Raw genomic sequence first — 50,500 nt, 5'->3', positions numbered from 1 at the left:
CTCATGGTCTTAGAATAAGTTTGCCTTTTCTCGTCCTATACTGGCTTATCACCTTTCTGGTGAATCCTTAGGTGCTGTTGTGACTCTTAGCATTGGGTGGTGGGGAATACCTTGGGTGCTACATATCTGCTGGATTGTTTAGGCTTCAATCTCCTCTCACCACTCAATACCAAGTTCTGAACTTAATCTTTATTAACCATGATTTTCTAAGACAAACATACGAGGTTTCAACCTTAGGTCTTGAAATATGCCAGGACTTTCCGGCTTTAGCCAAAGCAAAATTCACCTTCATAAACCAAATAAATACATCGAGAAATATAGTAAGAAACGGGTAAACAGACACTTTTGTAACCAAATAACTGTGTCTGATCCTTTTTTATGAAATCAAGATTATTCTATTGCTTTTTCCTCACTTTCTTCAATCATTTTGTTACAGCACAAAATACTGCTTTCACCTGGTGGAATCCTGCAGACAATTCTTTTCCCGTTTTGGAAGGACAAGCATGGCCTGACGAAGTTAAAAACAAATACGACCGTTTACCCTCCCGTGCGGAAAAAAACGTTCGTGAGCAGGTATGGAATCTATCGACTCAGGCTGCTGGTCTGATGATCCGTTTTCGGGCGAATTCAGGTGAAATAAAAGTCAGATATATTGTTGGCGGGAAACAGGCCCTGCCGCATATGCCGGCAACCGGAGTGAGTGGGGTAGATTTATATGCGATTTCAAATGATGGCGACTGGCGTTGGTGTGCAGGAAAATATGCTTTCGGAGATACGATAACGTACAATTTTAAAAATATTGAGCCGGTAGATCCAACCCACAAATTAGGTCGGGAATACCGTCTTTTTTTACCACTTTACAACAATGTGAAATGGCTTGAAGTGGGAGTGCCGGAAGGGACACGCTTCGAGCCTTTGTCTTTAAGGCCAGACAAACCCATTGTAGTTTATGGAACGTCTATCGCACAAGGAGCTTGTGCATCACGTCCGGGCATGGCCTGGACCGCAATTCTTGGACGCAAACTTGATGATCCGTTGGTAAATCTTGGCTTTTCAGGAAATGGACGAATGGAAAAAGAATTGGTTGATCTGGTTTCTGAAATTGATGCGAAAATTTATATCCTGGACTGTCTTCCAAATCTTGTGGCGAGTGTAAATGTCCCCGTGGAAGAGATTAAGAAAAGATATTTGGACGGTATTCGAACATTAAGGGCTAAACATCCTGAAACTCCAATAGTAATAGCTGAACACGATGGTTATACTGATGAAGAGATCAATGCCGTCAGCCGGAAAAGTTATCAGGATGTCAATGTGATTATAAAAGAAGTATTTGCACAGTTGAAATCAGAGGGTATAACAAGTGTTTTTTTAATTCCAAAGGAAGATTTTCATCAGGATATTGAAACCATGGTGGATGGCACGCACCCAACGGATCTGGGAATGATGCGTTATGCTGAGGCTTATGAAAAGCAAATCAGGGAGATTTTGCATGAGCAGAAAGGAACAGTAGCCACAACTATTCCCTGTACACAAATGCGAGAGCTTGCCAATTATGACTGGGAAAAAAGGCATTTTGATATTCTGAAAGCAAATAAATCTGATCAGCCAAAAGTTGTTGTGATCGGAAATTCTATAACCCATTTCTGGGGTGGGCTGCCAAAAGGGCCTCGCTCAACAGGAGCGGATTCCTGGGATAAAACTTTTGGAGTAAATGCAAGGAATATGGGTTATGGCTGGGATCGGATTGAGAATGTGCTGTGGCGCATATACCACGGAGAACTGGATGGCTTTAAAGCGCAGCAAATTTTCGTAAATATCGGCACCAATAATCTTCAAATGAATTCTGATGAAGAAATCCTGGCTGGCTGGCAAATGTTGATTGATGCAATGAAATATCATCAGCCTGAGGCAAATATTTCCATGGCCGGCATTTATCCAAGAAGACAGCAGGAAGATCGTGTAGCCAAACTGAACAGTAAGTTGAAGGAACTTACAAAATCAGCCAATGTAAATTATGTAGATCCTGGTTTGGTATTGGCAGGTAAGGATGGGAAAATTGACGAATCGCTTTTCTCAGACGGGCTTCATCCAAATGCGAAAGGATATTCAATTTTAGGAAAAGCCTATGAACCATTTATTAGAAAATGATTCATCTGGCCATCTAAATAATAACGCCTATTCCAAAAAGAATAACAAAAAGCAATGTTGAAAGCGCCATTTGTTTAAGGTACGGATCAAGCTCACTTGCCTTTTTCAATCTGGAAATAGCAAGTCCGTTTTTGATAAAAAGTGGAAAGCTAAGAAGGAAAATAAGGCTGGTATAACTTGAAAAGTGCTGAACGGTGTAAACCAGCACACACAGCATTCCCACACTCAAAATTGCCCAATGGTAAATAATTGCTTTTTCGCGTCCCAGACGGACAGGAATTGAGTTTTTGCCGGTAGCTCGGTCCGACTCAATATCTCTGATATTGTTGATATTAAGCACGCCAACTGCAAAAAGTCCGCAGCTAGTTGCCGGTAATAATAAGTCCCAGTTCCAGACAAGCGTATGCAGATAACTGCTTCCTAAAACACCCACCCATCCGAAGAAAATTAAAACGGATAAATCACCAAGTCCTACATAACCATACGGGCGTTTTCCTGCTGTGTATGTGATTGCAGCGATGATACACGCAATTCCAATGCCGAGAAAAACCCAGAAAGTATTCGCAGGTGCATCTCTCAGCGCAATAAATAAAAGAGAAATGCCGGAAATTAATGACAGTACAGAAAATAGAATGATAGCTTTCAACATTGTAGATGCCGGAATGCTGCCTGAATGAACCGCTCTTATCGGCCCTTCACGAAGTTCGGTATCTTTTCCATTAACCGCATCGCCATAATCGTTGGCAAAGTTGGAGAGTATTTGTAGAAGTGTGGTTGTAAGCACACTTAGAAAAGCAACGGGCCAGCTAAAATGACCCGTCGATGCTGCTAAAAAACAGCCCATTAATATACATGATAGCGCCAATGGCAATGTACGGGGCCGGGCTGCTTCGATCCAAAACTTCATTTTACTATAATCTTAAAATCAAGCCCGGGCTTTTTGTTCAGCCCAGGCAATTATTTTCTCTGCGTCTTTTAGGCCGGCAGTAGATACTTCGGAACTTAAATTTCCGTCATAGCTCATTGCCAAATGTAAAGTGTCATAAGCGGCAAGAAATGCAGAAAGGATCTTTTTATCCAGTCTGGCAAGTTCTTCCTTATACCATTCTACACTTTTGCGGCCTTTCTTTTTATCACCTAAAATAGCATCCAATGCTACAAGTACACCGGAATAAGCTGTGTGACCAGCCATTTTTACATATTTCCGATCCTGATAATACCCGTTTTCTTTCCGGGCTTTTTCACTCAGGATGTCTTTTGCATTTTCGATGTGCCTTTTTGCTTCAAGTATTTCTTTCATGTAAGTGTGTGTTTAATCTGAAGCTGGAATTAAATGCCAACAGCAGTCAAAAACTCAGCATCAGTCGGCAATATTTTAGATGCGAAAAAGTTGGTCAGTTCTCCTTTTTCGTTAATCACATATTTACAGAAATTCCATGTTGGAACTTTGTCATTCCATCCATTTAATTCTTTTGTACTTAGCCATTTGTAAATAGGAGCCTGATCCGGGCCAAGAACTGAAACTTTTTCAAACATAGGGAAAGAAACACCATATGTTTTTGAGCAGAAAGTAGCGATTTCTTCACTTGTACCCGGTTCCTGACCACCAAAGTTATTGGCCGGAAATCCTAATACAACCACTTTGTCACCATGTTCTTTGTTGAATTTTTCCCAGTCAGCATACTGTTTTGTGTATCCGCATTTTGAAGCAACATTCAGTATAACTACTTTTTTTCCTTTGTATTTGCTCAAATCAACCGTTTTGTCACCTACAAGGGATTTCACTTTGAAGTCGTACAAAGTTTGTTTTGCAACCATTGCTTCTGCCGGTTTTACAGCTGTTTCACTTTTATCGGCGAATAGTCCGGTAAATAAACTGGTAATCATAATAAGTACTGATTTTATTAAGGCCATAATGTATTAATTTGGTTAAGTTGGAATGAAAAATGTTTAGAAAAATACGCCATCGTCAATAGAGATTTTCACTATAAAATTAATGTAAAAAAATGCTATTACATTCTTTCAGGTACATTTATTCCTAACAACCCTAAACCTTTATGAATCGTTTCTGAAACTACTTTTGACAAAGCGATACGGAACTTAACGGCCACCGGGTCACTATCGGCAAAAATAGATACTTCTGCATAAAACTGGTTGTAAACTTTGGCCAGTTCATACATATAAAACGATACAACGGATGGCGCAAATTCATTACCGGCAGCCTCAACACGCAAGGGGAATTGTGATAAAGTATAGATCAGTTCACGCTCAACCTGATGCAATTCGTAATTTGCCGGTGGTAATTGAATTTCAATTCCGGATTGTTCCGCCTTTCTCATGATAGAACGCATCCGAGTATAGGTATATTGAATGAATGGTCCTGTATGTCCCTGGAAATCAATGGATTCTTCGGGATTGAAAAGCATTCTTTTCTTAGGATCCACTTTTAAAAGATAATATTTCAAGGCTCCGAGTGCCAGTGTATGGTACAAAGCAGTCGCCTCTTCGCTTTCAAAATCATCAATTTTTCCCAGTTCCTGCGTACGGCTGGCAGCGGTTTCGATCATCTGGTTTACAAGATCATCTGCATCCACAACCGTACCTTCACGCGATTTCATTTTCCCGGATGGAAGATCCACCATTCCATAACTGATATGATAGCAACCCTCAGCATAAGGACGGCCCAATCTTTTCAAAATCGCAAACAGAACATTGAAATGATAATCCTGCTCATTACCAACTACCCATAAATAACGGTCATTGTGGAAATCTGCGAATTTTAATTCCGTAGTACCAATGTCCTGTGTAATGTAAACAGAAGTTCCATCGCCACGCAAAACCAGTTTTTCATCCAAACCTTCTGCTGATAAATCGATCCAGACAGAATTATCAGGTTTTTTGAAGAATACTCCTTTTTGCAGACCGTCTTCAATAATATCTTTTCCTAAAACGTAAGTATTTGACTCATAATAAGTTTTATCGAAACTTACACCAATCTGATTATAGGTCTGATTAAAACCATCATAAACCCAGTTGTTCATCTTTTTCCAAAGCGCAACCGTTTCTTCATCACCTTGTTCCCATAACAAAAGCAATTTTTGCGCTTCCAGAATCCATGGTGCTTTTTTGGCTGCTTCTTCCGCAGTCATGCCGTTTTCTACAAGCTCACCAATTTGCTTTTTATACTCTTTATCAAAAAGAACATAGTATTTTCCTGCAAGGTGATCTCCTTTCAAACCTGATGACTCTGGTGTTTCTCCATTTGCCAGTTCTCGGTAAGCGAGCATGGATTTGCAGATATGGATTCCACGGTCGTTAACCAGACAGGTTTTTACAACATCATATCCGCAGGCTTTCAAAATTCTGGAAAGTGAATCGCCCAGAAAGTCGTTGCGTAAATGGCCTAAATGGAGCGGTTTGTTGGTGTTCGGAGACGAAAATTCGATCATCACAGACTTTCCGTTTGCCGGAGCATCTCCATAATCGGCGTCAGAGACAATTCCACTGAATAATTCCAGCCAGGTTTTATCGTTAAGACTGATATTCAAAAATCCCTGAACGACATTACAGCTATCAACTATTGAAGAATTTGCTTCCAGATCAGCCGCAATAATCTGTCCGATTTCAACCGGCGAGCGGCGTGTAGCCTTGGTTAACGCAAATGTTACAAAGGTGTAAAATCCTTCAAATTCTTTTTTTGTAGGCTGCAAAAGGATATCCTCGACGTGGATATCAAAATTCTTCTGGATCGCTTTTTGAATGTCCGCTTTCAGTATGGCTTCAATCGTCATGAATATTGTTTTTATAGTATTTCAGATTGTTAATCAAAATCAACATAACAATCATCTAAGTTTTTATTTGAATAAAAATATTTATATATTAATGATATGTTATCCTTATGATGCAAAATTAGGGTAAATATTGAACAGACTTACACCCCGGACTAAGAACTTATGAAGAACCATTTACTATTTGTGATTCAAAGTTGTCTGATCATACAATTTTGTCTGGCCTTACCCTCCAGGGTTTGGGCACAATTAGAACAATCTGATCGTCTTGAAATTCCTACAAGTTCTTCCCGTTCGGAGGTTTTTGAGGTTTTTACTCTGGGGAACGGAGGGCTGATTTCTCTTGTACGCGGGGATGATTTTATAGGAAACCGTAACGAAACCTGGGAATTTACGAAATATGATATCTCCTTAAATCCACTTTGGAGAGTTAGTTACAAGCTTGACAACCGCTATACGCCGGTTATGGCGCATCAGGGAAGAGATCATGGTTACTGGCTTTTTGCCCAGCCGGATACAGATCATTTCCTGTTTATTCAAATGAACTTTAACGATGGGGCTATTGAAACTTTCAAAGGCGATCTTCTTTCCGGAATTGATGTGCATCAGTTCAAAGTCATTGGCAGTAAGGCCATTATAGCCGGATATCATCGCTCACGGCCAGTTGTCGTGGTACATTCCTTTTTTGATCACACCAGCAAAGTTTTGCCTGGATTGTATGAAAAAAATACGGAGCTGAATAATGTTGATATCAACGAACAGGATGGGATCATCAACGTGATTACATATGCATATCGTAAGAAGAACTGTGTTTTTGAAATAAAAACATATTCATACGAAGGCAGACTTGTAAAGAAAACGACTTTAAGCGACCCGAAAAACAGTTTTATTTCCGGACAGATTGTCCCATTAAATCAGGATGACTCCTATCTGATCGGGAATTATTCTGTTGGTTGTACACCTTATTCGCAAGGTTTATACATTACACATGTGAAAGATAACGAGCCGGATAGTCCCGAATTTATTGAATTTTCTGAACTTCAGAATTTTTTCAATTTTATGAAACCCAAGCGCCGTCAGCGTGTGATGGAACGTATTGGAAAACGTAAAAGTCTTGGCAAAGAAAATCGTTTCCGTTATCGGCTCCTCGTGCATGAATTGATCCAGACGGATGATGAAATTGTATTGGTTGCAGAAGTTTATTATCCCAACCAGCGGGCAGGAACGCCAATTGTGACCAACGGAATAAACAGACCTTATTCTGGCCGGAGTATAGAAGGCTATCGTTACACACACGCCATTGTGTGCGGATTTGACCGCAATGGGAAATTTAAATGGGATAATTGTATTCCCATAAAAGATCTCAACAGTTTTGAGTTACAGGAAATGGTGCAGCTCACGCCTGTCAACGACTATTTTATACTGGCGTATCCCCAGGATGGAAATATTCATACCGAAGTTATCAATAGAAGCAAGGTTGTCGTAGAAAATGAAAAATTTGAAATAACGGCAAAGTCGCAGTCTGAAAAAGTTCTGACAAACGAAAATGCCTATCTGGCGCCATGGTATGGTCAGTATTTTCTGGCCTACGGCATGCAGCGCGTCGGACCTTCAACAGTAGGATTGGGCCGGGAAGTTTTCTATATCAACAAACTAACCTACAAAACAGAAGGAATTGAAAAGGCCGAGAACCGCGAAAGCAACAATGTACCGAGGGATTAATGGTTAATTGTTAAGGATTAATGGTTAAGGGTTAATGTGTTTGCAAGCACGTACTTTAACAATTATTGCTTCATTTTCAAAAGGATAAAAATTTTTAAGTGAGATCTTAAATGAATATAAAGATCCAGCAGCAAGTATTTGGCTACGTGCTAACCATTAACCCTTAACAATTAACCATTAAAAATTAATCAACCATCCAAATATGATCAGCTTCGAAACCTTGTTCTTTCCATTCAACCTGGACGCGCTGGGTTTCGACAGTACTGACTTTCATGCCGACGTAATCCGGCTCAATAGGTAATTCCCGGTTATAGCGACGATCTATTAAAACCATAAGTTCAACCATTTTCGGGCGGCCAAATGCTGTCATTGCATCCAGTGCGGCGCGTACCATTCGTCCGCTGGCAAGAACATCGTCGATAAGGATGACACGTTTGCCCTCGATTAAAAACGGAACATTTGTTTTATTTGGAAGGAGCGGGGAGTCGCGGCGGCGAAAATCATCTCTGTAAAACGTGGCATCAAGATGACCCAGGAGAATATTTTTTCCTGTCCTTTCTCTTAATTCAGCAACAACACGTTCTGCAAAGAAAATTCCTCTGGGCTGGAGGCCCATGATAACTGAATTGTCAAAATCCTGGTGATTTTCAATAAGTTCCTGGCATAACCGGCTGGTCATGATCTCTAACAGAGGGCTGCTTAAAATTAGTCGTTTAATGGACATCTTGTAATTTTACTGAATTTAAGCCTAAATTAAGCTCACAATTGTGAAATGTAAAACTTTTCGAAGCAATATGTATCATGTGGGCTAAGAATCGGAAGATAATCTTTGTCTTTCAACCTTTAAAAGCTGTCATCGGATAAGTTATTTCGTTCCTATTTCTTATTCAATTAATTTTGAAAAATAATTCTGCTTTTCTGACTTTTAGAATATCAGGAAACTGTCAATAAAAATAACGATCTGTCGCATAGTTTTTCATTTTTCCTCAGATCATAATAATTTAATAAAACAATAATGAAATACCTGATAGCAGGACTTGGAAATATTGGTCCTGAATATGCTTTCACACGGCACAACATTGGCTTCATGGTGCTTGACAGGCTTGCTGCTCAAAATGATTTTAAGTTTTCCTTTGAAAAACTGGCGTTCGTGGCGGAATGGAAACATAAGGGGCGGCAGTTCTATTTCATCAAGCCGACTACTTTCATGAATTTGAGCGGTAAAGCGATCCGGTATTACATGGATCAATATAAAATACCAAAGGAAAATCTTCTGGTAATTGTTGACGAATTGCAATTGCCATTTGGAATATTACGTATCAAACCAAAAGGAAGCCACGGGGGACATAATGGTTTAAGAAATATCGAGGAAGTCCTGGCTAGTTCTGAATATCCCAGGCTGCGATTTGGGATTGGAAATAATTTTCCGCGCGGAAGGCAAGTAGATTATGTATTAAAAGCATTTTCCAAGGAAGAAATGGATGAATTGCCGATTTTTCTGGATACTGCCGGAGATATGGTTATTTCCTTTTGTACTTTGGGGATACAGTTTGCGATGAATAATTATAATCAATGATTGTACTTTTTAAAGATATATAAATATTTTAAGAATCTACTTTATTTGGTTTTTTAGTTTGGCATAAAATAATATTCTATTTATTGTTTCATAAAGTGCTAAAAATGACGCAGTAGAATATTTTTTTAATTGATTATTCCAAACAATATTTTGTTTTGTTGATTTAATATTATTTGTAATATCAAAATTTATTGTGATATTTGTATATCGGTTTACAGCGGTAAGAATTGAATAAATCCATGAAGTTTCGGGCTGTTAATTATTTATTCGAACTTCATTAAGGATTTAATATTGCCGGTTTTTAAAGTTTTAAAGCCTCTTGATAATAATTTGAGGCATATTTACATAACTTTGAACTGAAATTCGATTTGCTTCGTATATTGTCAATGTATACCTGGTTTAATTTAAAAAAATTGGAGTATTATTGATGTGTATGTGACTTTGTCTAATAATGCCGTCAAATAAAGGATTCTTTTAAACTTGGTGATCGGATTATTGATTGGAATAAAAGAATTAAAGTGGTGTCACTTGAAGGTTTGTGAGTTGAAAAGACGCCTTTATAATGTAGATTGAAAAAATAATTTAATTTGGGTAACGGTTTTGATTAATATTCTGTTATTCAGATAAATATAAAGATAAGAAAAGGTTAAGGGTTTAGGAATAGTCAGTATAAAGCCGTCTTTATGAGATGGCTTTATCTTTTTAGAGGCTCTGCCCAAACTTCCACCCGCCGGTTCAATTTCCTTAGTTCCTCTGTTTGATTTTTCTGAGTTGGCCTTGTCGAGCCATAACCTATGCCCTGAATTCTTTCATTTGAAATTCCTTTTTCAAGGAAATAATTTTTTACTACCAGTACCCTCTGCGTTGAAAGCAAAAGATTTTTATCAAAATCGCCGATGTTATCTGTGTGTCCCTTCAGCATAATTTTCAGGTCTGTTCTTTTTTGAAAATAGGAAACGAGTGAGTCAAGCTGTGTTTTTGCAGGGCTTTCCAATGTTTCTGTACTTTGGGTAAACAATAATGTCGCCAGCGGCCTATCAAATGTCTCAGGGCTCAGGCTTATTAAGGACTTAACTTCTGTGGCCCGGTTCGTAGTTCTTACCGGAATAACCTTGGTTTGATAACCTTGTGCTTTTACAGAAATTTTGTAGGATTCATGTGGTTTTAACTGAAAAGCATAGGAGCCATTATGAACTTTGCTTTGTGCAACCAGCGAATCATTATTGGTTTTACGAACAGAAACATCTGCATTCTCAACAGCAGCAAGATTTTTTCCTTCAAACACTTTTCCGGTAACCTGCACAAGACTGGTATTGATCACGGGAGTTGCCTTCTCAACCGGCTTCGATTCTTCTTTTACTGCTTCAACTTCAGCTACTACCTCTTTCGGTGCCCGGCTAATTGTCTGATAACTTCTCCTGACAAATACGGGTGTCATGACTCTGTCATATACCCGGATCAGTGCCACCGAACCGGCACTTGCCTCATGATTTGCAACCAGATCATCCTGGAAGAAATTCAGGACCTGATCATTATCCAGGACGCCTTCTGTGCCGGGATCTTTGAATTCAACTTTTGAAATACCGTTCACATACATTTTAATGGCTTTGGTCTCAAAGTCGCGGGAATATACGTAATGAATGTATTGATTGGCTTTGACCGGTGCTTTTTCGCCTATGGCAAAATCGTAGAAATTCAGTTTGCCATCATAAATGTAGCTGCCATAATCACTTTTACGGTTTTTGAAATCCAGAACTCTCTTCCAGCTGTCAAGTTCATTCAGTTTGAAATAAATTTCAACAGTAAAGGATTTGTTCAAAAATCCATTTGCCTCTTTGTTGTCGAATTGTAAACCCGTATTTTTTTCAAATTGATATACTGTCCGGATAATTTCTGGAACACCTTTTTCTCCGCTTCCGGGTACTTTTTCCTTGATCAATTGCCCGGATTGCCCCAATTTATGCAAAACCGGACCACCTTTTTCCATTGGAGAAAGGCCATTATTGAAATCGTATGTCCATTGGGTTTGTGAAAAAGCAGAATTGTAATATTGGGTGATAAGAAGAATTACAAAAAGCCATTTCGTGTTTTTTTTACTAATCATCTTCAAAAATATAAAAAAGAGAGATTGAAGCCGAAATGCATCTTGTATTTTTGAAACATAATTGTGTTGTGAAGTGAAAAATATTCTAATTGGTCTTGTCTTTTCCATTCTGTGGGCCTCTGCTTCGGTCGCAACCAAGTTTGGTGTTCAGTCTGCTTCTCCTTTGATATTAGCAAACGTTCGTTTTTTTATTGCAGGTATATTGCTGCTCGGTTTTTCTTACGGTTTTAAAAAAGATCCGACATTTCGCCTTCCAGATCGAAACGAATTTAAACAGCTTGCCTTATTCGGATTTATGAATACAACGCTGTATCTGGGCTTGTACGTGTGTGCGATGAAATATACCGCCGCCGGAATTGGAAGTCTTGCAGTTTCTACAAATCCACTGATCATTGTTTTGTTATCTGCCTGGTGGCTCGGCCGAAAACCGGCAAAAGCAGAATGGATGGGAATTGTACTGGGTATGGCGGGTGTGGCCGTTGCAACTTATCCTTTATTACAAAACAGCTTTACAACCTTAACAGGTATTTCGCTGCTTTTGATCAGTATGGTGGCTGTTTCTGCCGCCAGTGTTTACTACGCGAGTGTAAAATGGGAATTACCGAATCTGCTGATTAATGGCTGGCAGGTAATGCTTGGAGGTATTTTTTTATTTCCTTTTACGGTTTCATTTAGTGATTTTGGTGCAACAACTTGGGATCTGACATTCTGGGCTTCTGTAATATGGTTAAGTCTTGCAGTGTCTGTGGCTGGTTTAATATGCTGGTTTTATCTGCTTCGGCTTGATACGGTCCGCGCTTCTTTATGGTTATTTCTATGTCCGTTATTTGGCTTTTTCTTTGCCTGGTGGTTAATGGATGAACCCGTCACGATTTATACCGTAATCGGAACAGTATTGGTTATTGCTGGTTTATATGCCGGACAAAAATCCAAATTACAGAATATAACAAAATAGTCATTTATGGATTGTCAGACCATAAATGACTATCTTAAATATTTTATAAAATCTGATTATTCAGTTTCAATTTCGCCTTTCAAATAAAGACGGGCTTGCCCACCAATATTAACGCGTTCACCGTCCAGATTACATTTCAGGTAACCTCCGCGTTTTGAAAGTTGTTTTGCAGTAAGATCAGTTTTAGAAAGTTTCTCAGCCCAATATGGAATCAGGGTAGTATGTGCTGAACCTGTCACAGGATCTTCATCAACACCCGACTGCGGAGCAAAAAACCTTGAAACGAAATCAACTTCGTCACCAGGTGCCGTTACAATAATACCGCGTGCCGGTATCGTGGAAAGTACAATAATGTCAAAATCCAGATCACGTACTTCCGCCTCTGTATCAAGCACGACCATATAATCCGTTTTTCCTTTATAAACTTCCAGAATCGAAGCATCACTTAAACCTTCCATTAATGCCGGCGGCGGAACAGCAATGTGATATGGGTCAACCGGGAAATTAAGCGTCAGCCAATTGTCTTTACAATGAACTGTTAATTCACCACTCAGTGATTCAAACCTGATAAAATCTCCTTCATAACCCTGAATATTGAAGATCACATAACCCGCCGCCATTGTTGCATGGCCGCATAGATCCACTTCAACAGTAGGTGTAAACCAGCGAATATGGAAACCGTTTTCATTAGGAACGTAAAAAGCAGTTTCAGCCAGATTATTCTCGGCTGCAATACTTTGAAGCGTGTGATCAGGAAGCCAGCTTTCAAGCGGCACTACCGCAGCCGGGTTTCCTGAGAAAAGCTGATCGGTAAAGGCGTCTATTTGGTATATATTAAGTTTCATGTAATTAGTTGCGAGGTGTTAATTTATTCCAAGGTATTAATTTTTTTTTCGATAAATCGTAGTCGTGTATGGAATTTTTCAAGATTAATATTAAAATCAGATAATTTATGCCCTGATCCTGTCTGACGCTTATTTGCCCAAAATTTCTTTGAAACCCTCTTTTCCTATTGGCAGCCTTTTCAGATTTTTAATTAATGTCACAGCGCGTTCAATTCTGAGCTGACTACTTTTAACTGCTGTGATATGCCGAATAATAAAACGGCGCTTACCGGCAACCAACTGATTGAAACGACTGTTTCCCTCATCATCCTGGTCCAGTAATTCTTTCAACTCTTCCGGTACTTCCAGGCCATATTCACTGTCGTCTACTTCCAGAGCCACGTCAAACGTTTCATCAGCTTTTGCTTTCAGCTGTTTGATACGCTGAGCGTTAATACTGATGTAGGCATCTCCTGTACCCAGGGCAACAAGTCCGCATTGCCATTTTATTTTTTCATTGACCGTACACCAAAGCCGGATAGAAAATGAACCTCCGAGCTTTTCTACAATTTCTCCCGGAACAAGTAAATACCTGGTTCCTGCCAGGTGTTCAAGATGATGAATTGCAGACTTGAAAGTAACGGACATAACCTATTTTCTTCTGTTTTTCATACGTAAATACACGCCGTTTGTCCAACCAAAACCTTCCTGAACGTCATATTCACCTCCGCCCGCTTCCAGATTCGTGTCAGAAACATTATACTTTTCCATCATTTTTCCGGTCCGCTTAAATTCTTTTTCATTGAGAGACAGCCATTCGTCACTCAACTCATTGGCTGTTTTGTGAAAATTATAATTGCGCAAACCTTTGTAGGTAATCCATTGCAACGGAGCCCAGCCATTTGGGGCATCCCACTGCTGGCCACTTTTTAACTTTGTTGTCAACAAACCACCAGACCGCATGAAGTTGAGACGGATATAAGCGCGAACATAGTGCGACTGCTGTTTTCCGGCCAATTTAAAAAACAAAGGAAATGAACCCGCCAGTGTTACTGATTTGGAGTGCTCTTTTTTGACAAAGTTATAATCCATATAGTAGTTCCGGGTTCCGTCCCAAAAGTAAGTATCAATTGCCTCACTGCGTTTTTTAGCTTTTAGTTCAAAATTCTGATACAATTCAAATTCTTCATTCAGCATGTAGGCTTCGGCTATTGTCTTTTCCAAATGGTACATCAGACAGTTCAGGTCAACCGGGAGAATGTCTGTTGTGTGTATGGTTGAAAAATCGCTTTCATCATCAAACCATCTCGAACTGAAATCCCAGCCAGATTCTGCCGCAGCGCGTATGTGCCGGTAAACCGACTCTTTTGATGCATTATGTTTTTCAAAAGCCTCTTCTGCCAGTTCCACATCCTCCTTGAATGCTTCCGGCCTTGGCGTGGCTTTATCGTCCCAGTATCTGTTTAGTAAAACCCCGTCAGGAAGACGCACAACACGGCGGTTACAATTGAAATCACCACTTTCACAATTCCCCTCATCCATCCAGTAATCATACTCTTTTCTCATTTGGGGCAAGTATTTTTTCAGGATTTTCTTGCCGCTCATTTCGCTGTATAATCTCACCATCAGTGAAAAGAATGGTGGCTGCGACCTGCTCAGGTAATAGGTTCGGTTTCCGGTTGGTACGTGTCCGAAGGTATTGATCAGATACGCAAAATTATTGATCATATTTTCGATCAGGTCAACTCTTCCGCATTCTTTCAAACCAAGCATTGTAAAATAACTATCCCAGTAATAGATTTCCCTGAAACGTCCGCCGGGGACAACATACGGAAGCGGTAAGGGAATCAGTGAACCGCCACGTTCCTGATCTTCGGGCTGGCGGGTCAGATAGGGCCACAATTTACGGATATGTTCCTCGGTTGTGAGGCTGTTATCCACTACATAATCAGCCTTGATTTCTGCCGGAATCCTGAAATTTTGCATTACAAATTCTTTCAGGTCAAAATCCTGTTCATTTTTTTGCTGGTAATATCTTTCAATAATCAATACCGGATCCTCTTTGGGGATACAGTCTGCAAAAGTTTTAGAGTCATTGAAGATATGACTGTTTTGTACGTCATTAAAAAAAGTGCCAAACAACTCTTCGGGAGATGTCAGCGATTGACCAAATGTAACTGAGGGTGCAACAAATCCGAACAAGTCCTGAAAAATTAAAGGGTTACAGTTTATTAATATCAATAGACAAAACAAATCATTTTGCTTCGGTAAAATCCAGTTTCGGTAGTTTCATGGCTTTCTCAATGAGTTTTATTTCGATGTTGAGAATGCCTGCTTCTGATTTTGTATCTACTTTTCCGGGATCGTCGGAAGGTTTATGGTAGTCGTCATGGCCGCCGGTATGGAAAAACAAAACCGGAATTTGTTTCGCGTAAAATGACCCGTGATCAGATCCTCCACTTCCTGCTGCGTCTGTAAAAAACTTGACGTCACCTTTGATATTTTCAAAAATTGCAGACCACTGCGGACTGCTGCCAACGCCACCAATTCCCACACCCCGATCTGGGTTATAACGCCCGATCATGTCCATATTACACATGAAGTTAATCTTATTTAATGGCAGTGTCGGATTGTTAACAAAATGTTTTGATCCTAAAAGTCCCAGCTCCTCAGCTCCAAAGGCGATGAAGAGAAAGTTACAGGGTTCTTTAACGCTATTTTCTGAAAAATAACGTGCCAGTTCAATAAGTCCTGCTACGCCGGAAGCGTTGTCATCTGCTCCGTTATGAATTTTTCCCTCAGGATGCTCTTCTTTTGAACTTCCTTGATTTCCCATTCCAAGGTGATCAAAATGAGCACCGATAACGATTGTGTATGCAGCCCCATTATCAAGAAATCCAATGATGTTTTCTGTTTTTCTTAAACTGTCAGGAACGACAACACGTTTTACTTTTGCGATAAATGGCTGTTTAAATCCATCCGTTCCCAGTGGTTTTAAATCGTGTTTTTTAAATTGTTTTATTACATATTCCGCAGCGTTAAAATTTTCCTTACTGCCGGTGCCCCTGCCTTTCATTTTGTCGGAGGCCAGGAAATTTATGTGTTTTGAAATGTTCTCAGGTGACGGTGTAGGTGTTTGGGCAAATGAATTGAATAGAAGTGAAGTAAGGAGGAGTGTAAGAAAATATTTCATAAGAAACTGTAATTTGTAATTGGTTAAAATAGAAAAGGAGGCTGCAAGACCTCCTTCTAAAATATTGCAAACTCTTTTTTATTTCTTTCTCAATGCTTCATAAACAACGTCCATAATTGCCGTCCTGATATTCAGCTGCGAAATTTTCGGATTTTCTCTCGTTGGATAAACCCGGTTTGAAAGAAAGACATAATTCAGATTGTTGGACGGATCGGCCCAAACCATGATACCTGTGAAACCGGTATGGCCAAAACTCATTGGATGTGCATATTTTGGCGCATTTCCTGAATATTTGAAAGTAGGTTTGTCAAATCCCAATCCCCGGCGACTGCCCATTTCCGGATATTGATAACGGGTAAATTCAAATAACGCGTCTTTGCTAATCAACTGCTGACCACCATAATAGCCATTTTGCAAATACATCTGCCAAACTTTCATTACGTCATTTGCATCGCCAAAAAGTCCGGCATGACCGCTAAGTCCGCCCATCATTGCAGCCGCTTCATCATGAACCTGACCATGAATTAAAGTCTGGCGGAAAAACGTATCTCTTTCCGAAGGCACAATTTCTTCCAGTTTGTAAAAACGTTTTGGATTGAAGGTTAAAGATGTCGCTCCAAGTTTGCTGTAAAAGTTGTTTTTAAGATAATCTTCAAAGTCAACGCCTGTTAAACTTTTTACGATTTTTGGATAAAGAAGGAAAGACAAATCGCTGTATACATAACCTTCGTCCTTATTAAGCGGGGAATCTTTAATGCCTTTGTAAAGTGTTTTAACGTAATTTTTACGAATAAAAAGACTGTCGCCAACAACCGATGTCGGATATTTTTTCGACTGTTTTGTACTGAAAATTTCTTTTTTCAAAGTTCCGTCCGGATTTTTCGACTCTTTCCAGAACATGATATAGGATTTCAGGCGGGCACTATGCGTCAAAACCCTGCGCCAGGTAAGATCTGCTTTATTTGATTTTTTAAATTCCGGAAGATAATCTTTCATTGTCGCGTCCAGATCAAATTTTTTCTGATCATATAAACTCATCAAAGCAAGTGTTGAAGCTGTGATTTTTGTTACGGAAGCCAAATCATACAAGTCGGTCAGTTTTACATTGGTCGTGCCTTCATAGGTATGTTTTCCATATGCTTTTCTAAAAAAGACTTTTCCGTCTTTTGCAAGTTGCACAACACAGCCCGGCGTAGCTTTTTCATTAACTGCCAGATTGGCAATGGAGTCAATTTTAAATGTGATCAGTTTAGAATCCAGTCCAAGTTCTTCCGGGATTGTGTATTTCAAACGTCCCAAAGCCTCTGTTTCGATACCTGCCAGATAGGGAAATTGTGCATTGACCGTAACCGGTAATTTTCCTTTTGCCGGAATCGCACCAAAAATAAGCTGGGCAGACAAATCCTGAGTATAAGGCGTGAGCTGATAAGCCATCAACAGCGCTTTGGCATTTTCAGGATTCGGGATTTTGTTTAACACATAGGGATTTCCAAACAGCGAAACCACCGCTTTTTTGGTAGCCATCAATTCCTGCAACATAGAGCTCATCTGATCGGTAAGTCCGTAATTAACTTTTGGAGAAATACTTCCCAAATGCACGCCAACCAAAAGCAGATTATAATTTTTCAGATTAGCCCTGACCATATCCATTTGAGCGGGTGTTGCTTTTGCCGGAATATAGTAATGGTCCACTTTTGTATAAAGATCAAGTGTTTTCTGGAAGGTAGTTATCGTATCAGCTCCAAGAGAAATTGAAGCAATTCTCATCGTATCAATTTCACGCAGCGGAAGTACGTTTGCATCATTTTTTAAAATCGTCAATGCTTTTTCAGTCAATAAACGATTTGTCAATTCCGCAGATTTTGGATTCAGGTCTTCGTATAAATTAGTAAGATCCACCGGTTTGTAGTGATTTAAACCAACCCAGGCTTTAGCCTCCAAAACCTTTTTACAGCGAAAATCAATTTCTGCCTGTGTAATCTTTCCTTCTGCAATACTTTTTTTGATCTCTGCAACGGCCTTGGAAACATCTTCTGTAAATTCGAGCACATCCATTCCCGCTTCCATACCCATGGCATCAGCTTTTCCATCGGCAAAATATTTGGTGACACCTTTCATATTCATGGCATCAGAAAAGATCAGACCCTGAAAACCCAGTTTGTTACGTAGTAAATCTGTAACAATCGGTTTGGATAGCGTAGATGGTAAATTTGGCGTATTGTCCAGCGCAGGAATACTCAAATGCGCGATCATCATACCGCTCAAACCATTGTTCATCAAAACCTTGAACGGATATAGTTCCAGCGTATCAAGCCTGGTCAGGTTGTGTGGGATGACGGGAAGGTCAAAATGGGAATCTGTGCCCGTGTCACCATGGCCGGGGAAATGTTTGGCACTGGTCAGCAAACCATTATCCTGCATACCCTTCATATAAGCGAGTGCTTTTTCAGCCACTTTATATTTATTTTCTCCAAAAGAGCGGAAACTGATAACAGGATTATTTGGATTGTTATTGATATCAGCAACGGGTGCAAAGTTGATGTGCATACCCAGGCGTTTGGCCTGTTGCGCAACCTGTTTGCCCATCAGATAAATCAAATCATCATTCCCCTGAATTGCCCCCAAAGTCATCTGATAAGGATAGCGAACCGTGCTGTCAATCCTCATCGCCAGACCAAATTCAGCATCCATGGCCACCAGAAGCGGAACTTTGGATATAGATTGATAAAAGTTTGTCAGTCTTGCCTGTGGGACAGGTCCGCCCTGAAAAAACACAATTCCTCCGATTTTATTTTCCCTGATCAGTTTTTCAATAAATGCAGGATTACTTGTTTTTGGATCGATTACTGCCCGTTTAACATCCGAAACCGCGGCAACCATGATCAATTGGGAAATTCTTTCATCCGGCGTTAAAGTCGCAAAAACAGAGTCAACCCACTGGCGGTTTTTATTTAAAAATTGTGGCGATGTCGTATTCTGAGCTTTTGAGTTGCTGAAAGCAAATAACGAAAGGTGAAAAACGAAGAAAATTATAGCTTTTTTCATGAAATGGAAAAGAATAGGATCAAGTGTCCAAAGTTTGGAAAACAAATGGATTAAAACAAAGCTTATGGTTTATTAGATTAAATACCGAAAGATTGCTTCCGGATAGGAATTATGATATAAACAGTCCAAGAAGAAGTCCCAGAATGATGAGCAGATAGGAGGGGATTTTGGTAAAAAAAAGGATCAGTAATGTGACGGCGACGGTGAGTACCGCCTGCCAGTTGACAGCCATGGGTTCAAAAAGTGAAATTGCTGCGGCGATAGTAAGTCCGCAGCTTGTGGCATGCAGCCCATCCAGTGAAGCACGGATTCCGCGGTATTTTTTCAATTGTCCCCAGATAGGGTAGGCGAAAAAGATAAAAAATGTACCTGGTAAAAATATTCCTGCTGTCGAAACAATGCCACCAACAATCTGTCCGGTTATGCCATATGACTGCATCGACAAACTTCCCACATAGGTAGCGACAGAAAATACAGGTCCGGGAACAATCTGTGTTAAAGCCATTCCGGAAAGAAATTCCTGATCTGTCAGGTAATGTTTAAATTCTACAAACTCGTTATAAAGAATAGGGATCAAAACCTGGCCCCCGCCAAAAACCATGCTTCCGTTACGGTAAAAATTCTCGAACAGTCGAACGGGTAGGGATTTCGTTACGGTACCAATTCCGGCTGCGACAAGTAAAACGGATATCCAGAAGATAAGTGGACGCCAGGTAATTTTAATTGGCCCACGTTCCATTTTTTCGTGTTGCCTGAAATTTAAGGAAGCTGCCACCCCGCCTGAAACGATCAACAGCGGCGTCATATAAGGTGATGGAAATAAATAAGCGAGAATGGTGGAAATGATCAGAAAACTCCATCCCTGCAAACTGTGTATTACTTTTTTGGCAATGGCATAGGCTCCATGCATTAAAAACGCCACCGCCATCGGGCCGACAAAGCGGGTAAATGAAAGTGATATTTTCTTCTGTTCCAAAAGATGAACTCCGATTGCAGCGAGTGTCATCAGCAACATGGCAGGCAGTGACCAAACCAGCAAACTAAGATATGCCAAAGGTTGTCCGCCAATTTTCAAGCCAATGGCTGTAACTGTTTGCGTGGAACTCGGGCCGGGGAGAATCTGGCAAAGTGCCTGTAATTCAAGTAATTCTTCTTCGGTAATGTATCTTCTTTTTTTTACGAGCCTTTCAATCATCATTATAAGATGTACCTGTGGACCTCCAAATGCCGTAAACGATAGCAAAAGGATGTCCAAAAGGTAAATGATATAACGAAACCTGCGGATCGGGTTACTCAAAGGTATTGCTGGTAAAGGGTTCCGGACGGGCAAATTTGTAGTTTATTTACCTTATCCCAATTAAAATGCTGCTCCTGCAAACCGGCTTATTTTTTTAAACCCAGTTCACGCAGACGTTCATCCAGAAATTCACCGGCTGTCATGTTCACATATAATTTAGGGAATTCCACACTCACACAGCTTTCAAGGCAACTCAGATCCATGTCAGCCCTCGGGTGCATAAAAAAAGGTATCGAAAAACGTGAAGTGCCCATTTTCTCACGCGGCGGATTAACAACGCGATGTATGGTCGATTTCAATTTGTGGTTGGTAAGTCGGTCCAGCATATCACCCACGTTGACAACAATCTGGTCAGGCAGGGCAGTGATAGCAATCCATTTCCCGTCACGGCGCAAAACTTCAAGTCCTTCTGCACTTGCTCCCATCAATAAGGTGATAAGGTTAATGTCTCCATGAGCCGCAGCCCGAACGGCACCGTCAGGTACCAGATCAGGGTTTTCAATCGGGAAATAATGAAGAGCACGCAGAATACTATCTCCATTTTTAACTTTATCTTCAAAGAAATCTTCTTCCAGACCAAGGTAAATGGCAATGGCTTTCAGCAAGGTTTTACCGGCGTTTTCAAAAGTTTTGTATACCGCTGTGGTATATTCTTCAAATTCCGGGAATTCGTCCGGGAAAACGTTATGTGCCATGTCTCCCACGGGTTCAGGCTGTCCGACATGATAGAATTCTTTCAGGTCTGCAACCTTGAAACCTTTTGCAGTTTCTTTTCCTTTGCCGATATATCCGCGCTGTCCAAATAGTTCCGGATGTTCGTATTTCTTCTTTTCATCTTCCGGCAAAAAGAAAAAACGCTGAACGGCGTCATACAGCTTAATTCTTAAATCATCACTTAACCCGTGATTCTTAATGGCAACAAATCCTATATTGGTAAAAGCAGAGCCAAGGTCTGCCACAAATTTTGCTTTTTTTGTCGCATCTCCTGAGGTGTAATCCGCCAGGTCAAGCGAGGGTACTTCATTTAATAATGCAGGTTCCATAATGCTTTTTTTATGCAAAGTATAAAACAATCTGTTGTTCCTGCAACTAATTCGCGCGAACATTCAATCTGATGATACGCAGATAGCAGGCAATTTGTTATTTGCGGATTTCTTCATTTTTATTATTCCGGATTAAACAACCTGCTTGCTTTCAGATATTAACGACGCCATTGTTTTGGCAACCTTTTACTAGAAAAAATACGAGCATATTTTAAAGAAATACGAATTTTAAAGAGAACACTCTATATTTGCCCCCGCGTAAAACCCGAATTTGGTGCAGTTTTGTCTTGATCTGGTTTAGATATTAACACTTACAACAAAGCAAATGCTCTTTAATTCTTTACACTTTTTACTATTCTTCATTTTTGTTACCACATTATATTACACCATCCCATGGAAACTTAGATGGGTTCTGTTGCTTGTTGCGAGTGCCTACTTTTATGCGTCATTTATCCCTGTCTATTTAATAATCCTCGGTGTCGTTATCGTTGTCGATTACTTTGCCGGGATATGGATTGAAAACTCCAGTGGGCGAAAAAGGTTACTGCTTCTTATTCTCAGTCTGGTCGCGAATGTTGGATTTCTCGCCTTTTTCAAATATTTCGATTTCCTGAATAATAACATAACGCAGGTGCTGCAACTGATCGGTCAGAAAAACGAAATGCCTCCACTGAGGGAAATGTTTCCGGCGTTGATTCTTCCAATCGGATTATCTTTTCATACATTTCAATCGATGAGTTACACCATTGAAGTGTATCGGGGCAATCAAAAAGCTGAATACAACTTTGGAATATACTCGCTTTACGTTCTTTTTTACCCGCAGCTGGTGGCAGGTCCGATCGAAAGACCACAAAACGTGCTTTGGCAGTTTCGTGAGAAGTTCGATTATGATTGGGAAAATATAAGAACCGGGCTAACACTTATCGCCTGGGGAATGTTCAAAAAAGTGGTGATTGCCGACAGGCTTGCTCTGGTCACGGATGCTGCTTATTCTGATGTTCCGAACCAAAGTGCGTCTGCACTTTTAATTGCTACTTTTTTCTACTGTTTTCAGATATACTGCGACTTTTCCGGTTATTCGGATATTGCCATTGGTACCGCAAGAGTCATGGGTTTTAAACTGATGACGAACTTTAACGCACCCTATTTTGCAGAGTCTATTTCCGAATTCTGGAAACGCTGGCATATTTCTCTTTCCACCTGGTTTCGTGATTATGTTTATATTCCTTTGGGAGGAAACAGACGGGCAAAAAGCAGAGTTTACTTTAATACGTTAGTGGTTTTTTTACTGAGCGGATTATGGCATGGTGCCGACTGGAAGTTCATTATCTGGGGATGTATCCATGGCGTTTATCTGATTCTTGCACAGATTTTTAATACCCATACCATTTTCAGACGCGAGCATGTTGGCAAAGGCGGCCCGTTGCCCGTCAGGATTTTCCATATTTTATGGACCTTTTTGCTGGTGGCTTTTGCATGGATATTTTTCAGGGCGAACAGCGTTTCCGAAGCTTTTGAAATCATCAAAAAGATCTTTGACTTTTCTGATTACGGCGTTCCGGATATCGCGATGAATTCCGGTGAATTTATTTTTTCGCTCGGATTGCTTTTCCTTTTAATAGTTAAGGATAAATATTTCGCAAGATATATTCCCGACACCCGGCTATTCTGGATCTTATTTCCGCTGATCTGTTTTTGCTGTTATTTGTTTGGAGTGTTTACCAGTAATCAATTTATCTATTTCCAATTTTAAGCCATGGGATATATCAATAAGTTGATCCGATATTCATTATTATTCGTTTCCGGAATAATATTCGTAGTAAGTCTTTCGCCCGCTTTGCAGCGCAAAATTGCTGCAAAAGGTCTGATCCCTGACCAGTACCGGTTTGGAGATCTTTACAATACTTCCAATTTGTTAAAATTTAAAGAAGTTGACTTTGCTAAAAGTACTTCCTTAACAGAAACTGATAAACCCAAGGTCAGGTACAGCGATGTAGATCTGTATACCATTGGTGATAGTTTTACGCCGATGGATACGAGTTATTATGCAGGAGATAAAAATTTCCATATATGGATGGGCGTTAACGTTGATACCGTAAAGCTGGATACTACAAAAAAATCTATTCTTGTAGTTGAAATCATTGAACGGACCATTCAGGAACGTCTGTTAAATGATTACGAAGCTTTATATATCAAAAGAGGATTTCAGATTAAAGGAGACACTTATCCAAAAGCAGTGGCAGGCAGGGATGGCGGAAGTTCTTTCTGGTGGGATAAGTTTGGTGACCAGATCAATCAGCGGATAGAATTTCTACTATTCAATTTTAATCCTTTTTTGAAACTAAAAGAATTAAAATCAGACATTATGCTCACCTGGTTTGACCGCACACATACCGGTGCGATCATTTCCAGAAATCATGAATATCTTTTTTATAGTGTTGAGGCAGATAAAAAAAGTCCACTTTCTCCGTTTCATGAAATCACTCCGGCCTCTGTTGATTCTGTTGTGCATCACATTAATTTAATTAGAACACATTACAAAAACCGTGGTTTTGAAGAGGTTTATTTTTGCCTTATCCCCAATAAAGTAACGGTTTGTGAGAACAACAGATTTCAATATAACCAACAAATCTCCCTCATAGAAAATAGTCCTCTGCTTCAAACGCCGATGATTTCAGTACAGGCAACGATCCGGAAACATCCTGAATGGTTCCACAAAAGTGACGGACACTGGAACGTTGCAGGCAAGCGTTACTGGCTCCAAAAAACCAATGAACTGGTTAAGGTATGGAGTGAAGAGTAACGAAGCAGATTAATTTAACAAATTGATAATCTGGTTCTGCCAATTCCTTTGATGGCTAAGTGTGACCTGAAATTTGCTATTGGAGCAAATCAGATCATATTTTTTATTTTTTTATAGACTTACATAAGGTTGTTACTTATGTTCAGTAGAAAATATACTAGTATATTGTAGAATACATTCTATTGTTTTTTAACATATAGTTTTATATTTGCTTTTACAAAATCCCTCCGACAGACAGTTATGCCTGTTTAATACATTGAACTGATACCAACATTTTTATAGATGTTGTTCATTTCCGTATTCCTTGAATTTTTCAGTTTCCTATTTACGATTGTCAGCAAAAGCTGACCAGACCTTATTGTTTCAATTTTTTTAACTTCTCAACTCCCATTAATTTGATTATGAAACTTTTACAAAAATTATTTTATGTTTGTGCATTTTTTGCATTAGTCGCGGCAACGCCCTACGACAGTCTTAAAGCAACCCGGGTCGCCGCTGTGAAGGTTTCTTGCGGTGGCCGGATATGGGAAGATGGAGAGTTGCTCGGGAGAGATAATGGAGATCGTATTTGGGTTTTAATTGTTGAAAATCGAATCTACATCAAAAAAGAAAATACGCCTGGTCGTGCTCATGACAATACAGACGTTTTGTTTAATTTGGATACAAGAGAATTTGCTATCGGGACTCCAAAGGCAGATATTGTCAAAACTTGTGTTAACAAGGCAGACCCAAGTACTTATACGCTCGGGTATCTCGGACAGCAGGTTGGTAATGTTATCCCATGTAATAATAAACCGATCTCTGATAAGCTTTATTTGGGAGTTTACACTGGTGATGATGGAATAAGATCGTTTCAGTATGCCAGGATAATTAACGGTCGTTTAAGAGTAAATCTTCAACGTGAAGATTTTAACCCTGGTAAATTTGATGATTTGAGTTTTAATCTTATTCTTACAACGATTGCCGGGAATGGAGGTGTACAAAATCCAAATATGGGATTTACGCTCAATGTTGAAGAGATAAAAAATTGTTTCTGGCCGGAGGAGCCAAAAAGTGCAACACTTGTTGAAGATAAACCTGCTTGTACTTCTGGCCCGACCTTGCAAAGTATTACAAATGTCACCAAAACTTCACTGCGCTTTGCTTTTGCAGGAACTAGTATTCCAAACGTTACATGGAGAATTAAATCCAATGGTGCAGAAGTAAGGTCAGGAACAACAGGCGCATTATCGAACGCAACAACAGCCGACCTGACGTTTGCCTCGCTTGATATGGGAAATTATACATTAGAAATTGAAGGTGGTGATTGTACATCAAGCGTAACCAGCCAGGCTTTCACAGTGACGGCACCGGCATGTTCAGGTGGACCGACAATTTCTTCGGTAACCAACATCACATCAAATGGATTGAATGTAAATTTTGCAGGAACCGGAATTACTTCTCTTACCTGGGCAATTAAAAATGTTGGTGGAACAACCCTTGCCAGTGGAAAAACTGGAACGCTTACTTCCAATACAGCTGCTCTGGTTTTTAGTAACATTGTTAATGGTACTTACACCCTTCAGATACAAGGTGGTGACTGTGTATCTTCTGTGAGCTCACAAAGTTTTGATATCAATGCAAACTGTAACCGTGGGCCAGTTGTTACCGAAATTGGGGCAATAACAAATTCAAGCCTTAACTTTTTGTTTGACGGAGACGGTGTGTATGTGATCAACTGGAAAATTATGAAGGGAAGTGATTTGATTACTGAAAGCAGTGTCAGTCCGCAAAGTAACCGTCCAACTATAAACTATACAAACCTGCCCGATGGAAATTATCAGCTTCAGATTCAGGGTGGTTCATGTAATTCTGCCACTAGCTCAAAAGCTTTTGCATTAAATGTCCCGCTTCCAATTGAAGTTTCCAACTTTGCTGCCACTCCGGTTTCAAAAGGTGTAAATCTTTCGTGGAAAGTATTGAGCGAGAAAAACGGTGAGGGTTTTGAGATCATTCGTTTCAACGATAGTAAATTAAATGCATCGCAGACAATTGGAAAGCTGGCGTTAACTGAACAAAAAATTGGTGATTATAACTTTCTGGATGAAAATCCTGAACCTGGAATTAATTACTATCAGTTGAAACAAATCGATTACGATGGTACATTTACAAAAAGCAGAATTATATCAGCAAAATTTGATTTGTTGTCCGAAGCATTCGTCTCACCCAATCCGGCTGTCGATTTTGTGAACGTACAATTTACTTCACAAACTGCGGGGAATAGCGGAATTGAATTGTATAACATGGCAGGAATGAAGTTGTCTACTTCAACGATCAATGTGACACCAGGCCAGAACACTTACCGGATTAATGTTGGGAAGCTTGGTCAGGGATATTATTTCGTGAAGGTTTTGCATGGTGATCAAAATGCACCGCTTCGCTTTGTGAAAGTCAATTAATCAGCTTTTGGCAGGTGGCCCGCCATTTGGTCAATAGATTAAAAAACGAATCCAGTATCAAAGTCTCAACTTGATACGGGATTCGTTTTTATTTAAAAAGAAAGTCTGAACTTCTCCAGTCACGCAAGGAAAACCTTATTCTTTCAATCCTTTAATATATGCAATGGTCTGAGGGACCTGTTTCATAAACGAAGGACTTTCGTCTTCAATAAAGTAATGCTGAATACCAGCTTTTTTGGCCGCTTTCAAAACAGCCGGAATATTGATCTGGCCTGTTCCCAGGGCTACGTCATTTTCAACAGGCGTTCCTCCGGTATTATCTCCTTTAACACCTTTTCTTAAATCTTTAAGGTGCATCAGTTTCCAGCGGTTTCCATATTTGTTAAGCAGCGCAACCGGATCCTGGCCGGGAAACACGGTCCATAAAAGATCCATTTCGAAGGATACATATTCCGGATTTGTATTTTTTACGATATAATCAAAAAGTGTCCCGTCTTCATAAGGAAGAAATTCATAGCCGTGGTTATGGTAACAAAGTGTGATACCATTTTCCTTCAGGATTTTTCCGGCCTTATTGAAATCGGCTACCGCCTTTTTCGCAGTTTCGATATTGAAGTTATTTTTTTCGTGAGGTATCCAGGCAACCATCACAAACGTTGCTCCGAGAATTTTCGCATCATCAATCGTTTGCTGAGGATTGCTCACCAGTGATTCATATCCTGCACCAATGGATGGCATTTTTATATTGCGCTTGTCAAGCTGTTTTCTTAATTCTGCGGTTGTCATTCCTTTTTGCGGCCCGCCTTCCAATTCCACAATGCCAAGCGACTGGATCGAATCCAGCGTTGCCTCAATTCCTTTTGGAAAACTGGACCTGAAAGTATAAGCCTGTGCCGCAACTGGTTTTGTATACAATGCTTTCTGTGCCATAACATCCATATGACATAAGGCAGATGCGACAATGAAACCGGTATAAATTGCTATTTTATTCATAATGAAGATTTAAAATTTGTACAGAAACTGTTGCTTCCCAAAACAGAATAATCTTTTGAGAATATGAATCAAAAGCTGAGGCGAAGTAAAAAATACTGATAAATAATTTTGGTGTAAATAGGTTAAAAGAATATACCCATCGGTTACTTAGGTCATTTTCATGTGTAAACGTATAGACCGAGTCGGAATTTGAATAGAATTTCTACCGATGCTGCTGTAATTTTTTCTTCGAAATCAAAAGTTGTTTTATGTCATTAATCTAATAATTACTACATAAGTAAGATCAAGTCATTATTGTCAATTTTTTCAAATTTTCGCAATAGGTTTGATGTAATGTGCAGATTCTCTGCAAGAATTTTATTTTTCACCAGATTATGTAAAAAATTTTTATTTTTTTAATTCTGTTTTAATTGTCTGATACCAATATAAAATATGTCTCCTAAGAGCGATTCACTGGAAAATTATTGTATCTAAGCTATAATAATTATTAAATAATGAATATTATGCCATTTGGCAAATAAAATGTTGCTCATTCAATAGATATGGCAAATTATATTCTTGAAAAAAACCTTTTCGAAGAAGCTTGTATTAGTAATTTCTTTATTTAAATTTGGTTTTCAGTGCAGTATTATTTCTACCTAACTAACTAATTTGAATGAAGAAATTTTTACTACTGAGCATCCTATGGGTATGCTCATGCTCATCGCTTCTATGGGCTCAGGACAGGCAAGTTACGGGTACTGTAACATCTGCTGACGACGGATCGCCACTGCCTGGTGTTAACATTCTTGTGGGAGGTTCCAATATGGGAACAACTACGGACACAGATGGGAACTACAAAATTTCGGCTCCTGCAAAAGGAAAGCTGGTTTTCAGTTTTGTGGGTATGCTTCCTCAGGAAATTGCACTTAGCAATTCTGCCATTGTGGATGTTAAACTTGTTTCTGACTCACGTATGCTTAGTGAGGTTGTTGTAACAGGTAGTGGGGTGGCAACAACAAAAGCAAAACTGGGAATAGCAGTTGAAAGTATTTCTGCTAAAAACCTTCCGCAGACTCCAACTGCTTCTATTGATCAGGCGTTGATCGGTAAAATTCCGGGTGCTCAGATTTCATCTGTATCAGGTAACCCTGGTGACCCTGTAAACATTGTACTCCGCGGTATCAATACAGTGCAGGGTGGTACAAAACCTTTGATTATGGTGGATGGGGTTCAGATCGCTTCAACAGATATTAACTCACTTGATTTAAGCAATGTAGAAAGAATCGAAGTTGTACAAGGTGCCGCTTCTGCTTCTATTTATGGAGCTCAGGGGGCCAATGGGGTAATCCAGATCTTTACCAAAAAAGGTAAAAAAGGTGCCTTGGCCATCAACTTTTCAACCAGCTATTCTGCCAATACTTTTTTGAATACGGGTGATGTTCACAAAGCAAAATTACATCCTTACCTGACTGATGCTAACAACAATATTGTTGATGCAAAAGGAAATATTTTGGATTACACAGACGTTGGATCCATCACAGGGATTTCCTACACACATGGCGGTGCCGCACGACTTGCTTTGCTGGACCCATTAAACGTTGCTGATAAGCCTTACAATGCAAATTTGAAATATTATGACCATTTCAAACAAGTATTCAAAACAGGGACTACTTTCAATAACAGTTTAAGTCTTTCCGGTGGATCTGACAAAAGCGATTTTTCAATCTCGGCTGCGAATAACCACACGGTGAGCCCGGTAATGAAAAATGGTTCTGTTGACAGAAGTAACCTAAGTGTGAACGTAGGAACAGAGCTGTTCAAAGGATTCAAGATCAGATCAACCACACAATTGGTATATACCAAAAATGACCTGGTGCCTGGTTTGGGTGGTGCCGGAGGAGAAGATTACGGTAAAGGAAATTTGTTAGGTAGCAATGGCGGTGTTTATTCTTTCCTTAATACTTCTCCATTTTTCGATCTGACAAGAAAAAATGCAGATGGAACTTATCCTTATTATCAAACAGCTGACTTTTTAAGTATCAACGCTGGTAACCCTTATTACCGTCAGGCTTATGCTAGCAGCATTGATAACAAAATTGACATCATCCAGAATTTTGATGCCAACTATAATGTCAACAAATTCTTGGAACTTGACGCAAAATACGGTATCAATTATCGTACTGAAAATTCAAGATGGACATACAAAAATCAGTCTGAAAATGCGAACGCCCAATACTACGATAGTTATGTAAGTACTTACGCACCGGACTTGTTAGGTGAAATCGATGATTGGTCATATAGCTCAACATTCCAGAACTTCCTGGCAACAGCTTATATCAGAACAGATTTCGAAAAAGATTTCCATATCAAAGTTCCTATTCAGACAAGTACTCAGGTGTCATTTGACTATCGTAACAAAATGTACAAAGAATACGATACTTACGGATTGGGTCTGTCTCTTGCGCCTCCAACTAACTTGTCTGCAACCTCATCTCAAGCTGTTGACAGAGATTACAAAGAGCCTTTTGTTACATACGGTTATTTGATCAACCAAAAAGTAGATTTCGGTGATTATGGTGGAATTACAGCAGGTTTCAGAAGTGACTGGTCGTCTGCTTTCGGTGGTGGTTCAAAACCATTTACATTCCCTCACTTTGACGGACACATTCTGCCTCTTTCATTCATCAAGAATACCAGATTAACTGACATTCTTCCTTATTTCAAATTGAGAGCAGCATATGGTGAAGCAGGTATTCAGCCAGGTGCTTTTGACAGATATCCTGTTTTAAGCCAGCGTAACCTTGGAAGCCAGTTGATCTACACAATTCCAACTACGGCTAACAATTCAAACCTGCAGGTGGAAGTTTCGAAAGAAACTGAATTTGGTACAGATTTTACTTTCAACGCAATTGAAGGCAGTCCTTGGTTGAACAACATTAATGGTTCGTTCACTTACTGGAAACGTAAAAGTGCTAACGTAATTTACACGGTCAGTGTAGCGCCGTCAAATGGTTCCACAGGTCAGTTGACGAACGCAATCGACATGTCATCAAATGGTGTTCAGTTCTCTTTGAACTTGCCGGTTTACAGCTCTAAAACTTTCAAATGGGATTTCACAACCAACTTCGGTCATCAGAGATCACAAATTGATGCAGTTGCAGGTGGTGCGGATATCATTCTTACGTCAAATGCAGGTAGTACTTCGCTTGTGTTGACGGGTGGTCAGCAAATCGGACAGATTTACGGGTACAAAGCTTTGACAAGCCTTGATTTCAAAAGAAAAGACGGATCAAGATATATTGAAGCAGCCAACGAAAACCTGTACGAAATTGTAGACGGACGCGTGGTAAGAAAATCTGATTACCAGATACAGTTTACTAACGAAACGTATGCTTTGGCTAATCCCAACCCAAAATTCAATGCTTCGTTCATTAACTCATTCACGTATAAAAACTTCCTGACATTTGGTTTCCAGTTTGACTGGGTATATAAAAGCCATCTATACAACCAGACAAAAGAATGGATGTATCGTGACGGTATCAGTGGTGATTTTGAAAAACCAGTTACTATTGATGGAAAAACAGGTGCCTTCTCTTCATACTATGGTAGCGCCTATTACGCTCTTTGGGGTAGCAAAAGTGGTGCCGGTAACAATGCAACAAAAGATTACTTCCTTGAAGATGCATCTTTCATGAGATTGAGAAACGTTTCGTTGGGTCTTGACCTTGCCAAACTTTTCAACATACCTAAATTGAACAGATGCCAGCTGGTATTTACAGGTAGAAACCTTCTAACGTTTACAAAATACACAGGATATGATCCTGAGGTAAGTTCAGGATCTGTCAACTCATCTTTCGACAGAGGAGTAGATCACAGTACTTTGCCAAACACAAAATCGTATCAGGTTGGGTTGAATATTGGGTTTTAAGAAGTAGCGGAAAACCGCTCGCGGCGAGAGAAGATGATGTCAGCAGATCGCTGAAACATTACTAAAATTTAAAACACAGGATTCAGTAGTGGCCGCATGAATTGCTCACTACTATTTGTAAACTTTAAAATTTAAAAAAATGAAAATCAGGAATAAAAATAGATTTGTTCAAACGATTTTTGCAGCAACGCTTATCTTCGGAAGTTTTAGCTGCAAAGACAAACTGGACGTTGGGAACCCTAACGCACCAACAATTGATGCCAACGTAAATACTGAAACCGGTTTGATCTCACTTGCTCAGGGTGGCGTTTACATCAACGGTTTCTACAATGGAGATAACTGGCTTGGAAACAGCTACTTTTCCTTACCATGGGGATACAGTGAGCTTTTGGCTGACAACGTTTCGGCTGATGCGTCCAACAACCAGGTTGCAACCATTGGTGTAGCTAATTATTATATTCTGGATGACGGAACAAAAGTAACCAATGGTTCACCAAACATCAGTCTGATCAGAACCTATAATACACGTGCTGCTACCGGAGCTGGTAACAATGCGATTTATTACCAGTGGCTGAATATGTATGCACTTAATAATGCTTGTAATACTGTTTTAAGTCTGGTAGATAAAATTCCTTTTTCCGGTGACGCAGCTTCAAAGATTGCTACGGTAAAGGCATGGTGTTACTGGTGGAAAGGATATGCATATGCTTCCATCGGCTCACAGTATTATTCCGGTCTGATCATCGACGAGGCTGGTACGACAAATAGTAATTATGTGTTACATGACGCCATTCTTGCAAAATCGGATGAGTATTTCAAACTGACTGCAACGACACTGGATGGTATATCAAGCGAAGCGGATTACACTGCTATTCTGGGACAATTGATTCCTGAATTTACACAGGTTGGAAATGGTGGAATTCCTAGCAAGGATGTTTGGAAAAGAAACATCAATACAATGCTTGCTCGTAATATCGTAGTAAATAAACTTGCTCCTTTTGTAAACGGAAATCCTGATGCAAAAATCGCAAAATCGTCTACAACTACGATGACCGCTGCGGATTGGACAAATGTTTTGACATTGGCAACTGCGGGTATCAAAAAGGGTGATATTGTATTTACAGGAAGAAGTACTGCAAGTAATGCAATGTTTACAGCTACCGGTGGAACTGCCGCTGCATTGGCAACGGGTGTAAATACGAGTTCGACTTTCAAAGTTCAGGAACGCTTTATCCAGAATTTTACACCTGGCGATAAAAGACTTACAAACAATTACAGCACTGCAACTACTTACAAAAACAACTTCTCGTATACTACCCGTTACAACCAGATCGATGGTGGGGCAGGACAGGCGGGAGTTTACGTTTATGGAAGTAAAACAGTAGGTGAATATGAGGTGATCATTGCAGGAAGCTACGAGGAAAATGCGCTTATGCTTGCTGAGGCAAATATTCGTTTAGGTAATATCGAAACAGGTCTTGGTTATATTGATGCTGTAAGAACATACTTTGGTGCAGGTGTTGCTCCTGTTGCAGGAACAGGATTGTCATTGGCTGGTGCGCTTACGCAACTTGTTAAAGAAAGAAGAACCTCTCTGATTTACAAAGGACTTTCGTTCTATGACAACAGAAGATGGGGCTGGACGTATGACATCGCAAATGGTGGTGGCAGTTACGGAAATACAATCGTAACCACGGCTGGTGTTGTTAATACAAAAGCGACTATCAATTATAATTTCCTTGATTACTGGGATGTTCCGGCAGACGAATCTGTGTTGAATCCATCAACAGGCGTTGCTACGGTTAACCCTAATTTTTAATTGAAAAAATGTCTGATCTGAAAGGATCAATAAGTTTCACAGGAAGGCAGCGCGCTGCCTTCCTGTCTTATTTTAAAGCTCATATTTTTATCTCTGCCCGAAATGCACTAATTTTTTTTATGATTTAAATCCATACTTATGAAAAAAATCAACCTTAGTTTTCTCGCTTTACTGAGTCTGAGTGCTGTTTGTTCTTATGGCCAGGCGGCCGCTACCAAAGAGCAGAAAGAAGTAATCGCCAATCTGGATAAGAAAAAAGATCACTATGGTGACGTGTCAAAAAAAATATGGGATTTGGCAGAAGTTGGATATAAAGAGGTGAAAAGCTCGGCAATTCTGGAAGAGGAACTGGAAAAAGAAGGTTTTACTTTGGAAAAAGGAGTAGCCGGTATCCCGACCGCTTTTGTGGCAACTTATGGTAAGGGGAAACCGGTAATCAGCATTTTAGCGGAATATGATGCCTTGCCGGGTATGGCGCAGGAAGCTGTTCCGGAAAGAAAAGTAATAGAAGGGCAAAAAGCCGGACATGCCTGTGGCCATCATCTCTTCGGAACCGCTTCCACCGCTGCTGCCATTGCAGTGAAAGACTGGCTTAAACAAAATGGAAAAACAGGTACGATCAAATTGATGGGCTGCCCGGCAGAGGAAGGCGGTTCGGGTAAGGTTTATATGGTAAGAGAAGGAGTTTTTAAAGATTCAGATGTTGTTTTACACTGGCATCCGGGAGATAGAAACTCGGCAAATCCGGCGTCTTCTCTGGCCAATATTTCGGCAAAATTTCGTTTTTATGGCGTAGCTGCGCATGCAGCCGGAGCACCTGAACGCGGACGTTCTGCCCTGGATGGGGTGGAAGCAATGGATTATATGGTAAACATGATGCGCGAGCATATTCCTCAGGAAACCCGTATTCACTATGTAATTACCCGGGGCGGTGAGGCACCAAACGTGGTTCCGGCATTTGCAGAGGTTTATTATTATGCCCGCCATAACAACCGTGAAGTTGTAAAGGATGTCTGGGCAAGAATTGTGGAAGCTTCGAAAGGAGCGGCAATGGGAACCGGAACAAAGGTTGAAATGGAAATTACCGGAGGTGCTTATGATTTGCTTCCCATTGAGTCACTTTCCCGTGTGATGTTTAAAAATCTGGAAACTGTGGGTGGTGTTAAGTATACACCGGAGGAAATTGCATTTTCAGAAAAAATTATTGCCACCTTACCGGCATCAACAGAGGCCAAACCAAAATATACAGAAGCTGAAACGGTACCTGCTTTTTCAACAAAAATTGAAGGAATGGGTGGTTCGACAGATGTTGGTGATGTAAGCTGGGCCGTGCCAACGGTTGGTCTTTCAACAGCAACATGGGTACCTGGCACTCCGGCACATAGCTGGCAGGCCGTTGCAGCAGGAGGTACTGAAATTGGTAAAAAAGGAATGATGGTCGCTTCAAAAACACTGGCCTTAACGGCTATCGATTTATTTAAAGATCCGGCTTTAATCCAGAAAGCACACGCAGATTGGGAAAAAGCAAAAGGCGCTAATTTTAAATATGAAGCCATGGTAGGAAATCGTAAACCGGCATTGGATTATAGAAATTAAAAAAACATAGGCTTTCGGCGGTCAGCTTTCGGCTAAAAATGGCAGTGACAAATTTTAGCCTTAAAAACACCACCGAAAGCAGATGATTATTTATTCATATCAAATTTCTTTTAGGCCACCAGCTGATAGCCGACTGCCGAAAGCCGAAGTCCTTTTCAGTATCCGTCCGTCTTAATCTGCTTCTCAGTCACTTCACCATATTTCTTTATCTGCTCCCGGATATCTGCTGCTTTTCCAACCATAATAAATTGCAGATTATCTTTTGGGAAATATTGCTCAATAATTGTTTTCGTCTGAGCTGTTGTCATCCCGTCCACTTTTGCCTGAAATGTATTGATAAAGTTTTCGTCGAAATTGTATAAAAACATATCCGTAAGTAAACCAGACAAAGCTCCGGCAGATTCATAATCCGGCGGAAAATCTCCTTTAACATACGATTTTGCTGATGCCAGAACCGTTTCGCTGATTCCGGTTTTATGCAGACTATCCAGCACACTCAATGCCATATCAACCGCAGGAACTGTTGTTGAATTTTTGGTAAAGGTGCTGATGTAAAAAGTACCGGCCATTTTGTATCTGCTGAAACGGCTGTTTGCGCCATAAGTAAGACCGGAATTAACACGCAAGGCATCATTAAGCCATGATGTAAAACGTCCGCCCAAAATGGTATTCACAACCAAAACCGGAATGTAATCGGGTGAACTATATGGAATTCCTTTGCCACCAATAAAAAACGTAGTTTCTCGTGCATCATCTTTGTTAACCAGTAATACACGACTTTTTGTAAAAGCCAGTTCTGGTACCGCACGTTTAATCATTCTGGCTTCCGCCGTTTTCCAGTCTCCAAAAAGAGTTGTGATTTTTTTCTTCATATCCGCCGTTTTGAAATCACCTACAACGGCAATGGCACCTTTTCCGGTTGTGTAATTATTCTGATAAAATTTCTTTACTTCATCAATAGTAATTTTTTCAACGGTTGATTTGGTACCACCGGTTGGCGTTGCGTACGGATGTTTTTCAAACATGAAAGCATTAAAATAATTGCCGATCACATTACGCGGCCGTTCTTTGATTTGCGTTAATTCAAGCAATGTCCGCTGTTTGTGTTTGTCAAATTCAACAGGATCAAAAACCGGATGAATCATGATTTGCTGCAAAACATCAAATAACTTATCCTGATCTTTCACTGCAAATGAAGAACGGATACTCGCACCCTCTTTTCCGGCGGTCGTGGCCAAATTTGCCCCGACATAATCCGTTATTTCTTCAATTTGCGCTTTGGTGTATTTCTGTGTACCAAAAACCAGCGCATCTGCCGTCAGGCTGGCCAATCCGTATTGTTCGCCGTCGTTAATTGATCCCGCATCGAAAACCGCAGAAACATTGATCAGCGGAACTTCGTGCTGTTCCATCAAATAAACCGTAAGTCCATTCTTTAATTTGAATTTTTCATACTTCGGGACTTTAAAATTGTTTTGCGCAGCTACCGACAAAGTCGTCAGTGTAAGCAATACAAGGAATATATTTTTCATTGTGAATTTTTTTAGATCAATACAAAAGATTGGAAACAAGTGCTGAGCCGGTTATCATACTTTCTTTTCAGGTAACAAATAGCCAACAGTCCTGTTTCTTTCGGTAAAATATTTAGCTGCAACGCGTTTGATATCTTCCACAGTCACTTTTTCATAGAGTTTTGGCGCATCAAACATTTTTCGGTAATCACCAAAAAATACATCGTAGGTGCCCATACTATTTGCTTTGCCGTTGATGGTTTCCATACTTCTGTAAAATTCCATCAATTTCTGGTTTTTTACCTTTTGCAATTCGCTGTCGGTAACGCCGCTTTTTACGATAAGTTCAATTTGATCCAGAATTGATTTTTCAAGTGTTGGTGCTGAAACGCTGTCGCCTGCAACCGCATAGATGTTGAACAAATTAGGATCAAAACCTTCTCCTATAAAAGTAAAAACCTGGGAGGCGATCGTGGTATCCATCACCAACGATTTTACCAGTCTGGATGAATTTCCGGACGTCAGTAAACTGCTTAACAAATCCAGTGCATAATAATCTTCGTGACCGGTTTGCGGGGTATGGTATGAAAGCAAAACATTTGGCGTTGTGATATCCTTGTACGTTGTAACCCGCCGTTCGCCGTTTTGTTCTGGTTCAACCGTGCGTATTTTAGGAGGAAGTCCTCTCGCAGGAATTGGCGCCATATACTGGTTAGCCAGTTTTTTAACCTGGTCGACCGTAATGTCACCAACCACAACAACCGTTGCGTTATTTGGTGAATAATAAGTTTTGAAATAATTTTCAAGGTCAGATTGTGTCCACGCTTTGATGTCCGATTCGAATCCAATCACCGGAAACATATACGGATGTTCCTGAAAAGCAACCGATTGTACCAATTCACCAAGCATACGGTAATTGCTGTTTTCCAATCCTGTACTTCTTTCTGATAAAACGACGCCGCGTTCACTTTCAACCATTTTTGGATCGATTGTCAAATCCGCGATACGGTCAGATTCCAGTTTGAAAATCGTTTCCAGAGCATCCTTTTGAAACCAGTCGGTATATACGGTTACGTTTTCGGAAGTGTAAGCATTATTGGAACCGCCATTGGCTTCCATGGTACGGTCAAATTGTTTCGGTCCGTATTTTTTGGAACCATTGAACATCATGTGTTCAAAAAAGTGTGACAAGCCGGTTATTCCATGCACTTCGTTCCTTGATCCAACTTTCCAGAACAAATACATATTGGCATTTGGGATGGAATGATCTTCAAGCACGAGGAATTTCATGCCGTTTGCCAGCGTGAAAGTTTTGACATCTTCGGGTTTACTTTGGCCATTGGCAAAACCAATTCCAGTCATTATTGCTGCTCCCAGCAATAGTTTGCGTAGCTTCATAGTTACGATTCAGTTTTTTTGTTTTGTAATAATAAACAAAAAACCGTGATAGAAATCATCATTTTGATGAATGGCATCCGGGAGCCTGCTATTATATTTACAACAAAGCATATTTCAACATGGCAGAGGTGCAGCGCACCGGAATATTTGTAGCAATGTATATTTTTGTATAATCCAAGGTGCAGCGCACCGCAATATTAATCCTGACAAATCATGAAACCTATCCTATCCCTTTGTTGTATTTTAATTGCTATCTCCTCATTTACAACGCCTGTAATTCAGGTTTCTGAAACCAGAAGTGAAGAGCAAAAACGAACTCTGCGCGTTATGACATATAACATTCATCACTGCAATCCACCAGAATCTGCTGGCGGAAGAATTGATGTGGAGGCGATCGCGAAGGTTATCAATAATGCAAAACCGGATTTGGTAGCTTTACAGGAAGTAGATATCAACACCGAGCGTTCAGGGAAAGGACTAAATCAGGCAAAACAGATCGCCGGTTTAACAGGGATGAAGTTCTATTTTTCAAAAGCAATTGACCATCAGGGGGGAGATTATGGCGTTGCGGTTTTATCTAAATTCCCTATTGTAGATTCGGCCCGGTTTGCTCTTCCAATTAAAAAGGACCTGCTTGAAGAAATGAGAACCATTGCGGCCATCACCGTGATGTTGCCTTCAAAACAAAAAGTCATTTTTGCCAGTACACATTTGGGTTTAAATGAACCTAACAGACTTTTACAGTCTGAAACCATTATGGAACATTTTGGCAACGAAAAATTACCGATGATACTCGCCGGAGATTTCAATGCAGAACCGGAAAGTAAAGTCATAAATTATTTCGATAAGTATTTTATTAGGAGTTGTGTTAAAAACTGTGGTCACACAATTCCGACAGATAAGCCTGAGAAGACAATAGATTTTATAATGTCGAAACCTTTTGGTATATTTAAAACATTAAGCCACAGAGTGATAGACGAGAAATATGCCTCGGACCATTTACCTGTTTTTGCAGAATTGTCAATTGTTAACTAGTCCTTATTACAAAATCTGCTTGCGATAGAGTTTTTTCTATTTTCATTCCATCAACGTTCCTTAATCAAGTCTTATTCTTTAACGCCCTGCACGCAGACCGATTCTTTCGCTGCGGGTTTTTGTTTTGGAAAATTAAAATAATGGTAAACTGGTGAGTTACCAAAATGAAGTTTGCACGTCTGTATTGTTAATGCGTTGCCGGATATACGGCAAAAAGTGCCTTTAATTTCACAACTATTCGCTCACTTTTATTCATTGTTTTATGAAAAGACTCTGTTTACTCAAAATTCTTCCACTGGTTTTCTTCTGTCTAATATTTTCCTTGTCCTACGGGCAGGAATCCAGAACACCAAATTGCCCGAATCCTGCCGGAGGTTGTGACACAGTCGGGATTGAACATCGGGTAAGTCCCTGGCGTGTTGGTGGTTTTATCGGGCCTGCCGTTGCATTTTGTGGAAAGTGGTCAAGCACTTTTAATTCAAACAAATATCGCGACAAATCACTTTTCAATGGTATTGGTTATCATGCGAATCTGAACGCTGATTATTTTTTCAATACAAAGAAAAATAAACAGCTGAAATTCGGTGTCGGTGCCATTGCCGGTTTGCAGACTTTCTTTTTAAGAAATGATCTGGACGATTTCCTGGATAAGATTATTGCTGAATCCGGTTCGAGTAATGCGGTGATCAGAAAAGGTGCTTCGGAGGATCATTATATTGTTGCCGGGCCTGTGCTTAGTTACGCCTTTGGAAAGAAAACAAGATCTCCATTTATTGAGGCTTCCATTCGTGGCGGACTTTTCAGGACAACACCAGCGGCTATTTTTGTTTATGATCAGGCCACTTCCAATAATATTTATTCTGTAACGGCTACTGACAAGCGTTATCATGCAGGAGTGCTGACAACATTAGGATTATTCTTTCCAAGTAAAAAAGGACTTTGGTCCTGGGGGGTCGAAGCAACTGGTTTTCGAACAAAAGTGAACTACATTTTCCCGGGTGCTACCATTTATAGTTATCAGAGAAAACACGGTGGTTTTTCTGCCGGACTTGCTTTTCGCCGCAATTTCGTTCGCGATATTCCTTTCAGAAAAGATCCGACGCCACCATTATTATGCGAAGCGCCTGATCTGGAATTGATGATGAACGGAAAGTCAATCAAAGGACTTGTTTTCAGTACGCTTGATTCTACAAAAGCTGATAGTATCCAGATCAGCTGGAAAAGCCGTAGTATATTGGATTCAACCAAAAGTGAAACTTTCACCGCCCGTCTTCATCAGTTAAATGGCGGAATGGATAATGTGATCGCTCAGGTTGTTTGTCAGAAAGAAACAAAGATGGCATGGCCGGCAGGATATTTAAATCCGGCAACGGGCCGTCCGGTAGAAGGACAATATTATGTGACGGTGCAGAGTCAGCAGATTTCTTCCTGTGCATCCTGTACCAGTGAAGCCAGTACAACAGGTTTCTCTGTTCAAAAACCGGAAAGAATCATCGATTCGGTTGACCGTTGTTTCAAACAATGCTTCCTGGAAGTATATGCATACAAAAAGGTTAAAGTTAAAAGAGTTAAGTACGGCAAATCGCCAACATCTTGCGTAGGCTGTATTTGTCCAATCGATACAGTGTCGAAAACTATTTCTCAATATCATCTTTTAGGAACTGTGAAAAGGGATAATTGCGATGCTTCGAAACTTGATCTGAATGCAGAGACATCTGGTATCATTATTCCTAAATGGGCTACAACAGTTTATACTTCGGTTGAAACCATTGTGGCAGGTGACTGTGCAGGTGTTCCTCAGGGAAGAAATAAAATCAACTATTCGGCTCCTGTCAAAAAAGGAAAAGCAGGCGAATTCAAGAGAGCTTATCAGAAGAAGTAAATCTGAACTTGGGTGTTAATGAGAAAAGGGCCTTTCAGTTTTGAGAGGTCCTTTTCGTTTTTTTATGATTCTTCCTTAATCCATTTCACCCTTACAATGCGGCTTTTGATGTCATGGTTCGCAAAAAAATGCAGCCAGTGCAATTGACGGGAAGACAAATGATCGGTGGGAGATTTTATTTCAATAAAGGAATATTCAGTTTCATCCCAAACCAGCAAATCGGGAAAACCTCTTGTATTCTCCCTGAGGTTTTGGGATATTTCCAAAAGTACCGCATGGATCTGCTCCGGTGTTAAGAGCGAGATTAGTTTTAAAACAATTTCCAGCATTCCGGGATACCAGCTCACAAGCACATTGGTTATGCCAAACTTTTCGTGAAAAGTTCTCTCTACAATTGCCGATATGGCCTCCTGCGTATTTGCATCTTTTATTCTGGCCAAAAGCTGTTCTGATCTTTTGTAATAAAAATCCGGCAAAAAGAAATCAGATGGGACGCGTTGTAGAGGATTATGGATTGCTTTAACATTGGTATCATAAATAATATCCCAGAATAAAAGTCCAAATAACGATCGCCAGGGTTCATTTTCACTGAAAACTGCTTCTGCGCCAAGATCCTGGTAATATTGAATGGCACCTCGTTCAACACGAAAACGAATGGAAATCGGAATTTCTATACTGCTGGCATCTTTCAAAGCCTGCGTCGTTCTTTTTACTGCCCGCTTCTTTTTGTTGACAATACGCTCATGAAAGTCATGTGAAAAGTAACGTTCATCTGCGTTTTGCGGATTTTCTGCAATTTCTTCACAAAGTGCCAATGCCTCTTCAATTTCACCAAGGTTATACAAAAGGCGAACTCTTCTTTCCCGCGAAGGAGCATCATTGGTAAGTTGATAAGCGGTCAAAGCCTGTGAAAGCATTTTTTTTCTTTCAAGCCAGGCACCAACGCGTAATACAAAAAGGTGATAGGGCGGGAGTGACTTGGGACTAAGATTCCCTGAAACACCAACCTGCCAGTTCATAAACCAGTCAAAAATTTCTTCAGGAGGCAATTGATTTTTAAGAACGTCAAAAGTTTCCTTCATCAGGGAAATCATCAGCGTATCGTCAACATCTTTTCTCGTTTCAAACTGAACTGACAAATGTTCCTGATCAAAAGACTGAAAACGTACATGGCCCAGGTCTCGAACCACAAATTCAGTCATATCCGCGTAACGATTTCCAAAAAACAAAAACTTCATCATCATGACTTCTGCTTCAAAAGCAACCTTCACAACAGGTTCTGTTTCCTGAATTATCTCACATATCAATTTAAAATCATATTCATAAAGAAGCCAGCGGATCAGATCTTGTTTTTTGATGGATTTGGAAGGCATTATTTCCGGTTGCAGAATTTTAGCGAATTCCAGATGTTCAGGTTTGGTAAACAAATGCATCACTTCTTCGAAACGCTCTTCATGAAGTTCACAAAGCTGCTGTATAAATTGTGCATCATGAAGCTCATTCAGAGCCGCCGGAATATCCGTGATTTCTGAATAGGAAAGTGAATTGACACGAAAAAAGGATTTGCTCCGATTACTAAAACGAATAAAAAGACATTGTGCTTCCTCTGAAAGTGCGGTATAAGAATTTAGAAATTCCAGCTCATTTTCATTCAATAAGGATTCATACATTTTTCGCACAAAATCCAGTACATAGCCAAAGTAATCGTGGTAATATTTTGGGGGAAGATCCTTCGGGAACTCGTTAATTTGCACAGTGAATATTGTGGATGTTACAATCAGTTTGCCACCAAACTTTATTCAAATATAACGAGACAAAAGAAAAATTATTCAACAAATTCCATATTTATCGGGCAGCAATTATAGTAAGAACGAGGATTATAGGCCCTTTTATGAAAAATGGTATGATTATATATTAAAATGAAATTAATTGAAATTATAATGAGTAAAAATTGTATTATACCTATTCAAATTATTCCCATTTTATAATAACGTAGTATTTTATAAAGAATTGACTTACATTTGTTTCCAATGGAAAACAACATTTAGAGCCCATGACAACATTAGATTCTTACAATTTTTCCGGCAAAAAAGCCTTGGTACGCGTTGATTTTAACGTACCGCTTAATGACAAATTTGAGATTACGGATGATACCCGGATCCGTGCCACTATACCCACCATCAGCAAGATTCTTAGTGAAGGAGGATCGGTGATTTTGATGTCCCATCTTGGGCGTCCCAAAGATGGACCTACTGAAAAATATTCTCTGAAACATCTGGTTAACCCTCTTTCTTTAATTTTAGGCAAAACTGTAAAATTTGCTGACGATTGTATCGGAGCAAGTGCAACGGAAATGGCAGCGGCTTTGCAGCCAGGTGAAGTCTTGTTGTTAGAAAACCTTCGTTTCTATAAAGAAGAGGAAAAGGGTGATGAAGCTTTCGCTGAAAAATTGTCGAAACTTGGCGATGTCTGGGTTATGGATGCATTCGGAACGGCTCACCGTGCCCATGCTTCCACTGCTGTAATCGGTAAGTTTTTCAAAGACAAAGTTTGTGGCTATGTAATGCAGGCTGAGCTTGATAATGCAGAAAGGCTTCTTGAACACTCAGAACGTCCTTTTACTGCCATTATGGGGGGTGCCAAAATTTCTGATAAGATTTTGATCATCGAACGTTTGCTTGATAAGGTGGATAACCTGATCATAGGAGGTGGAATGTCATATACTTTTACAAAAGCACTGGGCGGAAATATCGGAAAATCTTTACTTGAAGCAGATAAAATGGATTTGACACTTGAATTGCTTGAAAAGGCAAAACAAAAAGGTGTTAATATTGTTTTGCCGATTGATACTGTTATCGCTGATAAATTTAGCAATGATGCAAGTCGTCAGACTGTACCTGCTGCTGAAATTCCTGATGAATGGGAAGGTTTGGATATCGGACCTGAGTCGGTTGAATTGTTCAAAGGAATAATCGCATCGTCGAAAACAGTGCTCTGGAACGGTCCTATGGGCGTTTTTGAATTCCCTAATTTCGCAATCGGTACTAATGCAATTGCAGAGGCTGTTGTTGCTGCTACGGAAGAAAACGATGCTTTCTCATTAATTGGTGGTGGAGATTCAGCTTCTGCTGTAAATAACGCAGGTTACGGAGATCGCGTAAGCTACGTTTCAACAGGTGGCGGTGCATTACTTGAATATATGGAAGGTAAAGTCTTGCCTGGGGTTGCAGCCCTTGATTAATTGTTAATGGTTAAGTATTAATTGTTAATGACGGAAAATAATTGTTAATTGTTAATGATGAGGAATTGAGAATTGGACGCTTGTCGTTTGGTTCTCAATTTTTTTGTGCCAAAAATTAAATTCAAAACTGCTGTTCGCTTACTACTTGGTTCTGGCAGTATCTAATTACTAGAAGCTAATCGCTAACACCAATAGCTACTCAAAAAGAAATCCATTCCTCAAATGAAGAATGGATTGTCCGTATTATTAACCTAACTAATTTATAAATAAAGTCACAACCTCGACCGTCATTTATCTCTTTTGATTAACTTTTCACACGTGACTGAATGTCATCAGAACCTGTGCTACGTTGTCTTGTTTTTACGTTTTGGTTACCAAACCGGTAAGTGAAAACAAGTCTGAACTGGCGGCTTGGCCATGTGCTTTTTACTCTCAGATCAATATCTTCAAACTTCGTAGTCCCTCTGAATTTGTTGGTCCAGAATGGATCCTGAACACTCAGGCGAATCGTTGCTTTTTTGTCCATCAATGATTTCTGTAAACCAAGATTGATGGCACCTTGTGATTTCGCGGAAAGCAATCCATATATCGCCGGACTGTTAAACCATCCTGAAAGTTCTGCTGTCCAGGTTTTCGAAAGCGTAAATGTGTTGTTGACAAAAGCGTTATAAGTGAAAATTTTCATGTCAAACGGCGCGTTCCGGTAAAAGGTCTTGTAATGGTTGTAAGCGCCTGATAAGTTGGTTTGCGCATTCCACCATTTCGTGATCGGAATTGGTGCTGAAATTGTAAGACTGATATAGTTCTGATTATCAAGGTTCTCTGATGTGACATAAGTCTGATTTTTCTCAGGGACCAGCATCGGAACTTCATCCGCTATCATATCTTTTACACGACTGTATGCCAATGTTGTATTAAGGAAATTTTTGTAAACGTGAACCAGCTGAAATGAATGCGTGTATTGCGGACGAAGGTTCGGATTACCTTTTGAAAAAGTATATGGATCCAGATAATATTCAAACGGATTCAGCGACTGGTAATTCGGGCGATCGATCCGGTAACTGTATGACAAATTCAAAACATTACTGCTGTCAAGATTTCTTGATAAGAAAACACTCGGAAACACATTCAGATATTTTCGGTTTCTGACGCTATTTAATGTTACTGAATTACCAACCGCGTGGGTATATTCGGCACGCAGACCAAGCTGGTATTTTGTTTTTGCATTGAACTGACCATTATAATTGGCATAACCCGCATTGATGTTTTCAGTGTATTTGAATTGATTGGTACGCGACGGATCAAGCGCCCAATCATCCGTTTTTGTTTCGAAAATCATGTTGTTATCAGATTTCACATAACTGGACTTCAATCCGGCTTCAAATTTTCCTTTTCCTAATGGCTGCATATAATCCATTTTCGCTACACCTATATTGATCAATGCCGGCATATTATTTCTTACAATATCAGGAGTTCCTGTTGGAGAACCATCCGGGTTATAATACCGTGTATCTAAAAAGTTATATCCCTTGCTGTCATATTGAACATAATCTGCATCAAATGTCAATTCTTTGCCTTTGTCGTTAAATTGATGTTTCAGGTTAACATTTGCGCTGATATTATTCATATGATTGTTCGCTTTCATATCCGTATGATAAGTTTGCTGAAGGCTCAAATCATCATTTAATATTTCTGCATCCGTCGCGCGGATCGGATTTTTCCAGGAATTGTAAAAGCCGGAGAAAAGCACACCAATCGTTGTTTTATCCGTAGCGAAATAATCCATTCCTACGCGGTAATTATAATTTCTCGACTGCCAGTCACTTTTTGAGTTCATGTTGAAAGTGGTCGTTTTGCCTTCATAAGGAATAGCGCGGTAGATTATCTGGTTGTTAAAACCTTCACCTTCAAACGCACTCCCTGTTCCAAAAAGACTGACTTTCCCTTTTCTGTTATTTAATGCCAGCGAACCATTTCCTCGTCCGTATCCCGGTGTTGCTATACCTCCGCCAATTGAAAAGTTACCATTCGTCCCGAAATTTTTATTCTTTTTGAACTTGATATTGATAATTCCCGAGTTTCCGGCCGCATCGTATTTCGCTGATGGATTGGTGATAAGCTCGATTTTTTCAATGTTATCACTTGGCGTATTTCTTAACAGATTCACAAGCTCAGCCTGGCTCAGATAAGTCTGTTTGCCATCGATTTGCACAATGACACCATCTTTTCCACGAAGTTGCAGCTTATCGTTTTGCTGGTCGACGGTAATGCCTGGAGAGCGCTCTAAAACCTCAAGTGCAGTTGCTCCCGCAGAGACGATACTGTTCTCAACATTAATTACCGTACGGTCGATTTGCTGCTCTATGAAAGGTTTTTTGGCCACAACGGTCACTTCATTTAATGATTGTGATTCCGGTTGTAGGGTAAAAGAGGGGAGGTCGACGATGTTTTCCTGAATAGAAAAATTTTTGCTGTAAGCCTTTTGATAACCAACCATGGAAACCATTGCCATGTATTCGCCGGCATCAACCTGATCGAAAAGAAATTTTCCGTTTTCGTCAGCGGCAACTCCTTTTGATAAGGTCGAGTCTTTCGCTTTTAAAAGCAAAACATTAACAAAAGGAAAAGGCTGGGATTTTTCATCCAGAATAGTCCCGGACACCTTTCCTTTTGTCGTTGTGGTTTGAGCAAGCACAAAGCTACCGCTAAGTAGCAGTGCTACTGTCAGATTAATAAAGAATTTCATGGCTAATAGATGGTTATATTATGGACTGATATTTCAAATAGTCAGAATTGTATTAACTCAGGCAGTCTTAAATATCGAGTACATTGCAAAGATAAGTACTTGGTATAACATAGAACCTTAGATTACATAAAAGGTTGTTTTGTTGGATGAACGGAAACCAAGTATCCGGCTTTCTCTTGATAGATACAAAGGGAAGCAAGAATGTTGCATGATGAAAGAAAAAAAGTTTGAATGGCAAAAATTCTATGATGAAATGAATGATTCCAGATCTGATGTTACAAATCAAAAAAGGCAGAAAACTTCCGTTTGGAATAGTTTTCTGCCTTTTGTTCAATACTTACCACCTATCTAATTATAACCAATAATCATCAATTAATTGTTTTGAATGGCTGCTGTTTTCAGCTGTACCATGTCTCCGTTTGTGTTGTTAAGAAGTGTAACGATATCAATTTCAAGAATTGATGTAATTTCAAGCAACCGCTCAACCGTCAATCGGGTATATGCCAATTCGATTTTACTGTAAGCATTTTGACTGATACCTAACTTCATGGCCAGATATTCCTGTGGGTAACCTCTGTATTCCCTTATCTTTCTAATATTCGTGGCCACCGCTTTTAATTTTGCTTCCACAACTACTTTCATAACGACTTAAAAGTTAGGTTGATATCTATGTTTATTGATGAAGTTTTTGATATTATATATACGACAAGGATGTTCTGCCAGATCAAACAGGAATAAAATATGCCAAAATATGTTTAGAGCTTTAGGAAGATATAAAGTTTCCCAATTCAGATAGTTAAGGCTAAGATTTCCCGGTCAAATTATAGTTATGCTTTCAAAAAAAATTGTTGAGTAAACACAAATCGGGTCTTTTTTTGTAATTAGTCTTTTTGTTTAACTAAGAAAACATAACATGATTAATCGATTATATGACACCTCATTAAGTCTGCTTACCGATTTGTATCAATTAACAATGGCTTATGGCTACTGGAAATCAGGGAAAGCGGAACAAGAAGCAGTTTTTAATCTTTATTTTCGTAAACATCCGTTTCAGGGCGGTTTCACAATTGCCTGCGGTCTAAGCAGTGTGATCGATTATCTGAACGAATATCGTATTGATGAAGAAGATCTTGAATACATCGGTTCACTGACGGGGAGCGACGGGAAGGTGCTTTTTGAAACTGGATTTCTGGATTATCTCCGTACTATGGAGTTTAAATGCAGTGTTGATGCAATTCCTGAGGGTACTGTCGTTTTTCCCAATGAGCCATTGCTCCGTATCCAGGGACCAGTTTTGCAATGTCAGCTTTTGGAAACTCCGCTATTAAATCTATTAAACTTCCAATCTTTGATAGCTACGAAAGCGGCCAGAATGCGCCTGATTGCCCATGATGATGCGCTTTTAGAATTCGGATTGAGAAGAGCGCAAGGACCTGATGGAGGAATGACTGCCAGCCGTGCAGCATATATCGGCGGTTTTGATGCAACATCTAATGTTTTGGCTGGCAAGCTTTATAATATTCCTGTAAAGGGCACGCACGCGCACAGCTGGGTAATGTCTTTTGACAATGAGCTTGAATCTTTTGAAACATATGCCAAATACATGCCCAATAATGTGACGCTTCTTGTTGATACTTACGATTCAATCCAGGGGGTTAAAAACGCAATTATTGTTGGAAAGCAGCTAAGAGAAAGAGGTTATGAGCTCGGCGGAATTCGTTTAGATTCAGGTGATCTGGCGTATTTGAGCATTGAAGCCAGGAAATTGCTTGATGAGGCAGGATTTGAAAAAACCAGTATAGTGGCCAGTAATGATCTGGATGAATATATAATGGATAGTTTGAAAATCCAGGGTGCAAAAATTAATGTCTGGGGTATCGGAACAAAACTGGTAACGGCTTTTGATCAGCCGGCATTGGGAGGCGTTTTTAAACTGGCTGCTATAAAAAATGACTCAGGTGAGTGGGATTATAAACTTAAATTGTCAGAACAGGCGATCAAAGTTTCAACACCTGGAATTCAACAGGTTCGCAGGTTCAAAGATACAAAGGGTTTTATTTCTGATATGATTTTCAATATTGAAACACCGCTTTCCCAAACAGCGACGATGGTAGATCCGTATGATTTTACAAAAACCAGATCATTTTCCGAAACGGTGTCTTACGAAGATCTGCTTGTGCCCGTTTTTTTAAAAGGTAAATTGGTATACAGCCTTCCATCCATACACGAAACCCGTGAACGTGTTGAACAACAGCTGACGCATTTTCATAAAGGAATTAAACGGTTTGTGAACCCCCATACTTATCCGGTAGGACTTGAAAAGGATTTGTTTGATCTGAAAACGGATCTGATTGTGAAATTAAGGGCTGCAAAATAATTTAAAATCAAGATTAGAAATGAGCGGTGAAATCCCCAAACCCGATACCGAAATCCTGAAAGAACTTATTCTTTACAGGATGCCTTTCGGAAAATATAAAGACTGGCTGATTACTGATTTGCCGGTATCCTACCTTGAATGGTTTGAAAGGGAGGGCTTCCCTGCCGGTAAGCTGGGCATGATGCTGAGCACGATGTACGAAATCCGGCTGAATGATTTGATGTTTCTGATTGATGGCTTGAAGAAGATTTATCGACGGTAAATTTTGGATAATGTTTTGAAGAAATAAGAAACTTTGATTGACAAAACTAGTCTAATGGATATCGAAGGTTCTCATCAAAACATGCTGTTATGTCTTATGTTAAAATCTGGGTTCATGCGGTCTGGGCTACAAGGAATCGTGAATGTGTTCTAAAACCTGATATCTTAAAGAAAATGTGTAGCCATATTTATGGTTACGCGAAGGAAAATGGAATTTACATTGACAGGATTAATGGTCATGATGATCATATTCATGTATTGATGATACTGAAACCTGAATTTGGAATATTAAAACATGTTCAATTACTGAAAGGTGAAAGTTCAAACTGGGCCAATAAAGTACAATTGACTAAAGACCGGCTTTATTGGGCAGATAAATATTTCGCATCATCTGTGAGTAATAATAAAATTGATATCGTCAGAAAATATATTGATAATCAGCAGGAACATCATAGGAAACAGACTTTTGGCGAGGAGTATAAAATCTTTTTGACTAGCCTGGGGTATACAGATGAGGACTTTGGCTAAAGCCGGAAACTTGTATTGAGTATCGACACCCAAGGTTGAAACCTCGTATGTTTGTCTTAGAAAATCATGATTAATAAAGATTAAGTTCAGAACTTGGTATTGAGTGGTGAGAGGAGATTGAAGCCTAAACAATCCAGCAGGATATGTAGCACCCAAGGTATTCCCCACCACCCAATGCTAAGAGTCACAACAGCACCTAAGGATTCACCAGAAAGGTGATAAGCCAGTATAGGACGAGAAAAGGCAAACTTATTCTAAGACCATGAG

General features: G+C 39.8%; 35 protein-coding genes. 16 read left to right on the top strand and 19 right to left on the bottom strand.

Going from position 1 to position 50,500, the window contains the following annotated elements; all coding sequences use genetic code 11:
• Nucleotides 1-378 precede the first annotated feature (378 nt).
• On the top strand, nucleotides 379-2,148 hold the full coding sequence (locus LXL81_RS28650) for an SGNH/GDSL hydrolase family protein (RefSeq protein WP_234651550.1): 1,770 nt from the start codon (nucleotides 379-381) through the stop codon (nucleotides 2,146-2,148).
• Nucleotides 2,149-2,161: 13 nt separating this feature from the next.
• Here LXL81_RS28650 and LXL81_RS28645 read toward each other — a convergent pair whose 3' ends face one another.
• The 4 genes from LXL81_RS28645 to argS form a co-directional block, all read right to left on the bottom strand.
• Nucleotides 2,162-3,055 (bottom strand): 1,4-dihydroxy-2-naphthoate polyprenyltransferase, encoded by an 894-nt coding sequence (locus LXL81_RS28645; protein ID WP_234651548.1) that lies wholly within the window; start codon nucleotides 3,053-3,055, stop codon nucleotides 2,162-2,164.
• Between the two features lie 18 nt (nucleotides 3,056-3,073).
• Entirely contained in the window at nucleotides 3,074-3,448 is a 375-nt protein-coding gene (locus LXL81_RS28640; RefSeq protein WP_234651546.1) for a DUF5618 family protein, read from the bottom strand.
• A gap of 29 nt (nucleotides 3,449-3,477) precedes the next feature.
• Entirely contained in the window at nucleotides 3,478-4,035 is a 558-nt protein-coding gene (locus LXL81_RS28635; protein WP_234651542.1) for a glutathione peroxidase, read from the bottom strand.
• A 125-nt stretch (nucleotides 4,036-4,160) separates the two neighbouring features.
• Nucleotides 4,161-5,939, bottom strand: coding sequence for an arginine--tRNA ligase (argS, locus tag LXL81_RS28630; RefSeq protein ID WP_234651540.1), 1,779 nt, complete (start codon nucleotides 5,937-5,939; stop codon nucleotides 4,161-4,163).
• Between the two features lie 162 nt (nucleotides 5,940-6,101).
• Between argS and LXL81_RS28625 the strand changes: the two genes are divergently transcribed.
• Entirely contained in the window at nucleotides 6,102-7,658 is a 1,557-nt protein-coding gene (locus tag LXL81_RS28625; protein WP_234651538.1) for a hypothetical protein, read from the top strand.
• A 184-nt stretch (nucleotides 7,659-7,842) separates the two neighbouring features.
• Here LXL81_RS28625 and pyrR read toward each other — a convergent pair whose 3' ends face one another.
• A complete protein-coding gene (gene pyrR / locus LXL81_RS28620; RefSeq protein WP_234651535.1) occupies nucleotides 7,843-8,382 on the bottom strand; it encodes a bifunctional pyr operon transcriptional regulator/uracil phosphoribosyltransferase PyrR in 540 nt (179 codons plus the stop codon).
• A 291-nt stretch (nucleotides 8,383-8,673) separates the two neighbouring features.
• Here pyrR and pth point away from each other — a divergent pair, with 291 nt between their 5' ends.
• Nucleotides 8,674-9,234 (top strand): aminoacyl-tRNA hydrolase, encoded by a 561-nt coding sequence (gene pth / locus LXL81_RS28615; RefSeq protein WP_234651533.1) that lies wholly within the window; start codon nucleotides 8,674-8,676, stop codon nucleotides 9,232-9,234.
• Between the two features lie 694 nt (nucleotides 9,235-9,928).
• On the opposite strand, the gene LXL81_RS28610 is transcribed toward pth, so the two are convergent.
• On the bottom strand, nucleotides 9,929-11,338 hold the full coding sequence (locus LXL81_RS28610; RefSeq protein WP_234651524.1) for an OmpA family protein: 1,410 nt from the start codon (nucleotides 11,336-11,338) through the stop codon (nucleotides 9,929-9,931).
• A 73-nt stretch (nucleotides 11,339-11,411) separates the two neighbouring features.
• Here LXL81_RS28610 and LXL81_RS28605 point away from each other — a divergent pair, with 73 nt between their 5' ends.
• Nucleotides 11,412-12,293 (top strand): DMT family transporter, encoded by an 882-nt coding sequence (locus LXL81_RS28605; protein ID WP_234651514.1) that lies wholly within the window; start codon nucleotides 11,412-11,414, stop codon nucleotides 12,291-12,293.
• Nucleotides 12,294-12,349: 56 nt separating this feature from the next.
• Here the strand turns inward: LXL81_RS28605 and LXL81_RS28600 are convergent, their stop codons facing one another.
• The 7 genes from LXL81_RS28600 to LXL81_RS28570 form a co-directional block, all read right to left on the bottom strand.
• A complete protein-coding gene (locus tag LXL81_RS28600) occupies nucleotides 12,350-13,138 on the bottom strand; it encodes a PhzF family phenazine biosynthesis protein (RefSeq protein WP_234651513.1) in 789 nt (262 codons plus the stop codon).
• Between the two features lie 129 nt (nucleotides 13,139-13,267).
• Complete coding sequence (locus LXL81_RS28595; RefSeq protein ID WP_234651511.1) at nucleotides 13,268-13,765, bottom strand: YdeI/OmpD-associated family protein; 498 nt, start codon at nucleotides 13,763-13,765, stop codon at nucleotides 13,268-13,270.
• A 3-nt stretch (nucleotides 13,766-13,768) separates the two neighbouring features.
• Nucleotides 13,769-15,319: an alpha,alpha-trehalase TreA gene (gene treA, locus LXL81_RS28590; protein ID WP_234651509.1), complete on the bottom strand. Its 1,551-nt coding sequence runs from the start codon at nucleotides 15,317-15,319 to the stop codon at nucleotides 13,769-13,771.
• A gap of 52 nt (nucleotides 15,320-15,371) precedes the next feature.
• Nucleotides 15,372-16,310: a M20/M25/M40 family metallo-hydrolase gene (locus LXL81_RS28585; RefSeq protein ID WP_234651507.1), complete on the bottom strand. Its 939-nt coding sequence runs from the start codon at nucleotides 16,308-16,310 to the stop codon at nucleotides 15,372-15,374.
• A 78-nt stretch (nucleotides 16,311-16,388) separates the two neighbouring features.
• Nucleotides 16,389-19,355, bottom strand: a complete 2,967-nt coding sequence (locus LXL81_RS28580; RefSeq protein ID WP_234651505.1) for a glycoside hydrolase family 3 N-terminal domain-containing protein — start codon at nucleotides 19,353-19,355, stop codon at nucleotides 16,389-16,391.
• Nucleotides 19,356-19,464: 109 nt separating this feature from the next.
• Entirely contained in the window at nucleotides 19,465-20,652 is a 1,188-nt protein-coding gene (gene chrA, locus LXL81_RS28575) for a chromate efflux transporter (protein WP_234651495.1), read from the bottom strand.
• A gap of 86 nt (nucleotides 20,653-20,738) precedes the next feature.
• Nucleotides 20,739-21,695 (bottom strand): isopenicillin N synthase family oxygenase, encoded by a 957-nt coding sequence (locus LXL81_RS28570; RefSeq protein WP_234651493.1) that lies wholly within the window; start codon nucleotides 21,693-21,695, stop codon nucleotides 20,739-20,741.
• Nucleotides 21,696-22,020: 325 nt separating this feature from the next.
• Here LXL81_RS28570 and LXL81_RS28565 point away from each other — a divergent pair, with 325 nt between their 5' ends.
• From LXL81_RS28565 to LXL81_RS28555, 3 genes are all read left to right on the top strand, one after another.
• Nucleotides 22,021-23,448 carry an MBOAT family protein gene (locus tag LXL81_RS28565; RefSeq protein ID WP_234651491.1) on the top strand — a complete coding sequence of 476 codons (1,428 nt, stop codon included), beginning with the start codon at nucleotides 22,021-22,023 and terminating at the stop codon, nucleotides 23,446-23,448.
• 3 nt (nucleotides 23,449-23,451) lie between these two features.
• The gene (locus LXL81_RS28560) at nucleotides 23,452-24,498 is read left to right on the top strand and encodes a hypothetical protein (RefSeq protein ID WP_234651490.1); all 1,047 of its coding nucleotides are present in this window, start codon (nucleotides 23,452-23,454) and stop codon (nucleotides 24,496-24,498) included.
• 401 nt (nucleotides 24,499-24,899) lie between these two features.
• Entirely contained in the window at nucleotides 24,900-26,936 is a 2,037-nt protein-coding gene (locus tag LXL81_RS28555; protein ID WP_234651488.1) for a T9SS type A sorting domain-containing protein, read from the top strand.
• 135 nt (nucleotides 26,937-27,071) lie between these two features.
• Here LXL81_RS28555 and LXL81_RS28550 read toward each other — a convergent pair whose 3' ends face one another.
• Complete coding sequence (locus tag LXL81_RS28550) at nucleotides 27,072-27,929, bottom strand: sugar phosphate isomerase/epimerase (RefSeq protein ID WP_234651486.1); 858 nt, start codon at nucleotides 27,927-27,929, stop codon at nucleotides 27,072-27,074.
• 655 nt (nucleotides 27,930-28,584) lie between these two features.
• On the opposite strand from LXL81_RS28550, the gene LXL81_RS28545 reads away from it, so the two are divergent.
• The 3 genes from LXL81_RS28545 to LXL81_RS28535 all read left to right on the top strand — a co-directional run bounded on the left by LXL81_RS28545 (nucleotide 28,585) and on the right by LXL81_RS28535 (nucleotide 35,254).
• Nucleotides 28,585-31,839, top strand: a complete 3,255-nt coding sequence (locus LXL81_RS28545) for a SusC/RagA family TonB-linked outer membrane protein (protein WP_234651484.1) — start codon at nucleotides 28,585-28,587, stop codon at nucleotides 31,837-31,839.
• A 139-nt stretch (nucleotides 31,840-31,978) separates the two neighbouring features.
• On the top strand, nucleotides 31,979-33,658 hold the full coding sequence (locus tag LXL81_RS28540) for a RagB/SusD family nutrient uptake outer membrane protein (RefSeq protein ID WP_234651475.1): 1,680 nt from the start codon (nucleotides 31,979-31,981) through the stop codon (nucleotides 33,656-33,658).
• A 138-nt stretch (nucleotides 33,659-33,796) separates the two neighbouring features.
• Nucleotides 33,797-35,254: an amidohydrolase gene (locus tag LXL81_RS28535; protein WP_234651472.1), complete on the top strand. Its 1,458-nt coding sequence runs from the start codon at nucleotides 33,797-33,799 to the stop codon at nucleotides 35,252-35,254.
• Between the two features lie 155 nt (nucleotides 35,255-35,409).
• Here LXL81_RS28535 and LXL81_RS28530 read toward each other — a convergent pair whose 3' ends face one another.
• Together LXL81_RS28530 and LXL81_RS28525 are read right to left on the bottom strand one after the other, a co-directional pair.
• Nucleotides 35,410-36,786, bottom strand: coding sequence for a pitrilysin family protein (locus LXL81_RS28530; RefSeq protein WP_234651470.1), 1,377 nt, complete (start codon nucleotides 36,784-36,786; stop codon nucleotides 35,410-35,412).
• Between the two features lie 54 nt (nucleotides 36,787-36,840).
• Nucleotides 36,841-38,163: a pitrilysin family protein gene (locus tag LXL81_RS28525; RefSeq protein WP_234651469.1), complete on the bottom strand. Its 1,323-nt coding sequence runs from the start codon at nucleotides 38,161-38,163 to the stop codon at nucleotides 36,841-36,843.
• Nucleotides 38,164-38,376: 213 nt separating this feature from the next.
• On the opposite strand from LXL81_RS28525, the gene LXL81_RS28520 reads away from it, so the two are divergent.
• Both LXL81_RS28520 and LXL81_RS28515 read left to right on the top strand, forming a co-directional pair.
• A complete protein-coding gene (locus LXL81_RS28520; protein WP_234651468.1) occupies nucleotides 38,377-39,198 on the top strand; it encodes an endonuclease/exonuclease/phosphatase family protein in 822 nt (273 codons plus the stop codon).
• Nucleotides 39,199-39,460: 262 nt separating this feature from the next.
• Nucleotides 39,461-41,080 (top strand): hypothetical protein, encoded by a 1,620-nt coding sequence (locus LXL81_RS28515; RefSeq protein WP_234651466.1) that lies wholly within the window; start codon nucleotides 39,461-39,463, stop codon nucleotides 41,078-41,080.
• 62 nt (nucleotides 41,081-41,142) lie between these two features.
• On the opposite strand, the gene LXL81_RS28510 is transcribed toward LXL81_RS28515, so the two are convergent.
• Nucleotides 41,143-42,834, bottom strand: a complete 1,692-nt coding sequence (locus LXL81_RS28510; RefSeq protein WP_234651464.1) for a VRR-NUC domain-containing protein — start codon at nucleotides 42,832-42,834, stop codon at nucleotides 41,143-41,145.
• Between the two features lie 299 nt (nucleotides 42,835-43,133).
• On the opposite strand from LXL81_RS28510, the gene LXL81_RS28505 reads away from it, so the two are divergent.
• A complete protein-coding gene (locus tag LXL81_RS28505) occupies nucleotides 43,134-44,321 on the top strand; it encodes a phosphoglycerate kinase (protein ID WP_234651463.1) in 1,188 nt (395 codons plus the stop codon).
• A gap of 304 nt (nucleotides 44,322-44,625) precedes the next feature.
• On the opposite strand, the gene LXL81_RS28500 is transcribed toward LXL81_RS28505, so the two are convergent.
• Together LXL81_RS28500 and LXL81_RS28495 are read right to left on the bottom strand one after the other, a co-directional pair.
• The gene (locus LXL81_RS28500; protein ID WP_234651462.1) at nucleotides 44,626-47,067 is read right to left on the bottom strand and encodes an outer membrane beta-barrel protein; all 2,442 of its coding nucleotides are present in this window, start codon (nucleotides 47,065-47,067) and stop codon (nucleotides 44,626-44,628) included.
• Nucleotides 47,068-47,439: 372 nt separating this feature from the next.
• Entirely contained in the window at nucleotides 47,440-47,709 is a 270-nt protein-coding gene (locus LXL81_RS28495; RefSeq protein WP_234651460.1) for a helix-turn-helix domain-containing protein, read from the bottom strand.
• A 271-nt stretch (nucleotides 47,710-47,980) separates the two neighbouring features.
• On the opposite strand from LXL81_RS28495, the gene LXL81_RS28490 reads away from it, so the two are divergent.
• The 3 genes from LXL81_RS28490 to tnpA all read left to right on the top strand — a co-directional run bounded on the left by LXL81_RS28490 (nucleotide 47,981) and on the right by tnpA (nucleotide 50,233).
• On the top strand, nucleotides 47,981-49,444 hold the full coding sequence (locus tag LXL81_RS28490; protein ID WP_234651458.1) for a nicotinate phosphoribosyltransferase: 1,464 nt from the start codon (nucleotides 47,981-47,983) through the stop codon (nucleotides 49,442-49,444).
• Between the two features lie 19 nt (nucleotides 49,445-49,463).
• A complete protein-coding gene (locus tag LXL81_RS28485; RefSeq protein WP_234651456.1) occupies nucleotides 49,464-49,706 on the top strand; it encodes a DUF3820 family protein in 243 nt (80 codons plus the stop codon).
• Between the two features lie 89 nt (nucleotides 49,707-49,795).
• Nucleotides 49,796-50,233, top strand: a complete 438-nt coding sequence (gene tnpA / locus LXL81_RS28480) for an IS200/IS605 family transposase (protein WP_234651454.1) — start codon at nucleotides 49,796-49,798, stop codon at nucleotides 50,231-50,233.
• The last annotated feature ends 267 nt before the right edge of the window (nucleotides 50,234-50,500 follow it).

This window comes from Dyadobacter sp. CY356 (genome assembly GCF_021440195.1).
Classification (GTDB): Bacteria; Bacteroidota; Bacteroidia; order Cytophagales; family Spirosomataceae; genus Dyadobacter.
The sequence above is the reverse complement of the archived record's forward strand: the minus strand, read 5'-3'. Positions and strand labels throughout refer to the sequence as shown.

Bases quoted from the DNA above. Each gene is read 5' to 3' on its own strand.
- LXL81_RS28540 (WP_234651475.1), top strand. From the start codon at position 31,979: ATGAAAATCAGGAATAAAAATAGATTTGTTCAAACGATTTTTGCAGCA.
- pyrR (WP_234651535.1), bottom strand. From the start codon at position 8,382: ATGTCCATTAAACGACTAATTTTAAGCAGCCCTCTGTTAGAGATCATG.
- LXL81_RS28520 (WP_234651468.1), top strand. From the start codon at position 38,377: ATGAAACCTATCCTATCCCTTTGTTGTATTTTAATTGCTATCTCCTCA.
- LXL81_RS28515 (WP_234651466.1), top strand. From the start codon at position 39,461: ATGAAAAGACTCTGTTTACTCAAAATTCTTCCACTGGTTTTCTTCTGT.
- pth (WP_234651533.1), top strand. From the start codon at position 8,674: ATGAAATACCTGATAGCAGGACTTGGAAATATTGGTCCTGAATATGCT.
- LXL81_RS28555 (WP_234651488.1), top strand. From the start codon at position 24,900: ATGAAACTTTTACAAAAATTATTTTATGTTTGTGCATTTTTTGCATTA.
- LXL81_RS28485 (WP_234651456.1), top strand. From the start codon at position 49,464: ATGAGCGGTGAAATCCCCAAACCCGATACCGAAATCCTGAAAGAACTT.
- LXL81_RS28570 (WP_234651493.1), bottom strand. From the start codon at position 21,695: ATGGAACCTGCATTATTAAATGAAGTACCCTCGCTTGACCTGGCGGAT.
- LXL81_RS28545 (WP_234651484.1), top strand. From the start codon at position 28,585: ATGAAGAAATTTTTACTACTGAGCATCCTATGGGTATGCTCATGCTCA.
- LXL81_RS28490 (WP_234651458.1), top strand. From the start codon at position 47,981: ATGATTAATCGATTATATGACACCTCATTAAGTCTGCTTACCGATTTG.
- LXL81_RS28560 (WP_234651490.1), top strand. From the start codon at position 23,452: ATGGGATATATCAATAAGTTGATCCGATATTCATTATTATTCGTTTCC.
- tnpA (WP_234651454.1), top strand. From the start codon at position 49,796: ATGTCTTATGTTAAAATCTGGGTTCATGCGGTCTGGGCTACAAGGAAT.
- LXL81_RS28600 (WP_234651513.1), bottom strand. From the start codon at position 13,138: ATGAAACTTAATATATACCAAATAGACGCCTTTACCGATCAGCTTTTC.
- LXL81_RS28495 (WP_234651460.1), bottom strand. From the start codon at position 47,709: ATGAAAGTAGTTGTGGAAGCAAAATTAAAAGCGGTGGCCACGAATATT.
- LXL81_RS28550 (WP_234651486.1), bottom strand. From the start codon at position 27,929: ATGAATAAAATAGCAATTTATACCGGTTTCATTGTCGCATCTGCCTTA.
- LXL81_RS28610 (WP_234651524.1), bottom strand. From the start codon at position 11,338: ATGATTAGTAAAAAAAACACGAAATGGCTTTTTGTAATTCTTCTTATC.
- LXL81_RS28565 (WP_234651491.1), top strand. From the start codon at position 22,021: ATGCTCTTTAATTCTTTACACTTTTTACTATTCTTCATTTTTGTTACC.
- LXL81_RS28625 (WP_234651538.1), top strand. From the start codon at position 6,102: ATGAAGAACCATTTACTATTTGTGATTCAAAGTTGTCTGATCATACAA.
- LXL81_RS28650 (WP_234651550.1), top strand. From the start codon at position 379: ATGAAATCAAGATTATTCTATTGCTTTTTCCTCACTTTCTTCAATCAT.
- LXL81_RS28585 (WP_234651507.1), bottom strand. From the start codon at position 16,310: ATGAAATATTTTCTTACACTCCTCCTTACTTCACTTCTATTCAATTCA.
- LXL81_RS28500 (WP_234651462.1), bottom strand. From the start codon at position 47,067: ATGAAATTCTTTATTAATCTGACAGTAGCACTGCTACTTAGCGGTAGC.
- LXL81_RS28635 (WP_234651542.1), bottom strand. From the start codon at position 4,035: ATGATTACCAGTTTATTTACCGGACTATTCGCCGATAAAAGTGAAACA.
- LXL81_RS28645 (WP_234651548.1), bottom strand. From the start codon at position 3,055: ATGAAGTTTTGGATCGAAGCAGCCCGGCCCCGTACATTGCCATTGGCG.
- LXL81_RS28640 (WP_234651546.1), bottom strand. From the start codon at position 3,448: ATGAAAGAAATACTTGAAGCAAAAAGGCACATCGAAAATGCAAAAGAC.
- argS (WP_234651540.1), bottom strand. From the start codon at position 5,939: ATGACGATTGAAGCCATACTGAAAGCGGACATTCAAAAAGCGATCCAG.
- LXL81_RS28530 (WP_234651470.1), bottom strand. From the start codon at position 36,786: ATGAAAAATATATTCCTTGTATTGCTTACACTGACGACTTTGTCGGTA.
- LXL81_RS28505 (WP_234651463.1), top strand. From the start codon at position 43,134: ATGACAACATTAGATTCTTACAATTTTTCCGGCAAAAAAGCCTTGGTA.
- LXL81_RS28535 (WP_234651472.1), top strand. From the start codon at position 33,797: ATGAAAAAAATCAACCTTAGTTTTCTCGCTTTACTGAGTCTGAGTGCT.
- LXL81_RS28525 (WP_234651469.1), bottom strand. From the start codon at position 38,163: ATGAAGCTACGCAAACTATTGCTGGGAGCAGCAATAATGACTGGAATT.
- LXL81_RS28580 (WP_234651505.1), bottom strand. From the start codon at position 19,355: ATGAAAAAAGCTATAATTTTCTTCGTTTTTCACCTTTCGTTATTTGCT.
- LXL81_RS28595 (WP_234651511.1), bottom strand. From the start codon at position 13,765: ATGTCCGTTACTTTCAAGTCTGCAATTCATCATCTTGAACACCTGGCA.